Annotated in this window: 50 protein-coding genes and 2 tRNA genes; 21 read left to right on the top strand and 31 right to left on the bottom strand. The window is 70.9% G+C overall.

Annotation, left to right across the window (positions count from 1 at the left end; all coding sequences use genetic code 11):
• Positions 1 to 108: 108 nt before the first annotated feature.
• The 10 genes from ACWEQG_RS16645 to ACWEQG_RS16600 form a co-directional block, all read right to left on the bottom strand.
• Positions 109 to 1,092, bottom strand: coding sequence for a UbiA prenyltransferase family protein (locus ACWEQG_RS16645; RefSeq protein ID WP_452285528.1), 984 nt, complete (start codon positions 1,090 to 1,092; stop codon positions 109 to 111).
• A gap of 15 nt (positions 1,093 to 1,107) precedes the next feature.
• A complete protein-coding gene (locus ACWEQG_RS16640) occupies positions 1,108 to 2,148 on the bottom strand; it encodes an NAD-dependent epimerase/dehydratase family protein (protein WP_452285526.1) in 1,041 nt (346 codons plus the stop codon).
• Positions 2,130 to 3,563: an aspartate aminotransferase family protein gene (locus ACWEQG_RS16635; RefSeq protein WP_452285524.1), complete on the bottom strand. Its 1,434-nt coding sequence runs from the start codon at positions 3,561 to 3,563 to the stop codon at positions 2,130 to 2,132. Before ACWEQG_RS16635 ends, ACWEQG_RS16640 begins: the two co-directional genes overlap by 19 nt.
• A gap of 148 nt (positions 3,564 to 3,711) precedes the next feature.
• Entirely contained in the window at positions 3,712 to 5,637 is a 1,926-nt protein-coding gene (locus ACWEQG_RS16630) for a BTAD domain-containing putative transcriptional regulator (RefSeq protein WP_452285522.1), read from the bottom strand.
• A 414-nt stretch (positions 5,638 to 6,051) separates the two neighbouring features.
• Positions 6,052 to 7,200 carry a lytic polysaccharide monooxygenase auxiliary activity family 9 protein gene (locus ACWEQG_RS16625; protein ID WP_452285520.1) on the bottom strand — a complete coding sequence of 383 codons (1,149 nt, stop codon included), beginning with the start codon at positions 7,198 to 7,200 and terminating at the stop codon, positions 6,052 to 6,054.
• A 350-nt stretch (positions 7,201 to 7,550) separates the two neighbouring features.
• Complete coding sequence (locus ACWEQG_RS16620; RefSeq protein WP_452285519.1) at positions 7,551 to 9,056, bottom strand: endo-1,4-beta-xylanase; 1,506 nt, start codon at positions 9,054 to 9,056, stop codon at positions 7,551 to 7,553.
• A 776-nt stretch (positions 9,057 to 9,832) separates the two neighbouring features.
• Positions 9,833 to 11,221, bottom strand: a complete 1,389-nt coding sequence (locus ACWEQG_RS16615; protein ID WP_452285516.1) for a cellulase family glycosylhydrolase — start codon at positions 11,219 to 11,221, stop codon at positions 9,833 to 9,835.
• A gap of 359 nt (positions 11,222 to 11,580) precedes the next feature.
• The gene (gene lgt, locus ACWEQG_RS16610; RefSeq protein ID WP_452285514.1) at positions 11,581 to 12,417 is read right to left on the bottom strand and encodes a prolipoprotein diacylglyceryl transferase; all 837 of its coding nucleotides are present in this window, start codon (positions 12,415 to 12,417) and stop codon (positions 11,581 to 11,583) included.
• 123 nt (positions 12,418 to 12,540) lie between these two features.
• Positions 12,541 to 13,581 carry a zinc-dependent alcohol dehydrogenase family protein gene (locus ACWEQG_RS16605; protein WP_452285512.1) on the bottom strand — a complete coding sequence of 347 codons (1,041 nt, stop codon included), beginning with the start codon at positions 13,579 to 13,581 and terminating at the stop codon, positions 12,541 to 12,543.
• Positions 13,578 to 14,000, bottom strand: coding sequence for a hypothetical protein (locus ACWEQG_RS16600; protein ID WP_452285510.1), 423 nt, complete (start codon positions 13,998 to 14,000; stop codon positions 13,578 to 13,580). The genes ACWEQG_RS16605 and ACWEQG_RS16600 overlap by 4 nt, the downstream gene beginning before the upstream one ends.
• Positions 14,001 to 14,120: 120 nt before the next feature.
• Here ACWEQG_RS16600 and ACWEQG_RS16595 point away from each other — a divergent pair, with 120 nt between their 5' ends.
• Positions 14,121 to 14,924, top strand: a complete 804-nt coding sequence (locus tag ACWEQG_RS16595; RefSeq protein WP_452285508.1) for a helix-turn-helix domain-containing protein — start codon at positions 14,121 to 14,123, stop codon at positions 14,922 to 14,924.
• A gap of 285 nt (positions 14,925 to 15,209) precedes the next feature.
• Complete coding sequence (locus tag ACWEQG_RS16590) at positions 15,210 to 16,826, top strand: hypothetical protein (RefSeq protein ID WP_452285506.1); 1,617 nt, start codon at positions 15,210 to 15,212, stop codon at positions 16,824 to 16,826.
• A 116-nt stretch (positions 16,827 to 16,942) separates the two neighbouring features.
• Here the strand turns inward: ACWEQG_RS16590 and ACWEQG_RS16585 are convergent, their stop codons facing one another.
• From ACWEQG_RS16585 to ACWEQG_RS16575, 3 genes are all read right to left on the bottom strand, one after another.
• On the bottom strand, positions 16,943 to 17,395 hold the full coding sequence (locus ACWEQG_RS16585; RefSeq protein WP_452285504.1) for a hypothetical protein: 453 nt from the start codon (positions 17,393 to 17,395) through the stop codon (positions 16,943 to 16,945).
• A 253-nt stretch (positions 17,396 to 17,648) separates the two neighbouring features.
• On the bottom strand, positions 17,649 to 18,302 hold the full coding sequence (locus tag ACWEQG_RS16580) for a response regulator transcription factor (protein ID WP_452285502.1): 654 nt from the start codon (positions 18,300 to 18,302) through the stop codon (positions 17,649 to 17,651).
• Positions 18,280 to 19,431 (bottom strand): sensor histidine kinase, encoded by a 1,152-nt coding sequence (locus tag ACWEQG_RS16575; protein ID WP_452285500.1) that lies wholly within the window; start codon positions 19,429 to 19,431, stop codon positions 18,280 to 18,282. The genes ACWEQG_RS16580 and ACWEQG_RS16575 overlap by 23 nt, the downstream gene beginning before the upstream one ends.
• 167 nt (positions 19,432 to 19,598) lie before the next feature.
• Between ACWEQG_RS16575 and ACWEQG_RS16570 the strand changes: the two genes are divergently transcribed.
• Complete coding sequence (locus ACWEQG_RS16570; RefSeq protein ID WP_452285498.1) at positions 19,599 to 21,452, top strand: serine hydrolase domain-containing protein; 1,854 nt, start codon at positions 19,599 to 19,601, stop codon at positions 21,450 to 21,452.
• A 39-nt stretch (positions 21,453 to 21,491) separates the two neighbouring features.
• On the opposite strand, the gene ACWEQG_RS16565 is transcribed toward ACWEQG_RS16570, so the two are convergent.
• The 6 genes from ACWEQG_RS16565 to ACWEQG_RS16540 form a co-directional block, all read right to left on the bottom strand.
• On the bottom strand, positions 21,492 to 21,902 hold the full coding sequence (locus ACWEQG_RS16565; RefSeq protein WP_452285496.1) for a peptide chain release factor-like protein: 411 nt from the start codon (positions 21,900 to 21,902) through the stop codon (positions 21,492 to 21,494).
• Positions 21,903 to 22,107: 205 nt separating this feature from the next.
• Complete coding sequence (locus ACWEQG_RS16560) at positions 22,108 to 23,307, bottom strand: RNA ligase RtcB family protein (protein ID WP_452285494.1); 1,200 nt, start codon at positions 23,305 to 23,307, stop codon at positions 22,108 to 22,110.
• A 348-nt stretch (positions 23,308 to 23,655) separates the two neighbouring features.
• Positions 23,656 to 24,618, bottom strand: coding sequence for an ATP-binding protein (locus tag ACWEQG_RS16555; protein ID WP_452285492.1), 963 nt, complete (start codon positions 24,616 to 24,618; stop codon positions 23,656 to 23,658).
• The gene (locus ACWEQG_RS16550; protein WP_452285490.1) at positions 24,501 to 25,040 is read right to left on the bottom strand and encodes a hypothetical protein; all 540 of its coding nucleotides are present in this window, start codon (positions 25,038 to 25,040) and stop codon (positions 24,501 to 24,503) included. Before ACWEQG_RS16550 ends, ACWEQG_RS16555 begins: the two co-directional genes overlap by 118 nt.
• Positions 25,009 to 25,338, bottom strand: coding sequence for an AlbA family DNA-binding domain-containing protein (locus tag ACWEQG_RS16545; RefSeq protein ID WP_452285488.1), 330 nt, complete (start codon positions 25,336 to 25,338; stop codon positions 25,009 to 25,011). The genes ACWEQG_RS16550 and ACWEQG_RS16545 overlap by 32 nt, the downstream gene beginning before the upstream one ends.
• A gap of 154 nt (positions 25,339 to 25,492) precedes the next feature.
• A tRNA-Arg gene (locus tag ACWEQG_RS16540) sits at positions 25,493 to 25,565 on the bottom strand.
• Between the two features lie 158 nt (positions 25,566 to 25,723).
• On the opposite strand from ACWEQG_RS16540, the gene ACWEQG_RS16535 reads away from it, so the two are divergent.
• Both ACWEQG_RS16535 and ACWEQG_RS16530 read left to right on the top strand, forming a co-directional pair.
• Positions 25,724 to 26,317, top strand: a complete 594-nt coding sequence (locus ACWEQG_RS16535) for a hypothetical protein (RefSeq protein WP_452285486.1) — start codon at positions 25,724 to 25,726, stop codon at positions 26,315 to 26,317.
• 129 nt (positions 26,318 to 26,446) lie between these two features.
• On the top strand, positions 26,447 to 27,565 hold the full coding sequence (locus tag ACWEQG_RS16530) for a D-alanyl-D-alanine carboxypeptidase family protein (protein ID WP_452285484.1): 1,119 nt from the start codon (positions 26,447 to 26,449) through the stop codon (positions 27,563 to 27,565).
• A 66-nt stretch (positions 27,566 to 27,631) separates the two neighbouring features.
• Here the strand turns inward: ACWEQG_RS16530 and ACWEQG_RS16525 are convergent, their stop codons facing one another.
• Both ACWEQG_RS16525 and ACWEQG_RS16520 read right to left on the bottom strand, forming a co-directional pair.
• Positions 27,632 to 27,982 carry a DUF1801 domain-containing protein gene (locus ACWEQG_RS16525; RefSeq protein WP_452285482.1) on the bottom strand — a complete coding sequence of 117 codons (351 nt, stop codon included), beginning with the start codon at positions 27,980 to 27,982 and terminating at the stop codon, positions 27,632 to 27,634.
• A 12-nt stretch (positions 27,983 to 27,994) separates the two neighbouring features.
• Positions 27,995 to 28,150, bottom strand: a complete 156-nt coding sequence (locus ACWEQG_RS16520) for a hypothetical protein (protein WP_452285480.1) — start codon at positions 28,148 to 28,150, stop codon at positions 27,995 to 27,997.
• A gap of 101 nt (positions 28,151 to 28,251) precedes the next feature.
• On the opposite strand from ACWEQG_RS16520, the gene ACWEQG_RS16515 reads away from it, so the two are divergent.
• Entirely contained in the window at positions 28,252 to 28,410 is a 159-nt protein-coding gene (locus ACWEQG_RS16515) for a hypothetical protein (protein ID WP_452285478.1), read from the top strand.
• A 13-nt stretch (positions 28,411 to 28,423) separates the two neighbouring features.
• Here ACWEQG_RS16515 and ACWEQG_RS16510 read toward each other — a convergent pair whose 3' ends face one another.
• Entirely contained in the window at positions 28,424 to 31,183 is a 2,760-nt protein-coding gene (locus ACWEQG_RS16510; protein WP_452285476.1) for an ATP-binding protein, read from the bottom strand.
• Positions 31,184 to 31,280: 97 nt separating this feature from the next.
• Here ACWEQG_RS16510 and ACWEQG_RS16505 point away from each other — a divergent pair, with 97 nt between their 5' ends.
• The gene (locus tag ACWEQG_RS16505; protein WP_452285475.1) at positions 31,281 to 32,369 is read left to right on the top strand and encodes an alkene reductase; all 1,089 of its coding nucleotides are present in this window, start codon (positions 31,281 to 31,283) and stop codon (positions 32,367 to 32,369) included.
• Positions 32,366 to 33,607 carry an MFS transporter gene (locus ACWEQG_RS16500; RefSeq protein ID WP_452285473.1) on the top strand — a complete coding sequence of 414 codons (1,242 nt, stop codon included), beginning with the start codon at positions 32,366 to 32,368 and terminating at the stop codon, positions 33,605 to 33,607. Before ACWEQG_RS16505 ends, ACWEQG_RS16500 begins: the two co-directional genes overlap by 4 nt.
• A 25-nt stretch (positions 33,608 to 33,632) precedes the next feature.
• Here the strand turns inward: ACWEQG_RS16500 and ACWEQG_RS16495 are convergent, their stop codons facing one another.
• The 5 genes from ACWEQG_RS16495 to ACWEQG_RS16475 form a co-directional block, all read right to left on the bottom strand.
• Entirely contained in the window at positions 33,633 to 34,241 is a 609-nt protein-coding gene (locus tag ACWEQG_RS16495) for an SAF domain-containing protein (RefSeq protein ID WP_452285471.1), read from the bottom strand.
• A 112-nt stretch (positions 34,242 to 34,353) separates the two neighbouring features.
• Positions 34,354 to 35,160 (bottom strand): S-methyl-5'-thioadenosine phosphorylase, encoded by an 807-nt coding sequence (locus ACWEQG_RS16490; protein ID WP_452285469.1) that lies wholly within the window; start codon positions 35,158 to 35,160, stop codon positions 34,354 to 34,356.
• A gap of 62 nt (positions 35,161 to 35,222) precedes the next feature.
• Positions 35,223 to 35,570 carry an FmdB family zinc ribbon protein gene (locus ACWEQG_RS16485; RefSeq protein WP_452285467.1) on the bottom strand — a complete coding sequence of 116 codons (348 nt, stop codon included), beginning with the start codon at positions 35,568 to 35,570 and terminating at the stop codon, positions 35,223 to 35,225.
• Between the two features lie 133 nt (positions 35,571 to 35,703).
• Entirely contained in the window at positions 35,704 to 37,209 is a 1,506-nt protein-coding gene (locus tag ACWEQG_RS16480) for a potassium/proton antiporter (RefSeq protein ID WP_363473452.1), read from the bottom strand.
• Between the two features lie 33 nt (positions 37,210 to 37,242).
• On the bottom strand, positions 37,243 to 37,809 hold the full coding sequence (locus ACWEQG_RS16475; RefSeq protein ID WP_363473459.1) for a 5-formyltetrahydrofolate cyclo-ligase: 567 nt from the start codon (positions 37,807 to 37,809) through the stop codon (positions 37,243 to 37,245).
• Between the two features lie 33 nt (positions 37,810 to 37,842).
• Here ACWEQG_RS16475 and galU point away from each other — a divergent pair, with 33 nt between their 5' ends.
• From galU to ACWEQG_RS16420, 11 genes are all read left to right on the top strand, one after another.
• Positions 37,843 to 38,748: a UTP--glucose-1-phosphate uridylyltransferase GalU gene (galU, locus tag ACWEQG_RS16470; protein WP_452285465.1), complete on the top strand. Its 906-nt coding sequence runs from the start codon at positions 37,843 to 37,845 to the stop codon at positions 38,746 to 38,748.
• Between the two features lie 4 nt (positions 38,749 to 38,752).
• A complete protein-coding gene (gene glp, locus ACWEQG_RS16465; RefSeq protein WP_452285462.1) occupies positions 38,753 to 39,937 on the top strand; it encodes a molybdotransferase-like divisome protein Glp in 1,185 nt (394 codons plus the stop codon).
• Positions 39,934 to 40,425 (top strand): cyclic pyranopterin monophosphate synthase MoaC, encoded by a 492-nt coding sequence (gene moaC / locus ACWEQG_RS16460; RefSeq protein ID WP_285786234.1) that lies wholly within the window; start codon positions 39,934 to 39,936, stop codon positions 40,423 to 40,425. The genes glp and moaC overlap by 4 nt, the downstream gene beginning before the upstream one ends.
• A 3-nt stretch (positions 40,426 to 40,428) precedes the next feature.
• Positions 40,429 to 40,905, top strand: coding sequence for a MogA/MoaB family molybdenum cofactor biosynthesis protein (locus tag ACWEQG_RS16455; RefSeq protein WP_452285460.1), 477 nt, complete (start codon positions 40,429 to 40,431; stop codon positions 40,903 to 40,905).
• Between the two features lie 55 nt (positions 40,906 to 40,960).
• Positions 40,961 to 41,602, top strand: coding sequence for a GNAT family N-acetyltransferase (locus ACWEQG_RS16450; protein ID WP_079313233.1), 642 nt, complete (start codon positions 40,961 to 40,963; stop codon positions 41,600 to 41,602).
• 381 nt (positions 41,603 to 41,983) lie between these two features.
• Entirely contained in the window at positions 41,984 to 42,700 is a 717-nt protein-coding gene (sepX, locus tag ACWEQG_RS16445) for a divisome protein SepX/GlpR (RefSeq protein ID WP_452285458.1), read from the top strand.
• A 50-nt stretch (positions 42,701 to 42,750) separates the two neighbouring features.
• Positions 42,751 to 42,827 (top strand) — tRNA-Ala (locus tag ACWEQG_RS16440).
• 118 nt (positions 42,828 to 42,945) lie between these two features.
• Positions 42,946 to 43,176: a DUF1761 domain-containing protein gene (locus tag ACWEQG_RS16435; RefSeq protein WP_452285781.1), complete on the top strand. Its 231-nt coding sequence runs from the start codon at positions 42,946 to 42,948 to the stop codon at positions 43,174 to 43,176.
• A 278-nt stretch (positions 43,177 to 43,454) separates the two neighbouring features.
• Positions 43,455 to 44,870: a sensor histidine kinase gene (locus tag ACWEQG_RS16430; RefSeq protein ID WP_452285456.1), complete on the top strand. Its 1,416-nt coding sequence runs from the start codon at positions 43,455 to 43,457 to the stop codon at positions 44,868 to 44,870.
• Between the two features lie 70 nt (positions 44,871 to 44,940).
• Entirely contained in the window at positions 44,941 to 45,579 is a 639-nt protein-coding gene (locus tag ACWEQG_RS16425; protein ID WP_452285454.1) for a TetR/AcrR family transcriptional regulator, read from the top strand.
• A complete protein-coding gene (locus ACWEQG_RS16420) occupies positions 45,576 to 45,950 on the top strand; it encodes a VOC family protein (protein WP_363472154.1) in 375 nt (124 codons plus the stop codon). Before ACWEQG_RS16425 ends, ACWEQG_RS16420 begins: the two co-directional genes overlap by 4 nt.
• Here ACWEQG_RS16420 and ACWEQG_RS16415 read toward each other — a convergent pair.
• Positions 45,934 to 46,851 (bottom strand): amidohydrolase family protein, encoded by a 918-nt coding sequence (locus tag ACWEQG_RS16415; RefSeq protein ID WP_452285452.1) that lies wholly within the window; start codon positions 46,849 to 46,851, stop codon positions 45,934 to 45,936. The two genes, ACWEQG_RS16420 and ACWEQG_RS16415, sit on opposite strands and share 17 nt — an antisense overlap.
• A gap of 254 nt (positions 46,852 to 47,105) precedes the next feature.
• Between ACWEQG_RS16415 and ACWEQG_RS16410 the strand changes: the two genes are divergently transcribed.
• Positions 47,106 to 47,951, top strand: coding sequence for a cellulose binding domain-containing protein (locus ACWEQG_RS16410; protein ID WP_452285450.1), 846 nt, complete (start codon positions 47,106 to 47,108; stop codon positions 47,949 to 47,951).
• 54 nt (positions 47,952 to 48,005) lie between these two features.
• Here the strand turns inward: ACWEQG_RS16410 and ACWEQG_RS16405 are convergent, their stop codons facing one another.
• Both ACWEQG_RS16405 and ACWEQG_RS16400 read right to left on the bottom strand, forming a co-directional pair.
• Positions 48,006 to 49,337 carry a hypothetical protein gene (locus ACWEQG_RS16405; RefSeq protein WP_452285448.1) on the bottom strand — a complete coding sequence of 444 codons (1,332 nt, stop codon included), beginning with the start codon at positions 49,335 to 49,337 and terminating at the stop codon, positions 48,006 to 48,008.
• Between the two features lie 103 nt (positions 49,338 to 49,440).
• The gene (locus tag ACWEQG_RS16400) at positions 49,441 to 51,048 is read right to left on the bottom strand and encodes a dolichyl-phosphate-mannose--protein mannosyltransferase (protein WP_452285446.1); all 1,608 of its coding nucleotides are present in this window, start codon (positions 51,046 to 51,048) and stop codon (positions 49,441 to 49,443) included.
• Positions 51,049 to 51,156: 108 nt separating this feature from the next.
• Here ACWEQG_RS16400 and rsmI point away from each other — a divergent pair, with 108 nt between their 5' ends.
• Positions 51,157 to 51,987, top strand: a complete 831-nt coding sequence (gene rsmI, locus ACWEQG_RS16395) for a 16S rRNA (cytidine(1402)-2'-O)-methyltransferase (RefSeq protein ID WP_452285444.1) — start codon at positions 51,157 to 51,159, stop codon at positions 51,985 to 51,987.
• A gap of 31 nt (positions 51,988 to 52,018) precedes the next feature.
• Here the strand turns inward: rsmI and ACWEQG_RS16390 are convergent, their stop codons facing one another.
• On the bottom strand, positions 52,019 to 53,455 hold the full coding sequence (locus ACWEQG_RS16390; RefSeq protein WP_452285442.1) for a hypothetical protein: 1,437 nt from the start codon (positions 53,453 to 53,455) through the stop codon (positions 52,019 to 52,021).
• Positions 53,456 to 53,794: the final 339 nt, after the last annotated feature.

The raw sequence follows: 53,794 nt of genomic DNA, 5'->3' as shown, positions 1-53,794 counted from the left end.
TGTCGCTCCGTGTCGCTCCGTGTCGCTCCGTGTCGCTCCGTGTCGCTCCGTGTCGCTCCGTGTCGCTCCGTGTCGCTCCGTGTCGCTCCGTGTCGCTCCGTGTCGCTCTCACCACGAGAGGGCGGCCGCCAGGGACGGGTGGTGGACGAGCGCGAGCGTCACACCCAGGGTCGCGGCCCACACCATCGAGTTCGCGACCATGACGCGGTCGCGCAGCAGGATGCGGACCGGGTCGCCGCCCTCCTTGTCCATCAGCTGGATCTGCAGGTAGCGGAAGAGCGCGAACAGCGCGAACGGCGTGGACAGCATCATCGCCGTCTGACCGTGCTGGGGTCCGAACGGCCCCTCGTCGCGCAGGTACATCAGGCCGGAGACGAGGGCGAGCACGGAGGCGATCTGGAGCAGCCAGTTGGTCAGCTCCATCGAGTAGCCGCGCAGCGCGGGCCGGTGGAGGGATCCGCCGTGCAGCAGTTCCTGGCGGCGCTTGCCGAGCAGCAGCAGCAGGGACATCGAGAACACGGTGATCAGCAGCCAGGCGGGCGCCCGGCCTCCGGTCACCTCGAACCCCTGCACGACGCGCAGGACGAAGCCGGCCGCCACCGTCCCCACGTCGATGAGCGGGAGGTGCTTGAGGATGCGGCTGTAGGCGATGTTGAGCAGGAGATACACCAGCACCGGCCAGTACGACGCCGGGGCCTGGGCGACGATCACGGCGAGCAGCGCCAGCAGGACGGCGCAGCAGGCGCCCGCGGTCACCACACCCACCCGGCCGGCCGCGATGGGACGGTGGCGCTTGACGGGATGGTGCCGGTCGCGGTGCCGGTCGGCGATGTCGTTGCCGATGTAGACGGCGGCCGAGGCGACGATGAAGGCCACCGTGGCCGAGACGACGCCCGACACCTCGGCCAGGCCGTAGGCGGGGGCGCCGATGAGCGCCACGGGGACGAGGAGGATCGCCTTGGCCGCGTGGGACGGGCGGATCAGGCCGGCGAGGTCCGCGACGAGGCGGGTCCGGGTCCGTACGACCCGGTCCTGCGCCTGGTGCGGACGCTCCGGGCTGCCCGGAAGGTCTGCCGATTCGACGACGCGCATGCTCTCCCCGTCAGCTCAGAAGAAGACTCTCGCCAGCGACAGCGCGCCCTGCCGCCACGCGTCGCGGCTCGTCTGGCCCGCGCCGCGCGCCGACCCGGCCGCGCGCTGTTCCCGCCACCAGGCGTACGTACGGAGGATGGCGTCCCGGTTGGACAGTCGTGGGCGGAAGCCGAGCCGTTCGCGGGCCTTGTCGATGCTGACGTAGGAGTCGGCGAGCAGCTTGCGCACCAGCCGTCCGTACACCGGGGACAGCCGGGTGCGTTCCAGCAGCCGGAGCCCGGCCAGGGCCGGGCCGGCGGGCACCGAGACGACCCGCCTGCCGTGGCCGGCCGCGTCGAGCACCGCCTGGAAGTCCTCGCGCAGCGTGCCGAACTCGGCGGCCGCCAGGTTGTAGGTGTCGTTGGCGACGTCGGCCGGCGCGTCGAGGACGCCGACGATGGCGTCCACCAGGTCCTCGACGGCGAACATCTGCACGCGTTTGTCGCCCTTGCCGAGGACGGGGAAGTTGCGCCCCTCCTCGGCCCATTCGAAGAGCATCGCGAACAGGCCCATCCGGCCGGGGCCGAGGAAGGTCTTGGGGCGCAGGATGGGCAGGCACATCCCCCCGGCGCGGTACTTCTCGGCCAGTTCCTCCGCCTCGGCCTTCGCCCTCGTGTAGGGATCGACCGGCTCGCGCGGGTGGTCCTCCGGGGTGGGGACGAGTGTCGGCAGCCCGTACACGGCCGTGGAGGAGATGTGGACCATCCGCTCCACGCCGGTCAGGCGCGCGGCCTCCAGGACGGTGTGGGTGCCCCCGACGATGAGGTCGTGGATTTGCTCGGCCGGGTAGCTCGGCAGCGCGCCGGCGCAGTGGACGACCACGTCCGCCCCGGTCATCGCCTCGCGCAACAGCCGCAGGTCGCGTACGTCGCCGCACCGGTGACGCGCCGCGAGCAGCGGGTCGGCCTGCGGGCGCAGGTCCACCCCGAGCACGTCGTGTCCGTCGACGACGAGCCGGCGGGCCAGGTTGCCGCCGAGCATTCCGGCGCTGCCGGTGACTACGATCCGCTGGACCACCGCGACCCCACCTTCTCTCGTACGAACCGGCTGAGCAGCCGCGGCAGGCCCTTGGACAGCGTCTTGTCGAGGCTCTCCAGGAAGAACTCGAGCTCTTCGGGCTCGATGACGAGGGTCGGCGCGACGACGAGGGGATTGTCGGCGTTCGGGCTGTAGTAGGAGACGATGCCGTGCTCGCGGTAGAGGTCCGCGATCACCGAGAGGGTGATCAACTTGGTGCGGAACCGCGGATCGTGGGAGAAGCCGGGCGCGAGCTTGCCGGCCAGGTCGAGGATCTTGGGGCCGCCGGCGAGGAACACCCCCCACAGCGCGCCCACGCCGCTCACGCGGCCGACCACGTCGTGATGACGCTTGGCGATGTTCTCCAGGCCGGGCCGCAGGACGCGCTCGATCTGCCGCGCCCTGGCGGGGTAGTCCTCCTCGATGGCGATGTTGATCGCCTCGATGGCGGTGACGGTCTCCTCGCCGAACCCGTAGTAGGTCGTGCTGTGCAGGATGACGTCGGAGAGACGGTCGTACGCCTTGCGGAAGACCGGCTCTCGCGCGGTGTACCCGGAGATCGACGCCTTTCCGCCGCCGAGCGACTTGGAGTACACGAGGACGTCGGGCAGGAGATCGGGGTAGCGCATGAAGTAGAAGAGGCTGCCCGTCTTGCCCCACCCCGTGTAGACCTCGTCGAAGATGAGCATGATGTCGTTCGCGTCGCAGAGCCGCCGCAGCTCGTACAGGTCCGCCTCGGACCAGCAGCGCATGCTCGACGCGCTGTACGGCTCGGCCATGATCGCGTAGACGTCGCACTTCCCGTCCGGAGTGCGGGCGTTCTCGATCAGCTCGCGGACGGCCGCGACGTCGCCGTAGGGGTACACGGCGATGCCCGGAAGGCCGGGGAAGCGGAAGGAGTTCTCGGCCGAGCCCGTCAGGCTCCCCGCGCCGAGGGTCTTGCCGTGGAAGCTGATGTCGGAGCGCAGGATCGTGTTGCGCCGCCCCTCGTGGTACTTGTACGCCAGCTTGACGGCGCCCTCGTTGGCCTCCGCGCCCGAGTTCGGGAAATAGGAGATGTTCAGGTCGCCCGGCAGCACCTCGGCCATGTTGTGGCTCAGCGCGGCCACGTACGGCGAGAAGAACGCCTTGTGCACCTCCATGCGCCGTCGCTCGGCGAACCGGCGCCGCGCCTCCAGGATGCGGGGGTGGTTGTGGCCGTGGTTGAGCACCCCGACCCCGCCGGTGACGTCGAGGACCTTCCGCCCGTCGCGGGTCCAGATCCAGGCGCCCTCCGCGCGCTCGACGAGTTCCCGGCCGAAGCCGAAGGAGGTCATGAGATTGACCTGACTGCGGCTGACGTACTTCTTGTACAGGTCCTGGACCTGTTTCACGGTGAGGTTCTCACACGCGTCGAGGCCGATCAGTTCAGACACGTTCCGCCCATCCCCTTACGTGCTAGGAAATTGCACGTAGCCAATGCTGGTGAACGCGGCCACACCCCACCCCATACGAACGCGTGTAGGTCGGTGTGGAGGAGTGGGGCGGCGGAAAGAAAAAGCGGCCGGAATCGGCCGCGGCGGATCATCGGTCGGATCTCACGATTCCCGCGGAGGATTTCCCGTGGACCGGGTGGCCCACCGGCCGCAGCCGCTCGCGGTCCCCGCGGGCAGGCGGACCGGGCGGCGACCAGATGCTGCGCAGCAACCGCCGCACGGCCTGCGCCTGGTCCTCCTCGGTCTCCTCCTCCCGGGCCCGCTCGCGCGCGAACAGGCGGAGCAGGTCGTGCATGCCGTACCAGTCCTGGTCACACGCCTCGAGGAGGTGCGCGTCGGCGAGGCGGTCCAGCAGGTCGGCGGTGCGCGGCTCCGTGCGGTCGGCCAGGGCCGCGGCGGCCGCGACACTGACGGCCGAGCCGCCGGCCAGGCTGAGCAGCCGGAACATGCGGGAGGACTCGGGATCTAGCCTTCGGTAGCTCGTCATGAAGCACGGCCGCACGGCCCGGTCGTCGGTCTGGAGTTCGGACAGACGGTGGTCCTCCACCGCGAGCCGGTCCGCCAGGGCGCGCAGCGACAGGCCCGGCCGGGCGATCAGCCGGGCGGCGGCGATCCGGACCGCCAGCGGCAGCCCTCCGCACAGCCGCACGATGGCGCGCGCCGCCCGCGGGTCGGCGGCGACGCGTTCCGGCCCGATCAGATGCCCGAGCAGCATGCAGGTCTCGTCCTCGGTCATGACGCCGAGGGGAAAATGCGACACGGCGTCCAACGAGGTGAGCGTCCTGCGTGCCGTGATCAGCACCCGGCAGGTGGGGCTCGCCGGCAGCAGCGGGCGGACCTGCGCGGCGTCGCAGGCGTTGTCGAGCAGGAGCAGCAGGTGCCTGCCGCCGGTCAGCGAACGGAACCGCGCCGCCACCTCGTCCACGTCGGGCCGGACGGTCCTGTCGTCGCCGAGGGAGCGCAGCAGGCGGGCCAGCACGTCGGCGGGGTTCAGCGGTGCGACGTCGGGTGTGGAGCCGTGCAGGTCCACGTAGAGCTGCCCGTCCGGGAAGCGGTCCGCGACCTGGTGGGCGACGTGCACGGCCAGCGCGGACTTGCCGGTCCCCGCCGCGCCCGTGATCGCCGAGACCGCGACCGCGCCCGGACCGGCCGAGGTCAGCGCCGCCCGCAGGCGGGCGATCTCGGCGGTCCTGCCGGTGAAGGCCCGGCAGTCGATGGGCAGCTCCGCCGGGGCGGGAGGCCTGAGGGCGGCGTTCGCCTCGGGCGGCGCCAGGGCGGGGTCGTCCACGAGGATCCGCTGGTGCATGCGCCGCAGATCCGGGCCGGGGTCGATGCCGAGCTCGGCCGCGAGCACCCCCCGCGCGTGCTGGTAGGCCGCCAGCGCGTCCGCCCGGCGGCCGGAGCGGTACAGGGCCAGCATGAGGTGTGCCCGCAGGCGCTCGTTCAACGGGTCTCTGCTGGTGAGGGTCTCCAGGTCGGCGAGCATCTCGCCGTGCCGGCCGAGCGCGAGCCGGGCCTCCAGCGAGGCGTCCTGGACGACCGCCCTCAGCCGCTCCAGGCGCGCCGCCTCGCCGCGCAGCGGTGCGGGCAGGGGCAGCCCCTCCAGGACGGACTCGCCGCGCCACAGGCCGAGGGCCCGGGTCAGCCGTTCGAGCGCGGCGTCGTGCCGCCCTTCCGACAGCGCGCGCAGGCCCTGCCCGGCGAGGTCCTCGAACAACGTCACGTCGACCTCGCCGGGCATGACCCGCAGCACGTACCCGTTGCAGCCCGCCTCGATGCGGGACGGGGTGCCGAGCACCCTGCGCAGCGCGGAGATGTAGGTGTACAGGTTCGACTCGGCGGCGGCGGGGGCCCGTTCGCCCCACAGCCAGTCGAGCATCCGTTTGCTCGGGATCGCCCTGCCGGCGTTGAGCAGCAGGGCGGCGAGCAGCACCCGCTGTTTGCGCCGCCCGAGCGGGAGCGGGGTCCCGTGGGAGGTGCGGACCTCGATCGGTCCGAGGATCTTGAAATCCATGTGATCACCCTGCAGTGCCCGGCGTTCACCGACAGGAACCGTACAAATGCCGATAAAGGCTGATTTGTTTGGAACTATGATCGGGAAAATCGGCCTGCGGATGGTACTCGCGTAATAGGAATAATGCTATTACGTCGCACGAATTCCGGGCCCGCCGGAATTCTGCTGCCGGTAAGCGGGCATGTGGTGTTACGGGCTTTCCTTATTTATATCGGCACGGGGTTCGGCCTTCTTTCTAGGGGGCGACTGCGGTGCCGGCGTCGTGAAAGGACCGGCGCATAATCGGCCGTGCGGAAGCCTGGTCGCGCTCGCCGTGGCCGCCGGCGGGCACGAGTGCGCCCGGGAGGTACGGGGCGATCGCCCCGCACCTCCCGGGCGCCGGGATGTGCGAAGTAGGTGCGACGAGCCGTCGGATCAGGCGGCGACGCAGCCGAGGGTGGGGGTGCCGCTGGTTCCGGAGCCGATGAACCCGAACGTGGTGCCCGCACCGGCGCCGAGCGAGCCGTTATGGGCGGCGTTGCGGGCGCTGATCGTGGATCCGCTCGTGGTCACGGTCGCGTTCCACGCCGAGGTGACCGTCTCCCCGTTGGCGAAGGTCCAGGTCACGGTCCAGCGGGTGATCGCCGAGGAGCCGGCGGACACACGTACCTCGGCCTGGAAGCCGCCGGGCCACTGCGAGGCCACCCGGTAGGTGGCCGAGCAGCCCAGGGAGCCGGTCGGAGTCGGGGTGGGCGTGGGCGTCGGAGACGGCGTGGGGGTGGGCGTCGGCGTCGGCGTCGGAGTCGGGGACGGCGTGGGCGTCGGGGACGGCGAGGAGCCCGGACCGCCGGTGAAGTTGACGTCGCTGCAGAAGTAGTACGACTGGTCGAGGTGGCTGGCCTGCCACAGGGTGAAGACGATGTGGTGACCGGTGCGGCCGGGGGCGTACACCTCGACGGGCGTCGTGGTTCCGGTCGGCATCCTGCCCGTCTGGGTGACCATCTCCAGGTCACTCCACTTCAGCCGCTGCTTGGTGGGGTCGAACCCCTGCTTGGTGACGTAGACGCGGATGAAGTCGGCGCCGTGGGACGATCCGTCCAGCAGGTTGAGGGTGAAGCGGTTGGGCTTGTCCACCGTCTTCCATGGCCCCGGCTCGTCCATCGCGGCGTACCGGCCGTCGGCGGTCAGGCCGCCGCTGCACAGCTGCCCGTCGGGAACGGCGGTCTGGTACTGACCGCCGACGCCGTCCCGCAGCAGCCCGTTCCAGTTCCACATCGCGTTGGGATCGGCCTGCCAGGCCTTGTAGCACATGGGGTCCTCTGTGGCCATCCGCGGCGACTGCCATTCGCTGGCCCAGCGCGTGTAGCAGCCGTACTGCCGGGCGGGCGGGTCGCTGACCGCGCCGTGCGCCGAAGCGGGGGAAGCCAGAAGAGGGGTCAGCAGGAGCGCGGCCGCCATCGCGACGACCATCCGCCCGGCCCGGGTCAGGCCGCGGGAGCGGCGCTCCCCGGCCGGTCCCGGGTCGCCCGGGCCGGTCCTGTGGTTCCGGTCACTTGAGGGGAGGAGCATACGCAACCTCGTCATCCGCACGAGTCTCCTTCTGCAGAGTGGCCGGCGCAGGACGCGAACTCTTGACCGCCGGCCTCGCACACCGTTGCGCAACCGAGTCAGCGACGGCAACCGGACGAGAGCCGCGAAAAAGGAGCACGCCGCCGACCTGGGCAGGCGGACGGAGACGCGACCGGGACGCCGAAAATTTCAACCGGTCCGGAGCACGACAAGGCCTCCGGTGCGGCGGATCGCGCCGCACCGGAGGCCGGGGAAGTGTCAGGGGTGAGATCGATCCGGATCGTCGGGCCGCCCGCCACGCCGGGAGAGACCGGCGTGGCGGGGATCAGGTGACGTGCCGGGTCGGCTCGCCCGTCAGGGCCTGGTCATCGGTTCCAGGTCCACTTCTGGTTGTTGCCGCCGTGGCAGGAGTAGAGCTGGAGCTGGGTGCCGTTGCCGGTGCCGGCGCCGACGGCGTCGAGGCACAGCCCGGACTGGACGCCCTGGATGCTGCCGTCGGAGTTGACGCGCCACTTCTGGTTGTCGCCGCCCCAGCAGGAGTAAATCTGGATCTTGGCGCCGTTGCCGGTGCCGGCCGCGTCGAGACACTTGTTGCCGTACACCCGGATCTCACCGGACGAGGAGGAGCTCCACGTCTGGTTGGTCTGGCCGTTGCAGTCCCAGATCTGCACCGCGGTGCCGTCCGAGGTGCTCGCGTTCGGCACGTCCAGGCATCGCCCGGAGGCGACACCCCTGATCGGGCCGCTGCCGTTCCCGCCAGGGGTGGGCGAGGTGCCGGGGCTGGGGGAGGTGCCGGGGCTGGGCGAGGTGGGAGGGTTCGGTGAGGCGGCGTTGAGGGCGTTCAGCACCGAGTTGTAGGCGGCCTTCTTGTTGCCGTTGCTGTCGAACAGCAGCGGGGTGGTGTTCGCGCCCAGCCAGGAGTCGCTGTCGCGCACGCCCCACACGGTGATGCCGATGCAGCGGGAGACGGCGAGGCAGTCGTTGACCACGCTGGCGTAGGTCGAGGCCGAACCGCCCTGGATGTCCAGCTCGGTGATGGCGACGTCCACGCCGAGGGCGGCGAACTGGGAGATGGTGGTGCGGTAGTTGCTGTTGTAAGGGCTCTGGCTGTTGAAGTGCGACTGCAGGCCGACGCAGTCGATCGGCACGCCGCGCTGCTTGAAGTCCTTGACCATGTTGTAGACGCCCTGCGTCTTGGCCCAGGTCCAGTTGTCGATGTTGTAGTCGTTGTAGCAGAGCTTGGCGGACGGGTCCGCGGCCCGCGCGGTGCGGAAGGCGACCTCGATCCAGTCGTTGCCGGTGCGCTGCAGGTTCGAGTCGCGGCGGCCACCGGAGTTGCCGTCGGCGTACGCCTCGTTGACCACGTCCCAGTAGGGGATCTTGCCCTTGTAGTGGTTCAGGACGCCGTTGATGTGGTTGATCATCGCCTGGCGCAGCGAGCTGCCGGACATGCTCTGCATCCAGCCGGGCTGCTGGTTGTGCCAGGCCAGGGTGTGGCCGCGCATCTTCTTGCCGTTCTGCGTCGCCCAGTTGTAGATGCGGTCGCCGCTGCTGAAGTTGAACTGGCCCGGGTTCGGCTCGGTCGCGTCGATCTTCATCTCGTTCTCGGCCGTGATCATGTCGAACTCACGGTTCGCGATGCCGGTGTAGGTCCCGTCACCGAGTTTGCCCGAGGCGATGGCGGTGCCGAAGTAGCGGCCGCTCTGCTGGGCCGCCGCGGCCAGCGTGCTGGCCGCCGCGTCGGCGGGAACCGACACCGTCACCAGTGCCGAGGCCGCGCCGAGCACGCCGATCGCGCCGGCGACCAGGGCCCGGCGCCAGTTGTTGACGGATCGCGGGCTTCCAGACGGGGGTAAGGCGTTTGCGCCCATGCCTGAGCCTCCATAGCTGAACGAACGATAGGGGGGACACACGGGGGATCCCGTGGAATCGACGCCGCGCTCCGCCGGGAGCGCACACCACGAGGGCGTCGTAGATGCGGGCCCCCTGCAGTGCACCACCACCGGGCAGGGGGACCGCCTTGGGGACTCAGTGTGGGAACCACGCCGAAATGTGTCAAGACTATTTAGAAAAGTTTCGGCATTTTCGCTCGACGAGGGGGCCTAGCCCGTGTCCAGGGCGCGAAACCTTTTCGAGGGCGTCGTCGCCGCGTGCCCGCGAAGAGGGGTGGACCGGCGTCGGGCGAGGCGGTGAACGATGAAACTTTCAACTTGATGCGACGAGTTTCCCGGGCACTGTGATCTCGATGCCCAGATCGGCGCATCGCACCCATGTGCGCCGGCCCGGCGAGTGGCCGTCCTCTTGACAGCGCATCCCGGCCTCGGATTTGCTCCGGCCACCACCACCTCCACCCGTCCGAGGGAGAGGCGACCGTGAACGACATGTGAAGTGTGAACGTTAACAATCATTGCGCGTAGGACTGCGGCGACCGGTGACCGCGTGCCCCGGACAGACACCAGGTCCTGGCCCGCTGCCGACGCCGGCGCGAGTCCGCCGGGCCGTGACCACCGACCGGCCCGCTTCATCGATCTTTGCCGCCGTGGCCTGCGCGGCAGGCTTCACGATCCCGGGCATCCGGGGGCGGTCGCGGCACGTGCCCATCGGCCCCGCCCGTGAAGGCGGGGCCGACAGCGTCGGGAACGTCGCCCTACTTCATGTTGGCGACGACGAACGGGGCGTGGCCGTGCAGGTAGTTGTTCCACCCGCCGGTGACCGGCGCGCCGCTGGACAGGATGTTGGTGGAGTCGGTGCCGACGTCGAGCTTCCAGGCGGTCCAGGAGATGCCGTTCGCCTTCATCCAGTTGATCCAGGTCTGCGCCTCGTCGAGGCAGACCCTGCCGTCGAGACCGCCGTCGGCGTTGCTCGCGCCCCACTCGGTGACGAACAGCGGCAGTCCGGCCCTGATCGCCGCGTCGCCCTTGGCACGCAGGGAGGCGCCGTGCGTGCACGAGTAGAAGTGCAGCGTGTACATCAGGTTGGTGCCGGAGACGGGGCTGGTCGCCGCGGTGTCCACGTCCTGCGACCAGGTCGGGGTGCCCAGCACGATGATGTTGTCCGGATCGGCGGCGCGGATCGCGGACACGACCGCCTGGTGGTACGGCTTCAGCACGCCGGTCCAGCTGAGCTGCAGCGGCTCGTTCCAGTCCTCCCAGATGACGTTGGGCAGGTGGCCGTAGCGCTTGGCCAGGTCGGAGAAGAACGCCACCGCCTGCGCCTGCTCCTTGTGGGCCTCATGCGCGTGGAAGTCCACGATCACGTACACCCCGGCGGCGACCGCGTTGTTGATGATCGTCTCCACCTGCGCGCGGGCCTTGTTCGGGTCGCTCAGGTAGGCGCCGGCCGGCTCCACGCCCATCGCGGCACGGAAGACCTGCAGGTTCCAGTTGTCCCGCATCCACTTCAGCGCGGACAGGTTCTCGGCGTACGGAGCGGTCTCCCAGTTGAGCCACATGCTGCTCACGCCGCGCAGCTGGACCTTCGCGTTGTTCTTGTCGCACATCGTGGTGCCGCAGACGTGCAGCTGGCCGTGCCGTTCGACGGGAGTGCCGGATCCCGGCGTGACGCTGGGGCTCGGCGAGGGCGAGGGCGAACGCGTGGGGGAGGACGAGGGAGAGGGAGACGGGGAGGCGGACGTCACTCCGCCGGTGCAGGTCACGCCGTTCAGGGCGAAGCTGGACGGCTTCGGGTTGGAGCCGTTCCAGCTGCCGTTGAACCCGAATTCGGTGCTGCCCCCGCTGGGGAGGCTGCCGTTGTAGGACAGGTTGGTCACCGTGACCTGGGAGCCGGACTGGGTGTGGGTGCCGTTCCACAGCTGGGTGATGGTCTGCCCGGCCGGGAACGACCAGGTCAGCTTCCACCCGTTGATCGGGTCACCGAGGTTGCGGACGCTGACGCTCGCGCCGAAGCCGCCTTGCCACTGGTTGGTGACCGTGTAGCTGACCTGGCATCCGGCCGCGGCCGCCGACGCGGCGTGCGTGCCGGCCACACCGGTACCCGCCGCCACCAGCGCGGCGACGGCGGCGGCTGACAGGCTCAATCGGTGGCGCAATGAGCTGACTTGTCGCATAGATGTTTCCACTTTCCGGGATGTGACGTTTCTCGGGGCGACGAATACGCCCTGGTGGGACACCCGTTGAGGACCGGCGCCGGCGCGAGAGCGGTGTCCTGGCGCTGACGTTTCGCGATGCCGATGTCCGCAGGTGGTGTCTGCCGCGGTGAGCCAATCCCGGCGAGGAGGGATGAGTCAACGAGGTGAGGTTTGCCCTGTTCTCACCTCGCCCGCGTGGAATGCCGCTCGAACAGGCGCTTCGCGTGAGCATGGGGAAGACCGGCCGTCACGACGGCGATGAATGTTTCACCCCTGCTCCGCGCTGGAACGGGCGGTCCCGCTCCGGATCAGGGGGCCGGCAGCGCGATCCGTTCGTCTTCCTTGTCGCGGGTCGTCCAGAGGTAGACCAGCGCGCCGGCGAACAGCACGACCGAGGTCCACTGGTTGATCCGCAGCCCCAGGAGCGTCACCGCGTGGTCCACGCCGCCCACCGGGTCGACCCGCAGCCCTTCGATCCAGAACCGCCCGAACGTGTAGCCGGCGACGTAGAGGGCGAACAGGCGGCCGTGGTGCGGCGTGAACCGCCTGCCGGCCAGGATCAGTGCGAAACCGAGCGCCGCGTCCCACAGCGACTCGTACAGGAAGGTCGGGTGGTAGAGCACCCCCGGCTCGCCGCCGTGTGCCTGGTCGATCTCCAGGCCCCACGGCAGCGTGGTCGGACCGCCGTACAGCTCCTGGTTGAACCAGTTGCCCCAGCGGGCGATCGCCTGCCCGAACGCGAGGCTGGGCGCGATCGCGTCGGCCACGGCGCCCAGAGGCAGCCCCCTGCGGCGGCAGGCCAGCCACACGCCCACGCCTCCCAGGGCGACCGCGCCCCAGATGCTGAGCCCGCCTTCCCAGATGAACAGCGCCCGGTACGGCTCCTTGATCGCACGCGGGCCGAAGTAGGTCTGCCAGTCGGTGATGACGTGGTAGAGGCGGGCGCCGATGAGGCCGAAGATGACCCCGGGGACCGCGATGTCGCTGATCGCGCCCTTCTCGCCGCCGCGGGCGCGCCAGCGGCGCTCGCTGAGCCAGGTGCCGAAGACGATCGCCACAATGAAGCACAATGCGTAGGCCCGGATCGGGATGAATCCGAGATACCAGACCCCTTCGGAAGGGCTGGGAATCGAGGCGAGGGGCATGCCGGTGAGGCTAGTCAACGTGAGGCCGGCCGGGCGCTTTCGTGACCCGATCGCAAATCATTCATGAAGCCGCCGCGAATGCCGATGAGCGTGCGTGGCGGATCGCGCCGCCACGCACGCCGGTCATCGGATTCCGATGACGACCTTTCCGAAAGGATTGGCCGATTCGTAGTAGCGGAACGCCGCGGCGGCGTCCTCGAACGGGAACACCCGGTCGATGACGGGCCGGAGCCGGTGCGCGGAGATGATCTCGTTCAGATGGACGAACTGCGCGTAGCTGCCGACGGCCAGCGCCCGGACCGTCCCGGCGACACCGAACAGCAGGCGAGGGTCGAGGGGGCGCCAATCACCGGAGACGGACCCCACGAAAGCGACGTGCCCGTCGAGGGCAAGCGACTTCAGTGACTGTTCCAGGGGTCCGGCGGTGTGGACCACCCGGTCGACGCCGCGCCCGCCGGTGAGGTCGCGGACCGCGGTGTGCCAGTCGGGAACGGCGCGGTGGTTGACGACCTCGTCAGCGCCCAGGTCGCGAAGGCGCTGCTCCTTGTCCGCCCGGCCTGTCGTGGCGATCACCTTCGCGCCGAGCAGCTTGCCCAGTTGTACCGCGAACAGCGACACGCCGCCCGATCCGGTGGTCAGCACCGTGTTCCCTGGCTGGATCCCAGGACCGTCCCCGGTCAGCGAGTTCCACGCCGTGACCGCGGCACACGGCAACGTCGCCGCCTCGGCGTAGGAGAGGTGGCCGGGGATGGGGACGAGGGCCTGCTCCGGCATGACGGCGAGTTCGGTGAGCATGCCGTCGAGGGAGCCCCCCAGTTGTGGCAGGGATGACGGCCGCAGGGGGCCGTCCAGCCATTGCGGGAACAACGTGGCGGTGACCCGGTCGCCCGGACGCACCCGCCGGACACCCGGTCCCACGGCGATGACCTGCCCGGCACCGTCGGAGATAGGGATGACGTCCGGCTTCACCGGCAGCACGTACTGCCCGCGCAGCACCAGCAGATCGCGGAAGCTGAGCGAGACGGCGTGGACCACGACCGCGACCTCGCCGACGCCCGGCGTGCGCGGTCGGCGGGTCCGCAGCGACAGCCCGTCGATGCCGTCGCCGCTGTCGACGTGGTAGCTCCGGACGGACGTCGGCAGTGCCGCCGTCATCGCGGTCATCTCTCGATGAACTGGTAGTCGCCGACGATGCGACCGTCCGCGCCGAGCATGAGGATCTCCAGTCCGACACCGGCCACATCACCACCGGCGCGAGCCGTCATCTCCCAGTGGAACTTGATGACGTCGCGGAGCTGTTCGGCATCGCCGCAGGACCGGAAGACGAAGGTGCCAGGGGCGACGAATTCCTCGTAGGCTCGCGTCACCCGCAGTTCCAGTGCGTCATGGCCGCGCGCCTCCAGGACGAGACGTTCGAACCCCAGCCCTGCAGCGGCCTTTCGCATCTCCTCAGGGGGACCCAGGACGTGGACCGCGTCGGGGGACCACAGTTCGCGGACGGCGGCGCGGCGGCGTTCCGGGTCGGGTTCACTCCACACGGCGACGTAGCGGTCTGTGAGGTCCTTCAGGTCGATGTCGGCCATGGTGATCCTTCGGGGTTGTGGACGGTCGTCATGCCGACCACGACTGTGCTGCGCCCCGCGTGCCGCCACAATTCCCCGCAGGGAATCGCCCGCCGGCATCGAACCCGGTACACAGGAGCAGTGATCAGCGAATCGGCGAGCGGCGGAATCGCGGGCGCGTTGCGCACGTGGCGCACCCGCCGACGCGTCAGCCAACTCGAACTGGCGGTGCGCGCCGGCACCACCCAGCGGCACGTCAGCTTCATCGAGAGCGGACGCTCGACCCCCGGCCGGTCGATGATCATACGGCTGGCCGAGTCGCTGGAGGTGCCGATCCGCGAGCGCAACGAACTGCTCCTCGCCGCGGGATTCGCGCCCGCGTACCCACAGACCGACCTGGACGATCCTCAGTTGGCGCCGGTCCGGACCGCCCTTGATCGCATCCTGCACGGCCACCTGCCGTACCCGGCTGTGATAGTCGACCGGCACGGCGACCTCATCTCGGCCAACGCCGGGTTCCACATGATCACCCGGGGAGTCGACCCGGACCTGCTCGCCCCACCGGCGAGCGTTCCCAAGGTCCTGCTGCATCCGCGAGGGCTCGCGCCACGCATCGTCAACCTCGACGAGTGGGCCTGGCACATCATCGACCGCGTCCAGGCCGAGAGCCTGCGCAACCCGAGCGACAGGCTCCGCCGCCTCGCCGCGGAACTCGCCGACCTGGCGCCACCGCGTCCACGGCACCTGCCGCCACATCACCTCGGCTTCGCGGTGCCGCTGCAACTCCGCACGGGAGACCCGGAGAGCCGGGAACTCCGGCTCATCACCACGCTCACCCACTTCGGCACCGCCACCGACGTCACCATCGCCGAACTGCGACTGGAAGCATTCCTTCCGGCCGACGAGGCGACCGGCGCCGCACTGGCCGAGCTTGTCACGTGGTGAACACCATCCGCTCACGCTCCCGGGCGGACGTCGGAGCCTGAGCGCGCGACGCGTCCGGCTCTCGCCCTTTCGAGTCACGACACCCGCGGTGCCTGGACGACCATGCCGCACTATGCGAATATACGTTCGATTGACGGAGATCGTCAGCGGTGGTCGAGCGGCTCTGGTCATGTCAGGGTGCTCGCTTCCCGCCTCATCCAGAACGGAGTGCATGTGCGCCCATCAACCTCTGGTCGTGCTCCTTCATCCCGGCGATTACTCGCCCTGGCCGGATCCCTGCTCCTGATGGCGGGCCTGCTCGCCGCTCGGTCGCCCGCCGCCGCGGCCGCAGACACCGGGGTCGTCGCCGACCTCGGCGTCGTCGCGGGGAGAGGCGGAGACGTGGTGGCCGGCGGCGGCAAGGTCTTCGTCGCAGCCGACGACCGGATCGTGGTCGCGTCCTACGACGGCCGGCCCATCGGCACGATCAGCGGCCTGTCCGGCGCCGTCGCCCTGTCCGTATCGGACGGCGCCAGGAAGGTGTACGCGGCGCTGCGCGATTCGAACGAGCTGATCGAGATCGACCCCGTAAGGGTCGCCATAACCCGGCGTTTCGACCTCACCGCATACCCGTGCCCGTCGCATCTGGCGCAGTCCCACGACCGGCTGTGGATCGGATACGGGTGCGGCGAAGCGGGAGAGGGAGGTGTCGTCGCCCTCATCGTGTCGGCGGCGACACCCACCCCCGTCCGGGTCGGGCCGGGCACGACCCGGCCTCCGCTGGTCGCCGTCGCAGGGGCCACGCTGGTGGCCGGGGAGCCGGGAGTCAGTCCCGCCGTAGTCAGGGTGTACGACGTCAACACCACCTCGGGCATCCCGCGCGGCGAGATCCGCGGCGACGCGGACGGGCTGCCGCCCCTGCGGGATCTCGCCCTCACCGAGGACGGGTCGGCGCTGTCGGTGTTGGACGACACCCGCCGGTTCGACGCCTGGGACACGACGACCCTGACTCGGGCCCGTGCCTACGACAGCGGCGAGTTGAGCGAGCACGGCCTCCCCGCTGCTGTCGCGGCCAGTCCGGACGGCGCGTACGTCGTGGGCGGCTGGAACTCCTCTTCGGGCGACACCGCGGAACTCGTGGTGTACGACCCGGCCACGGCGGAGGTGATCTACGAGGCCGACCACCAGGGGAAGGCGTTGGTGGCGGGCAGCATCGCCTTCCACGGCATATACACCTGGGCGGTGCTGAAGGACCCCGGCACCGGGCGGATGCACCTCTGGCGGCTGCCGCCTTCGCCCTATCACTCCTCCGCGCTGACTTTGACGGCTCCCTCCGCGGCGACCGCGCTCACGCAGTCGACCTTCAGCGGACGGCTCACGCTGAGCACCGGGTCGCTGCCCGGCGCACAGACGCTCGAGCTGTACCGCTGGCTCCCCGACGGCACCTCCAGGCCCTACCAGGAGATCACCACGGCGGCGGACGGAACCTACGAGTTCACCGACACTCCACCCTCCAGCGGGACGTACCGCTATCAGGTGTACTGGGCCGGCAACTCATGGTTCGACGGTCGCGGCGCCTCGGCGACCGTGACGGTGGCCCCGTACCAGCCGGTGCTCACCGTGACCGGACCGGCGACGGGCACCGTCGGCGAGCGACTCGAATTCAGCGGAACCTTCGGCGCCGACGGCGTCTCCTTCCCGCGAACGACGATCGTCGTCTTCCGCAAGGTCGTCAGCCCGGATGGCACCGTCACCTCGAAAGCCCTGCCGAAGGTTGCTCCCGCCGCCGACGGGTCGTTCGGCTTCGCCGATACGCCGACCATGGCAGGCGAACACACGTACACCGTCAGGCTGGTCGGGGACTCGGTGATCGAGCCGGCGAACACCAGCCATGTGGTCACCGTCCTCCAGCCGGACGCGTAGCCTCCCGACGACCGGATGACGGCGATCCCCATCGCCGTCACCGACGGTCAAGCGCCCTCGGCCGTCCGCCGTGGCGTCCGTGCTCGGACCCGCGCCGTGGACGGCCACCCGACCTATCAGGTGTCGTACTTGCCGCTATCCCATGGTTCAGTGAAGGCCATATAGCCGCCGGGCTCGAGGATGACCCACCATGTGTCGTCGTCTTCCTCCGGCTCTCTCGGGATCAGGCCGAAAGTCGTCCCGAACCGATCGATCGCAAAGGGTTCGACCTCGATGCGGGTGAACGTGACCTCTCCAAGCTCCTTCAGCCGGGCGTCGTATGCCGCCCGTCGCGCCGCGCGGTCCATCTGGGCTCTGGGGCCGAAAGCATCGATTTTGGCCTCCAGGAACCGGCCGTCGGCGTCGAAGAGGTACAGGGCGACGAACTCCTGACCGTCGTCCTCGCCGCGGATGGCCGGTACGAAGGGCGTGGTGAGGAAGAACTGCCTGTTATCAGCTGTGCGCCCCACATGCTCCGCATGGTAATGATCATGATTGATGGCAAGATGGCTCGGCGGTCCGATCGTCATCAAACTCGTTCCCTCCTCGCCCCGATGACGCAGCAGCCATGATCGCCGCGCCAGCATTATGCCGTCCGAATGCGATAGGAGTCCCGGTTCGTCGTATCGGACAGGCCGGCCCGGTAGAACTTCGCCGGGGGCTGGGATCGGGCGCCGTGATGGCTGCTCCCACATGCCCTGCTTCCGCGTCGGTGGTCGCCATCGACGCCTCGCCGGGTCGCGGAGATCGGGGCGGGGCTGGGCTGGGCTGGGCTGGGCTGGGTCAGTCGACCAGGCCGGCGCGGTAGGCGGCGATGGCCACCTGTACGCGGTTCGTGACGGCGAGCTTGTCGAACAGGTGGGAGATGTGGCTCTTGACCGTGGCCTCGCTCATGTTCAGGCGGGCGGCGATCTCGGTGTTGGAGTGGCCCAGCCCGACCTCGGTGAGCACCTCGCGCTCGCGGCCGGTCAGGGCCTCCAGCCGGGCGAGCGCGTCACGGCGCCGCCGGATGGGCTGGTCGGTGGTGAGCCGGTGGATCAGTCGCCGGGTGACCTGCGGGGACAGCATCGAGTCGCCGCCGTGCGCGAGACGGATCGCCCGGATCAGATCGTGCGGCGAGGTGTCCTTGAGCAGGAACCCGCAGGCTCCCGCCTCCAGGGCGGTGAAGACGTGCTCGTCGGTGTCGAACGTGGTCAGGATGATCACCGCGGGTGCCCGGGCGAGCCGGCGGATGGCCGCGGTGGCGGCCAGGCCGTCGTACCGGGGCATCCTGACGTCCATCAGGACGACGTCGGGCCCCAGGCGGCGGACCGCGTCGACGGCCTGGTTGCCGTCCTCGGCCTCGCCCACGACCTCCACGTCGGGTGCGGACTCGATGATGAACCGCAGCCCGGCGCGGATCAGCGACTCGTCGTCAACCAGCAGTGTCCTGATCATGTGATTCCCTCGGGGATGCGTCCGCGGCGTGCCACGGCAGCCGGCCCTCAAGACGCCAGCCTCCCGCATCGTCCGGCCCGCCGCGCACCGTTCCGCCGATCAGCCGGAAACGCTCCGCCAGGCCCACCAGACCGACCCCGGCGCCGGTCTCCAGACTCGGCTGGGACGATCGTCCGTTGGTGACGGCGATCGTGACGCCGTCTTCCCTGCTCCCGGTCGCCGTGACCGTGACCGGGGCCCCGCGGGCGTGCTTGTGCGCATTGGTCAGGCCCTCCTGGACGAGGCGATGGGCGGCCCTGGCCGTTGCCGGTGGCCACGTGCCGATATCGCCGTGCAGGGTGACGGTCCCGCCGGCCGATACCCAGGAGTCCACCAGCCGCCGCAGGTCGGGGAAGCCGTCGTCGTCATCGCCGGGCCCGGCGCGCAGCATGCCAAGGATCTTGCGCAGCTCTTCGAGCGCCTCCTGCGCGCTGACCCTGATCAACGCCGCCTCCCGCTCGACGCGCTCCGGCCCCGCGCTCGCGTTCACCTCCAGGCCGCCGGCGTGCAGCGAGATGAGCGTCATCTTGTGCGCGAGCACGTCGTGCATCTCCCGGGCGATCCGGCCGCGCTCAGCGGACCTCGCCCGCTCGTGGCGCAGACGCTGCTCGGTCTCGGCGCGTTCGGCGCGCTCGCGCAACGATCGGGTCAGCTCGCGGCGGGTGGTGACGTACGCCCCTGCGGCCAGCGTGGCCCCGGTGGCGGTCGCCGCCGAGATCAGCGCGTCCGTGCCCAACCGGCCGCCGTCCACCCACTGCTGGGCCAGGAACCCCGCCATGCCGATCGCCGCCAGCGCGAGGAAACGCGTGCCCGCGCCGGAGAACAGGCTGATCAGCAGCGGCCCCGGATTGCCCGACAGCACGTACGCGCCCGCCCCGGCGACGGCCACCGCGACCGGCCACCGGCCCCGGAACCACACCGCACCCGTGCCCGCGAGCCCGGCGGCGGCGATGACGGGGCGCGGCAGCGGCGCCCACGGCGTCTTGACCGCCAGGACGGTGAGGAACAGGCAGAGCGCCACGGAGGCCGCGCTGATCGCGTGCGGCCCGAGCGCGGCCACCCGCCGCAGCGCCGTGCGGTACGACAGCATCGCTTCAGCGTAGCCAGGGCGGCGGCGCGCCACCTCATACCGGCGTCGATGCCGTACGCCGGGCGGTCTCCGACTTTCGTCGCATACGCCTATGGCCGCGATGGCGATGTGGCCGCACCCCCGCCGGCCGCATCGTGGATGGCCTCGACAAGGTCAGGAGCCGTCCCGTGTATCTCTTCCGTTCGATGCTCGTCGCGGTGTGCGCGGCGCTGACGATCCTCATGGTCCTCGTGCCGCGCCCCGCCGCGGCAGCTACCGATCTTCCGGACGAACGTGCGCTGGCAGAGTTCTTCGACGCCGCGATGGCGGACGGACTGGCGGCCAACCACGTGCCGGGCGCGGTCGTCTCGGTGGTGGGCGGTGGGAAGACGCTCTTCAGCAAGGGATACGGACTGGCCGACGTCGAGAACCGCAGGCCTTTCGACCCGGAGAGCTCGATGGTCCGGATCGCCTCGATCACCAAGCTGTTCACCTGGACCGCGGTGATGCAGCAGGTTCAGCAGGGCACGCTGAACCTGAAGGCGGACGTGAACCGCTACCTCACAGGGTTCCGGATCCCCGCGACCTACCCCCGGCCGATCACGCTGCAGGACCTGATGGACCACACGGCCGGGTTCGAGGACCGCACGATCGGCGTGGGATCGCGGAGCAAGGACGACGTGCCGCCCCTGGCGGACTACCTCGCCGGCGACATGCCCGCGCGGGTGCGCCCGCCCGGCGAGGTGTCGGCGTACTCGAACTACGGGGCGGCGCTGGCCGGACACATCGTGGAGCGGGTGAGCGGGCAGCCGTATGACGAGTACGTGCGCGACCACATCCTCGACCCGCTCGCGATGCGGCACAGTACGGCCGCCGAGCCCGTCCCCGCACCCTTGGCCGCGGATCTGGCGCGCAGCTACGACTACGAGGGCGGGACATATCAGCGCAAGCCGTTCGTCTTCGACAACCTCGCCCCCGACGGGTCGATCAGTGCCACCGCGAACGACATGGCCCACTTCATGATCGCCCACCTGCGCGACGGGCGCTTCGGCGACCGGCGCATCCTCGACGAGCCGACGGCCAGGCTCATGCACCGGCGGACGTTCGCGGCCGATCCGCGCATCGACGGGTACGCCCACGGGTTCAAGGAGCAGACGCTCAACGGACATCGCGTGCTCATGCACGACGGCGGCTGGGAGGGCTTCCAGAGCGCGTTGCTGCTGGTGCCCGACGCCGACATCGGCCTGTTCGTCTCCACGAACAGTATGAACGGGGGCGACGCCATGACCACGATCATCCCTGCCTTCTTCGACCGCTTCCTGCCCGGAAAGCGCGCCGTGCCCGGCGGCGGTGCTCCCGTCATGCCGGTCGAAGGCTTCTACAAGCTCACCCGGTCCGCCGAATCCAGCATCGAGAAGGTGGTCGCCCTGACCGGCTCCACCCGGCTGCGGGTGGAGGGCGGGAAGCTGACCTTCCGGGGCTCGACGTGGAGCCCGCTGGGGCCCGGGCTGTATCAGCAGGACGGCGGCACGCAGCGGCTGGCGCTGGTCACCGGCGGGAGCGGTGTCGCGTACGTGGCCACGGACGGCCCCGCCTACCAACGCGTCTCCTGGTGGGACACCCCGCCGGTCAACGTCGTCATCGTCCTGCTGTTCGCCGTCACCGCCCTGACCGCCGTACTCGGCCTGCCGGTGGCCGCTGCGGTCCGCCGGGCCAAGAAGCGTCCCGTTCCGCGTGTCTGGCGCGCCGGGCGTGTCCTGACCGGACTCGCCGCCGCGGCCGGACTGCTGTTCGTGGTGCTGTTCACGCTGGTCCTGACCGGCGACACGAGCATCCTGTACGGCGTGCCGGCCAACGTCCAGGTCCTCCTGGTGCTGCCGCTGCTGGTCCTCGCACTCACCGTCGCCGCGATCGCCACCACCGTGAGGGGCTGGCGAGGCGCGGGCGTCCTGGCCCGCGGCCACCAGGTGGTCGTGCTGGCGGGACTGCTCGCCCTCCTCTGGTTCTGCCAGAACTGGAACCTGCTCGGCTGGCACCTGTGAGAGGTGGCCGGGAGAGAGGCGCGACATGAGTACGGCGCGTCAGCCGGACGTTTCCGGGCGTTCGACGCGAGTGGGGTTGCCGCGTACGAGTTCGTCGTGGATGCGCCAGCGGACGGCGGTGGCAGCGCGCCCTGCCGCCTCGTCGCCGTGCTCGATGCGCTGGCGCAGCAGCCGTATGGCGATGCGGCGGTTGAGGCTGAACTGCCGCTCGGTGTCGACCACGACGACGATCCCGGTGGGCCGGTGGGTGGCCCGTACGGCGGTGCTGGCTTTGTTGCGGTGTTGACCACCGGGGCCGCCGGTGCGGCAGGCGACGATGTCGACGTCCGCTTCGGCGAAGGTGGTGCGTGGGGTGTCGACCTGGCACGGCTGGGCGATGACGTACCAGTTCTTCCGGCCGGTGTTGGCCCGGATGGGCTGGGGGCCTGCCAGCACAGGGTTCCGGTCCATGAGGCGGCGAATGCCTCGGCGCCGTCTCCTGTGATCTGGATGAGGACCGATCGGTAGGTGCCGGGACGGTCACCTGGAACGGTTTCGGCCCGATGGGTCTCCAGATCGTGCCGGGTGGCGTCGGCTTCCAGGCGGTGCAGTAGCCGGGCCAGCGCCCAGGCGCACTCCTGCGGCCCGCGTCCGGCCGACAGGAGCAGGTGGACGCTCACGGGCGCCTCCGCTTGCGGTGGTGGTCCCGGTGGTCCTTTCGAGGTGTGGACCCGAGGTCGGGCGTCTTGTAGGTGACCAGAGGGACGGTGGTGGCCACGGGCGTGGCCAGGTCATGGTCGACGAGGTCGGCGATGACCTGCTCGATGCGCTTGTAGGCCGTCGGTGCCTCCTCGAACAGGAGCTGGCGGTCGCCGCACACAACCAGCGACCCCATCGGTGTGCGGCGCAGCTCCTCGACCGTGTGCTTTGCCCGGCCCCGGCGCAGGGCGTCCGCACGGGACATCTTGCGGCCCGCGCCGTGCGCCACGGAATGGTTGGCGTCCGGTCCGGCGTGGCCGGCGACCAGGTAGGAAGGGGTGCCTCGCGTACCGGCGATGAGCACGTCGCGGCCGTCGCCGGGCGCCGCCCCCTTGCGGTGCAGGTAGATCCCATCGCGGACCTCGACCTGATTGTGGCACTGGTCGACGATCGGCTCGGTGGGCTCGAACCCCAGAGCAAGGGCGACCCGGGCGGCCAGCAGCCGCCGGTTGAGTGATCCCCAGCGTACGGCGTCGTCATGCATCGCCAGATAGGCGCTGGGATCAGGGGCGGGGCCCGCGCCGTGGACCGCGGTGTGTGCCCGCAGGATCTGTTCGCCCAGCCCTCGGGAACCACTGTGGACGATGAGGACCAGATCGCCGGCGGCAAGTCCGAGCCGGCTCGCATGGTCCGGTTCGGAGACGGTCCCGACGCGCGCCAGCTCGACGAAATGGTTGCCCCGGCCGACCGTCCCGAGACCTTCGACGTGACCGGCAGGAATATCGCCCTTCACCACAGCCCAGGCCGGGTCGTCGGCATCCTGCTCAGGGTCCAGCGCGCGATCGAGATCGGGGAACCGAGCGGCGAGCTTCTCGGGTACGGCGCGCTTGAGCGTGACAGGGAACACGGCGATGCCGCAACCGATGTCGGAGCCTACGAGGAACGGATACAAGATGGTCGAGGCCATGGCGGCGCCGATGGGGGCGCCCTTACCAGGGTGCAGGTCCGGCATGGCGGCGACGTGCTTCATGCCGTCGAGGGCGGCCACCTGGTCGCACTGCGCGAGGGCCTCGGATTCGATCCAGCTGGTGGAGGAGGCGAAAACGGTGACGGTGGCCGGCCCCGTGGCCGTAGTGGACGGCGGCAGGAACTCCTGCCGGGAGTGTTGGTGAGACAAAGACGCTCTCTTCGCTGAAACAGGGCATGAGAAGGCGGCAGCATGGCGCGAGTCGCGCCGTGGCATCGTGAAGTCGCGGGGGAGGTGCTGTCCGTCAGAGCCTCATGGACACCACATTCTCTGAGCCCCGCCATGCCGGCAAACGATTTTCGAGCCGTACGTCGGCCGTACGGGCCCGCATGGCCGTGCGGATAACGGCAACGCCTGTATGAGTACGCGGCCACGGGGCCCCATGCGGAGTACCGGCAGCGGGCGCCACGGCGTCCTGCATGGTGCAGGCGCCCCCGACTCGCAGTGGACGATTCGGACACTGATCGATCGCATGATCACACCATGGACCGGTGCCGACTACTGGGGACCGGCCGGCGGGAAAAGAGAGCCCTGACGCGTCTGGCGGTACCGGGTGGTTGAGCTGCGGGGGGATCTGCCGACCAGTTCCACCGTGCCTTCCTCCCACATTATCGAGAGCCAGCGCCGCACCGTCTGATCCGTGAGCCCGGTGCGCCGGGCCAGCTCGGCTCTCGAGAGAGTCTCGTCGCCGAGCGCGTCCAGCAACTGCGGACGCCGGTCGGCCCGCGTGGCAGCCGAGGTCCCAGCAGAGGTACGGCCGCGCAGCCGTTGGGACAGTTCGTAACGGGCCCACCGCCGGGTCCCTGTCTGAAGCACGAGCTCGCGCGACACGAGATCCTGCAACTTGGCCGTGGCGACCCGCGAGTCCACGCCGGCTGTGCTCCGGTAGGAGCGGTTGTCCAGGATCTCCCCGTCCCGGAGCATCGCCAGTGCGATGCACTGGCTGTCGGTGAGTCCCCTCTCTCCGAGGCTCTCGATCCATCTCACAGTCTTCTCACTCAGCAACGCGTGGTTGGGGATGGTGACGGTGAAAGAGGAGATCCGGTCATCGAACTGCGGCGGGCTCATTCCGGCTGCTCGGAGCGCGGCGACCATGGCGCGGATTCCGGAACCCCGGTTCTCGCAAATTGTTCGTGTCTCACCTGGGATGGGAACGTCTTCGAGGATCCTCATCAGGGTCGCATTGCGTGTGGAGGAGATTCCCTCATCGGTGAGGTTGTCGAAGGTGACTGGGCCGAACAGGCCGCCGGGGTTCCGGACGGTCAGCTTGTCGGGGTACATCTCGATCTGGATCTGCATGCCACGGGCAGCGCTGGAGAGGTCCCTGTGTACGAGCGCGTTGACTACAGCCTCTCGGAGAGCGGTTTCGGGGTATTCCCACACATCCTGTCGGCCGGCTCCTCCGATGACGGCCCTTCGGGACATGTTCCGCCGGACCGCCGCCAGCGCGTCGCGGACCATGACAGGCCCTCGATGGTGACGTTGTCCAGGAATCGTGTCCCGGCCGCCGATGCGTCGCCGGTGGGCGGCGGGTAGTGGAGGAAGCTGATCATCAGCTGCGGGAAGTGCTCCTGAGGATAGGAACCGAGCGCGATCAGTGCCGCAAGGGAAAGACTGTCCGTGCCGTCAGGCCCGGTCACCAGTATCCGGGCTCGTCTGAGCAGCGCATCGCGGTCAAGATCTTTGAAGGCGTACGGCCTACTGGTACGGACCCGCGCGACGAACGCCTCCAGCATGACCGGATCGAGGAGATCAAGGCAGGTCCCCGGGACGCTCTGCTCGTCCTCGCGAGGCTGACCTCGTGAGGACAGCATGATCTGGACCTCGTAACTCGACAGACGCCGGTCACCGTCACCAACGCGGACGAAACTGCCCTTGGTCATCCCGGCGCCTCGGTAGAAGCACGGCCGCTGGGCGCAAGGCGGGCTCCATGTCGGTGGAGCAGAGCGAGGCCAGATCGTTGGAGAGCTTCAGGGCATCGTGCACCCCGGTCGCCGCGAACCCCCTGGTCTCGTCCAGACCGAGGATGAGCACGCCACCGCCGGTGTTGGCGAAGGCCGAGAGGGTCTCCCGGACGGTCTTCGGCAACTCGCGCTGGGACTTTTTCACCTCCACATCGGAGACGTCTCCGCCCAGCGTTCGAAGGTTCCTGATGATCTCGGCTAGCTCCTCGTCTTGCATGGTTCTCTCCCCGTCAGCCGGTACGGACGAGACGTAAGGAGGATGCAGCCACCGCAGATCAATTAGAAAACCAGGGGCGGATGGCCGAAGATCGAAAATGATTGATGCATCGCAGGGCGAGGAAAGGCGGCATGTCCACGGTTGGTGTGATAAGTGCCCCCGGCAGGATTCGAACCTGCGGCACCCGCTTTAGGAGAGCGGTGCTCTATCCCCTGAGCTACGGAGGCGTGATGTGCATCAGTAAGCCTAGCGAAAGGTTGGGCCCGCTCGCGCCTCCACCGGGGGTGTCGTTTCGAGTTCCCCGGTCACCGGCGGGCTGACCTGCGGTAAAGGCATGGCAAGTCGCCGTGCGGCGGCGTAGGTCGCGCGGTTACCGTCGCTGGCCGTGACCGTTACGCGACGTGGAGCCGCGCGGGGGCTGCGATCGGTGGTGCTCGTCGTGGCGCTGCTCGTGCCGGCGTTCCTGGCCTCGGGCATGCTCATGGCCGACTTCACCGGCTACGGGGAACGGGCGCGGAGCGAGTTCGCGCCGGATTCGGCTGTACGGGCGGAGCCGGCCGGGACGGCGCGTGCGGGGGGTGGCGGAGCGCCGGCCGCGACCGCGGGAGGCCGGATGCCCGGCGCGAGGCCGAGTGTGCCGCCCGCTGGGGACGCCCCGGAAGCCCGGAGAATCACCGTGGTGCCGATGGCGGGGGCGGTGCGGGAGCCGCTGCTGGATCCGACTCCGGTGCCCGAGCCGACTGGTCCAGCGCGTCTCTACGAGGGGCTCGTACGGATCCTTCCGATCGCCCGGCCGGTCCGTGAGGTCGTCCAAGCGGATGCCCCGGCGGTGCGGCGTCCGGCGGAGCCGGAGCCGGAGCCGGAGCCGGAGCCGGAGCCGCGCGAGGAGACGACCTTCAGGTGTGCGCCCGAGTGGCGGGACACATGGTTGTGGGAGCTCTGCCGGGAACAAGAGGCTCACTCCGAAGGCGGGCGATGAGCTGGAAACGCGCAAATGCGACGTGACCGGTCGATAGCGCTTGTGTGAACCGGGGCTCGGGCACACAGCGCGCTGTAGTAACGTGCGTCCCTGACCCAGGTCACGAGTTCGCAAACGGGGGAGTCGATCGTGTCATCTCCTCGATCAGCCCGGCTGATCGCGGTCGTCACGGTGATGACTTCGCTGGCCGTCTCCGCGCCGTACGGCACGGCCGCGGCCGCCTCGGCAGGCGCCACGACCACCGCGCGGGAATCGACGACCGCCTGGGCCGGCGAGCTCGGCAAGGAGCCCACCTCGCTGACCGAGCTGCGGCGAGAGGCCCAGAAGGCGTACAAGTCCATCGAGGACGCGAACAGGGCGCTGGTGGCGCGCCAGAAGAAGTTCGGCGCCGTGGAGAAGGAGATGGTGGCCAAGCTCGAGAGCCTCCAGCAGGCCACGGCGGAGCTCAACAAGATGCGCAAACCGCTGTCCGATCTGGCGTCGTCGCTGTATCAGGACCCGTCTGTCGATGGGCTCAGCCCGTTCTTCCGAATGGGAAACGGCACGGACACGCTTCGGAGGATCGCCGACCTCGATCACCTGGTGGCCGGGCGCAGCAACGTGCTCGGCGACGCGATCAAGTTGCTGGAGCGGCAGCAGCAGCTCGCCCAGGAGGCCCAGGAGCTCCGGGCGGCGAGCCTCCTGCAGGAGGCGCAGCTGAGCGCCCAGGTGGCCGCTCTGCGCAAGCGCTCGTCCACTCTGGTGCGATCGCTGACCAAGGCGCTGATCAAGCTCGGCGTCAAGATCGGCGACGGGACGCAGGGGGCGGGGGGATGCGACCCCACCAGGATCACCCAGGCGGAGCAGTACCCGAACGGCCTGCTGCCGAAGAACATCCTGTGCCCCCTGCCGCAGAATGGGGAGACGCTGCGGGCGGACGCGGCGATCGCCTTCGCCGATCTCAACATCGCCTACAAGAAGCGGTTCGGCACCTCGATGTGCATCTCCGACAGCTACCGCAGCCTCAGCGAGCAGCAGTCGGTCTACTATCGGCGGCCCGGTTTCGCGGCCACGCCCGGTAAGAGCAACCACGGGCTGGGGCTCGCCGTCGACCTGTGCGGCGGTGTGCAGAACTTCCGTTCGGCGCAGTTCAACTGGCTGGAGGCCAACGGCAAGCGGTTCGGCTGGTTCCACCCCGACTGGGCTTACAGCAGCCCCTTCGAGCCCTGGCACTGGGAGTACGACCCCAAGCTCGGCTCGCTCCTCTGACGGGCCCCGGCGGCTGGACGAAGACGGGCCCGTCGAGGGCTTCCACGGTCGAGGAGAACGGGTGCTTCAGCTCGCGTCGAGGCGTACGGCCTGGCCGATGTAGTCGCGCAGTGCGGTCTCGTTCATCCCGTCCATCGTCTTGATCTTGACGTGGAGGGTCTTCTTGCCGACTCCTTCGAGGAGGCCGTGCGGGCCCGACATCTCGGCGCCCCGCTCGAAGGCGAAGGTGAGATGGGTCTTGCTCTGGCTGATGACGGCGAGGATCTTGTTGCCCCGCCAGGCGGGCGAGCCGTACGTGAGGCTTTCGACGGCCGCGGGCGCCTCTTCGGCGACAAGGGTGCGCAGGGCCGCCACGATCTCGCGGTACTTCGGGTCGAGCTTCGTCTCGACGTAGGTGTCGATCTCGCTGGTGGTCATGGTCGTGGCCCCTCACTGCGCCGCGGCGAAGTCCATGTGGGTGGCCTCCCAGAGGTGGCCGTCGGGGTCGGGGTCGGTGAACGCCCAGGTGTAGACGAAGTCGAAGTCCTTCGTCTCGCCCGACAGAGCGCCGCCGTTGGCCGCGGCGGCCTCGGCGAGCGTCGACACGCCGGCGGCTCTCCACGCCCAGGGCGAAGATGGCCTCGGTCACCTCTCTGGTGTCGGCGATCTTCTTGTCGATGTAGCTCATCGTCCCCACCGAGCACGGCATGGACGAGGTCACCAGAGCTCGCACCATCCTCGCCGCCATCGAGGAACGGGATGAACGGGCCCTCGGCACCGAGCGCTACGCCGGGTTCCTGGAGATGCTCTGGCAGGTCACGCGTGACCAGCGGGCCTGGCGGCAGGCTCCGGCGAGCACCGCCTGACCCTGTTCCGAGGTCAGCGCCGACTGGAGAGGCCGAGCCGGGCGAGTTCGCGGCGGGAGCGGATGCCGAGCTTCCGGAAGGCGCGGTACAGATGGTGCTCGACGGTCCGCGGGCTCAGGAACAGTTGTGCCGCGATCTCCCTGCTGGTGCCGCCGTCCGCCGCCAGCCGGACCACCTGAAGCTCCTGTGCGGTGAGCCGCTCCACCGGATCGACGGCCGTGGGTTCCGCCGGCAGGAGGACCTCGCCGGTCGCGTGCAGCTCGGCCCGTGCCCGCTGGACCCACGGCGCGGCACGCAGGCGCTCGAAGACGGCCAGCGCCGAGCGCAGCGGCACCCGTGCGTCACTGCGTCGCCTGGCCCGCCGCAGCCACTCTCCGTACAGCAGCTCGGTACGGGCCCGCTCGAACGGCCGCCCTGACCCTTCGTGCGCCGTCAGAGCGCGCAGGTAGTCGCTCTCGTCGTCGCTCAGCAGGGCGCGGCAGCGCGCGCTCAACGCCTCTGCCCAGTGCTGCCCGCCGGCCCGTGCCCATGCCTCGATGCGGCGCAGCGGTTCGGCCGCCCGCTCGGGCTCCCCCAGCCGTACGGCCGCCTCCACCTGGTCGGCACTCGCCGCGACCAGGCTGGACGCGTGCCGCAACGGACCGCGTACGGCGGCCTCCAGCCGATCGAGAGCCGCTGCGTGACGGCCCAGCCCGAGATCGAGCAGGCTCAGCGCCGCGACACCGGCCATGCCCCCGGTGTCGAGCTCCTGACTGGCCAACCGCACGCAACGCTCCTCGTCGCCCTCGATCGCGGCGACCCGCGCCAGCACCGAGTTGAGCCGGGGCACCCGCTGCTCCAGTCCGATGTCGTGGACCAGCCGGACGGCCTCCGCGACGGACATCTCGGCATCGCGGTGCAGTCCGGCCTGCACCTGCACGCCCGCCAGGTCCTGCAGCACCTGTGGCAGCGTGCCGACGAGTCCATGCCGGCGACACCGGCCGACCTCGGTTTCGGCCAGCTCGGCCGAGGCCGTGTCGTCCCCGATGATCATCGCGCAGAAGGCACCCCACACCATCGTCAGTCCGCCCGCCGGGTGCCCCGCCCACGCGGCGGAACCCGGTGCGGCGCCCGGCCGGGCCGTACCGGCCAGGAAGTCCGGCGCCGGTCGTGGCGTGCCAGCCACGAACTCGGTGAGCAGAGGCAGCCCACGCGCGTAGTCGTCCTGGACGAGAGCCGCCATCCCCGCCACCATCGGGTCGCACAACCCCAGCTCGCGCAGCCGTTCCGCCGCGGCGAGGATCGCATCCCGGTCGCCGTAGAACCAGCCGTACCCCGCGCTGGTGCGCAGCATCGGCGCGGCCTGCTCCGGGTCCGCGGGCGCCGAGCGCTCGACCAGCACGCGGGCCGCCAGCCGCCGCTCGCCCACCTCGAACTCCACGGCCGCCCGCACCGGCGCCAGCCCGGCCAGCGACTCCGGGTCGTCGACCAGACGCTCGGCCTGGTCAACCAGGTCGGCGGCCTGCTTGGGGTGCCCGGCGGACAGTGCCAGCCACGCCGCCTCACCCAACCGCCCGGCCCGTGAACGCGGGTGCGGGGTGAGCCGCGCGGCCTGCTCGTACAGGCCCGCCGCGGCGGCGTAGGCGGTGCGGGCACGGGCGCGCTCGGCCGCGCGGGCGATCACCTCCGCGACCCGCTCGTCCGTCTTCGTGGTCGCCGCGGCGAGGTGCCTGGCCCGGCAGTCGTCGTCCGTGGCCGCGCCCGCCAGCGCCTCGTGCACCGCGATCCGCCGTGCCAGCGCCGCACCGTGGTAGGCGGCGGTGGCGATCAGGGGATGGCGGAAGGTCACGACGTTGGCGGTCACGTCGACCAGCCCGGCCTGCTCGGCCTCCGCCAGATCCTCCAGCCCCACATCCAGCGCGCCGGCCGCCCCCAGCAGCGTCGGCAGGTGCCCGCGCCCCTCGGCGGCGGCCGTGAGCATCATCAGGCGGGTCCTCTCGGGCAGCAGCGCGATCCGCGACCGGAACGAGGCGAGCACCCGATCGGAGACGGGCATGGGCCCGGCGGCGAAGTGGTGGCTCCGCCGCGCCGCGGCGAACTCGATGAGCGCCAGCGGGTTGCCCGCCGACTCCTCGATCACCTGCTCACGGCTGCTCGGCGCGAGTTTCCGGTCGGCCAGCAGCAGGGCCGCGTCCTGCGGCGACAGACGCGACGGCCGCAGCTCGGGGAGGCCGGTGGCCGCGAAGCCCTCCTCCCTCGCGCCGAACAGCATGGCCACACCTTCGGCGTTCAGCCGTCGGGCGGCGAAGCGCAACGCGTCGGCGCTCGCCTGGTCCAGCCAGTGCGCGTCGTCCACCAGGCAGAGCAACGGACCGTCGACGGCCACCTCGGCGAGGAGGGTCAGCACGGCCAGCCCCGTCAGAAACCGGTCGGGTCCGCCCGGCTGCCCGTCCTGCGGCGGCGCCAGCACCGCCCGCAGCGCGTCGGCCTGTGGCCGGGGCAGGACGCCGATCCGATCCTGGACCGGCCACAGGAGCTGCACCAGACCGGCGAAGGCCAGGTCGGCCTCGGCCTCGAGACCCGTGACCCGCAATGTCCGGAGCCCGGTCTCCTCCGCGTAACCGGCGGCCCAGGACAGGAGTGCGGACTTGCCTATCCCACTCTCGCCCCGCAGGACGAGGCCGCCGCTGCGGCCGGTGCGCGCCGCGTCCACGAGGGCTCGGATCGCGGCCTGCTCGTCCGCCCTCCCGTACAGCACAAGCGCCCCCGCTCGGTAGGTACGTACATCTGACACCCGTACCGCAGTACCGAAACCTTACCGATTCGGCCCGTAACCGCCCGCTCATACCGTCGGACCGGCACAGACGCTCACCTGAAGTGGGGAGGACGACATGAGCGAACTGCTGGAGCCGACGACCCTGGGCACGCTTGACCTGCCCAACCGTCTGGTCATGGCTCCGATGACCCGCAACCGCGCGCGGAACGGCCTGGTGAACGCCCTCACGGTGGACTACTACGGCCAGCGCGCGGGAGCCGGGCTCGTCATCGCAGAGAGCACCCAGCCCTGCGTGCTGGGCCAGGGCTACATCGACACGCCCGGCCTGCACACGCCTGAGCAGGCAGCCGCCTGGCGGCTGGTCACGAACGAGGTGCACCGGCGTGGCGGCCGCATCTTCGTCCAGCTCATGCACGCGGGCCGGATGGGCCACCCCTACCTGTATCCGGACGGCGACCTCCCCTGGGCGCCGTCGCCGATCCGGTGCGACAGCGAGCGGCTCTACACGCCCACAGGTCTGCTCGACCTGCCGACGCCACGGCAGATGACCACGGCGGACATCGCCCGGGTCATCGAGGAGTTCGCCGTCGCGGCCAGGTACGCCATGGATGCGGGCTTCGACGGTGTCGAGGTGCACGGGGCGAGCGGCTACCTCGTCCACCAGTTCCTGTCGGACAACACCAATCGGCGCACCGACGCCTACGGCGGATCCGTCGAGGGGCGCATCCGCTTCGCCGTCGAGGTCGTGCAGGCGGTCGCCGACGCCATCGGCCCGGCCCGCACGGGAATCCGCATCTCGCCCGGCATCACCTACAACGGAATCGACGAGAGCGACCCCGACTCGCTCTATCCCGAGCTGGCTCGTGCGCTGGCCCCGTACGGCCTGGCCTACCTGCACGTCTCGGAGAACGGCACGCGCGCCCTCACAAAGGCGCTGCGCACCGAGTGGCCGGGCGCGCTCGTGCTCAACCCGCACCCGTACGGCGGAGAGGAGCCGGCGACCGTCGACGACGGCGTCGAGGCGCTGCGCTCCGGCCTGGCCGACGCGATCGCCTTCGGCCGGCTCTGGCTGGCCAATCCCGACCTGCACGTACGCGTCGCGGCCGGCGGGCCGTACAACGAGGCCGACCCGGCCACCTACTACGGCGGCGACCACCGCGGCTACACCGACTATCCGGCGCTGCCGGTGGGGGCCGTCCGATGAGCGGGGGGCAGGACCCGGCCGTCGCGCGGACGCGGGACCCGGAGGGCGACCGCGGCGCGGACGCGCGCGGCGCGGCACAAGGGGTGCCGGGGGTGTGGCTGGCGCTGCTGGCCGGACCGATGTCCTTCGGGATCGCCGGGTCGGCCCTGGTGCTCGCGGACACGGCCCGGGACCTCGGCACGACGGTGGACGCGGCGACCTGGATCGTCACGGCCTTCGGATGGGCCATCGCGGTGGGCACACCGCTGATGGCCGGTCTGCAGCGCCGCCGGGGGACCCCTGCGGCGCTGCTCACCGGTGCCGCACTCGTGCTGCTGGGCGCGGCCCTGACGGTCGTGGCCCCGGCGCTGCCCCTGCTGGTCGCCGGGAGCGCGCTCCAGGGCCTCGGTGCCGCCGGGCTCACCACGATCGCGATGAGCCTCGCCGGTTCGGCCCGCGTGATGGGGCTGGTCACGGCGTCGCTCGCGACGATCGGGGCCGCCGCCCCGCTCACCGGTGACGTGGTCGCGGGCCTGCTCGGCTGGCGGGCCACACTGGCGCTGCCCGCACTCAGCCTGCTCTCTGTGCCGGTCGTCCTGCGCGGACGGCCCGTGACCCCGCTGTCGGCCATGCCGTTCGACCTCGTCGGCGCGGTGCTCGTGACGGCGCTGGTGACGGCTCTGGTGGTCCTGCCGCACGCGTGGCAGGCCGCGAGTGGCGCGGCGGTCGCGGCCGGGGTGCTGCTGGCGCTGCGGTTGCGCGCCCGGCCGGACGGGTTCGTGCCGACGGTGGTCCTACGCGCTCCGGTGTTCCTGGTCTCGGCAGGGCTGGCGTTCCTGCTGGCGGTGGTCAACTTCGGGATGATCTACGCGTTGCCGCCGCTGCTCGCCGAGCACTCGGGGTGGAGCCGCGGGCAGGTCGGCCTGGCCATCACCTGGCCGTTGCTGTTCGGCGGGCTCGCGTCCTATCCGGTGATCGCGGCCACCGCCCGCGGTTCGTTCGGCGCGGCGGCCGTGGTGTTCCCTGTGCTGAGCGCGGCGGGCGGGGTGCTGGCCGTGCTGGGCCGCGGGCCGGTTGCGCTGCTCGCCGCCCAGGCGCTCGCCTCGGTCGCCGCCGCCTCCGGGCAGGGGGCGTACGCGGCCCGCGCCGCCGCTGCCGTACCCGCATCGGAACGGCCGACGGCGATGGGCCTGTTCAACCTCGCCTACCTGCTCGGCGCCGCGTTCGGCCCCGCCATCGCGACGCTCCTGGTCGGCTGAGCCTCCCGGGCCCCGCACTGTTCCCTCAGCGCGGGTGGATGGTGACGAAGAGCCTGCCCTGCGCCTGGGCCTGGGCGAGCTGCGCGGCCTGGCCGGGAGTCGTGGCGAGCACGAGCAGTGCGCCGCCGTCGGTACGGCCGGGCGGTCGTGCGATCACCCGCACCTCCTGGGCGATGACCCGGGCCTGGAAGGGCCCGTCCTCGAAGGCCGCGAGGACGTCGATCACGTCACCCGGGGACAGCAGCCGGGCGGCGTCGGGATCGGCGATCCGTATCGGTGTCGCGACCACCTGTCCGGCGGGCGCCTGCCCGGCCAGGGCCTGGCGGAACAGACCGGGGCCGAGCAGACGCGCGTCGGTGAGCGGCTCACCCCGGCGCAGCGCGCCGGCGACCACGCGGCCCGCCACCGACGTGCCGGGCACGTATGCCCCGGCGGGCACCGCGTCGGGCGGCAGCCGTACGACCATGACGTCGGAGGGGGCCAGCCGGCCTCCGGGGAGGTCCCGGGCGGCGGCGAGGACCTCCACCCCGCCGGGGGCCCGGACGGCCAGCAGCACGCAGGCCACCGCCAGACCGGCGAGAACGGCGGCGATCGGACGGCGGCGTCGCGCCGCCAGGCGCCTCACGCCGCGCACGGCCGCACCGCCCATGAACGGGCTCCGGCTGCTCCACGAGCGGCCTCACACCGTCGGCCGTGCGCGATCAGAAGGAGCCGACGCCGACGGGTCGTGGCACGCATCGGTGGTCTCAGGGAAGCTCGATCGGCAGTTTGACGCCGTCGAGCGCGCTGCCGCAGGGGCAGGCGCGCTCCTCCGGCAGGGCCTCGACGACCTGGGCGACCAGAGCGCGCATCCGCTCGACGTTGGCGGCGAAGAAGGCCAGGACCTCCTCGTGGGTGACCCCCTCACCGGCCTCCACCCCGGCGTCGTGGTCGGTCACGAGGGCGAGAGTCGTGTAGCAGAGGGCGAGCTCACGGGCGAGGACGGCCTCCGGGTGCCCGGTCATGCCGATGATCGACCACCCCGCACCCGAGAACCACTTCGACTCGGCCCGGGTGGAGAAGCGGGGCCCCTCGACCACGACCAGGGTGCCGCCGTCGACCGTGTCCCAGCCCGTCTCGCGCGCCGTGGCGACGGCGGCCGCCCGGCCCGAGGGGCAGTAGGGGTCGGAGAACGACACGTGGACGGCCCCGCCCGTGTCGTAGTAGGTCTGCTCGCGGCCCTGGGTACGGTCCACGAGCTGGTCGGGGATCACGAGGGCGCCCGGGCCGATCTCCGGGCGCAGGGACCCGACCGCGCTGGGCGCGAGCACCTGGCGGACGCCGAGGGACCGCAGAGCCCACATGTTCGCCCGATAGGGGATGCGGTGGGGAGGAAAAGTGTGGCCGCGGCCGTGCCTGGGGACGAACGCGACGGTCCGCTCGCCGATGCGGCCCACGGTGAGCGAGTCACTCGGCGGGCCGTACGGCGTCGTCACGTCGATCTCTTCGGCGTCCTCCAGCAGCGAGTAGAACCCCGAACCGCCGATGACCCCGATGTCTGCGCGATTGACCATGGGCCGACACTAGCGAACGCCGCCGCACACCCGGCGCGTCCCGTCGGCCCCTGTGGATAACCTCAGGCGGCGGCGGTCGAGCCGGACGAGGACGTGCTCGACGAGGAGGCGCTCGACGAAGACGAAGAGGTGCTCGACGAGCTCGTGGAGGCGGCGGCCTCCTTCTTGCCCGAGTCGCCGGACGCCTTCGAGGGCGACGTCGTCGTGGTGGACGTGGTCGTCGACGAGCTCGACGAACGGCTGTCGGTCCGGTAGAAGCCCGAGCCCTTGAACACGATGCCAACGGCGGAGAAGACCTTGCGCAGCTTGCCCTGGCAGGCCGGGCACTCCGTGAGCGGGTCGTCAGAGAACTTCTGGACGGCCTCCAGCTGCTCACCGCAAGCGGTACAGGCGTACTGGTAGGTAGGCACTCGCTCCTCCTGAGACTGGCACTCGACCGGGTCGATTGCTAATCGTACGCAATCAACAAGCGCAAACGCCACTCCAGCCATGTTTATTGCCCCGGGGTGTCCCTTTCGCCAGTGACCCCATCGACGGCCCTGCTCAGTTGCCGCGTTCGCCGTACCAACCGGCGAGCTTGCCGCGGCGGCTCACGGCGCGCAGGCGGCGTTCGACCGTCTCCCGCTGGGCGGCCGTGGTGACCACGAGAAGCTGGTCGCCCGCCAGCAGCCGGGTCGTCTGCGTGGGCACGAACGACTGCCCGTTCCGTACGACGAGCGTGACCATCGTGTTCGCGGGCAGCCGGAGCTCGAATATCTCCACGCCGTGCATGAGCGAGCCGGACGGGATGCGGACCTGCAGCAGGTCGGCGTTCAACTCCTCCAGCGGCGCGGCCTCGACGTCGAGGTCGCGCGCCTCGCCCTCGGCCGCCAGGCCGAGCACCCGGGCGAGGTACGGCAGCGTGGGCCCCTGCAGGATCGTGAACACGACGACGATGATGAAGACGTCGTTGAACAGGCCCTTCGCCCCCGGCAGGCCGGCGGCCCAGGGGATCGCGGCCAGCACGATGGGCACCGCGCCGCGCAGCCCGGCCCACGACAGGAACACCTGCTCGCGCCACGACAGGGCGCCGAGGCGCAGGAGCCGCGCGACCGCCGCGGACACCAGCACGGACGCCGGCCGGGCGAGCAGGACCAGCAGCAGGCCCGACAGCAGGGCCGGGACGAGCACGCCCGGTAGTTCGCGCGGGTCGACCAGCATGCCGAGCATCACGAACAGCCCGATCTGGGCGAGCCAGGCCGCGCCCTCCGCGAAGCCGCGCGTGGCGGCGCGGTGGGGGAGCTTGGCGTTGCCCAGGACCAGCGTCGTCAGGTAGACCGCGAGGAACCCGCTGCCGTGCAGCAGAGTCGCCCCGCTGTAGGTGACGAACGCGAGCGCCAGCACCGCGATCGGGTAGAGGCCGGAGGCGGGCAGGGCGACCCGGCGCAGCGCGTACACCCCCGCCGGGCCCACGGCGAGACCGACGGCCGCGCCGATGACCAGTTCGACGGTGGTGTCCAGCAGGACGTGCGGCAGCGAGAGGGTCAGCGACGAGCCCGCGCTCAGCATGATCACGAGGATGACGGTCGGGGCGTCGTTGAAGCCCGACTCGGCCTCCAGGATCCCGGCGAGCCGGGGTGGCAGCGGCAGCCGTCTCAGCACGGAGAACACGGCCGCCGCGTCGGTCGACGCCAGGAACGCGCCGAGCAGCAGCGCCATCCGCCACTCCATGCCGAGCAGGACGGCGACGCCCGCCGCGAGCACGACGACGCTGACCGCGATCCCGGCCGTGGCGAGCACGAGCGCCGTCGGCACGGCGTCGCGTACGTGGTTCCAGTTGGTGGTGAGACCACCCTCGGCGAGGATCACGGCGAGCGCGATCATGCCGAGTTGCTGGGCCGTCTGGGCGTTGTCGAAGTTGATGCCGACGATGCCGCCCTCACCGAGCAGCAGTCCGAGGCCGAGATAGAGGAGCAGCGTGGGAAGGCCGGTGCGATGCGCGATCCGTACGGACGCGATGGCCGCGATGACGACGACGGCGGACAGGAGCAGCCAGACGTTCAGACCCACCCGCTCCCTTCGCCGTCCGTTACGTCAATCTTGTCACATCTGTACCAAACGGGCGATTCCGCTCGGGAGGGCGGCGAAGCGTACGCGCTGGTCGTGCGGCTCGGCCGGCACCCCCTCCATCAGCTCGCCTTCGTGCAGGAGTGCCACCGTCGGCACGTTCGGCCCGACGCGGGCGAGCGCGCGGTCGTAGAAGCCGCCGCCGCGGCCGAGCCGTACGCCGGTGACCCGGTCCACCGCCAGGGCCGGCGCGATGACCAGCGCGGCGGTACGGATCGTGTCGACGCCGCGCCGGACGTCCACGGGCTCCATGATCCCATTGGGGCCGGGCGCCAGCGAGTCGGGACCGTCGTACACCGCCCAGTCGAGATCGCCGTCCGGGCGCTGGACCGGCAGGATCACCGTGGCGCCGTGCTTCCACAGGGCCAGGATCAGCCCCTGTGTGGACGGCTCGGTGCCGGTCGACCAGTAGCAGGCCACCAGGCCCGCCATCTGCACCCACGGCTGGTCGAGGAGTAACTCCCGGATGGACGCCGACGACTCGCGCAGCGTCTCCGCATCGAGTTCCGACCGGTCGCGCAGGATGCGCCGACGCAGGTTCATCTTGTCCAAAGACCGCTCCGTTAGTGTCTACTCATGGCTGACTTCGATCCCGTGACCAAAGCCGTCGTGCCCGCCGCGGGTCTCGGCACCCGCTTCCTTCCCGCGACGAAGGCGACCCCCAAGGAGATGTTGCCCATCGTCGACAAGCCGGCCATCCAGTACGTGGTGGAGGAGGCCGTCTCCGCCGGGCTGCTGGACGTCCTCATGGTGACCGGCCGCAACAAGCGCTCGATCGAGGACCACTTCGACGTAGCGTACGAGCTTGAGGACGCTCTTCGCGCCAAGGGCGACGAAGAGCGGCTCAACCAGGTGAAAGAGCCCGTCGACCTCGCCACCATGCACTACGTGCGGCAGGGGGAGCCCAAGGGCCTCGGCCACGCCGTCCTGTGCGCCAAGCAGCACGTCGGCCACGAGCCGTTCGCCTGTCTGCTCGGCGACGACCTCATCGACCCGCGCGACCCGCTGCTCAAGCGCATGATCGAGGTGCGCGCGACCTACGGCGGCAGCGTCGTGGCGCTGATGGAGGTGCCGCGCGAACACGTCTCCCTGTACGGCGCCGCCGCCATCGAGCCGACCGCCGAGGACGACGTCGTCCGCGTCACCGACCTCGTGGAGAAGCCCCCGGCCGACGAGGCGCCCTCGAACTGGGCCATCATCGGCCGTTACGTGATCGACCCGGCCGTGTTCGGCGTGCTGGAGCGGACCCCGCCCGGGCGCGGCGGCGAGATCCAGCTCACCGACGCCTTGCGTACGCTGGCCTCGGCGAGCCCGGAGGAGGGCGGTCCGGTGCACGGCGTGCTGTTCCGCGGCCGTCGCTACGACACCGGCAACAAGCTGGAGTATCTGCAGACCGTGGTGCAGTTCGCCGCGAACCGGGACGATCTCGCCCCCGAGTTCCTGCCGTGGCTGCGAGAGTTCCTCGACAAGTCCGGACAGTGAGCCGATGAAGCCCGTCGACCGTCATCTCGCCGACATCCTCGCGGCGGTGCGTCCGCTCGCGCCGCTCGAGGTCGAGATCGACGCCGCCCTCGGCGCCGTGCTGGCCGAGGACGTCGCCTCGCCCGTCCCGCTGCCGCCGTTCGACAACTCGGCGATGGACGGCTACGCCGTACGGGCCGAGGACGTGGCCGCCGCGCCCGTCACGCTGCCCGTGATCGGGGACGTGGCGGCCGGCGACGGCGGGCTGAACGCCCTCGGACCCGGCCTGGTCACCCGCATCATGACCGGCGCGCCCATGCCCGCCGGCGCCGACGCCGTCGTCCCGGTCGAGTGGACCGACGGCGGCACCGCCCGCGTACGGATCGACAGGCCGGCCCCGCTCGGCAACGCGATCCGGCGGGCGGGCGAGGACGTCCGGGCGGGCGACATGGTGCTCCGCGAGGGAACCAGGATCGGGCCCGCGCAGATCGGGATCCTCGCCGGGGTCGGCCGCCGCCGGGTGCGGGTGCGGCCCCGGCCGAGGGTCGTCGTGCTGTCCACGGGTGCCGAGCTCGCCGAGCCCGGCACCCCGCTGGGCGCCGGCCGGATCTGGGAGTCCAACAGCTTCATGCTGGCCGCGGCCGTGCGCGAGGCGGGAGCGGAGGGGTTCCGGGCCGGTTCGGTGACCGACGACCCCAAGGAGTTCCTGGACACCCTGGACGCCCAACTCGTGCGGGCCGACGCCGTGATCACCAGCGGCGGCGTCTCGATGGGGGCGTACGAGCCGGTCAAGGAGGCCCTGTCGCCGCTGGGCACGGTGACCTTCGAGAAGGTCGCCATGCAGCCGGGCATGCCGCAGGGCTTCGGCGTCGTGGGGCCGGACCAGGTGCCGATCTTCACGCTGCCGGGCAACCCGGTCTCGTCGTTCGTGTCGTTCGTCCTCTTCGTGAAGCCGGCCCTGCGGGTGATGCAGGGCCTCCCGGCCGGGCCGCCCGCGACCGTACGCGCGACCGCCACCGCGCCGCTGCGGTCCCCGGCCGGCAAGCGGTCGTACCTGCGGGCCGTGCTGTCCGGCGAGACCGTCGCGCCGGTGACGAGGCAGGGCTCGCACCAGCTCGCGGCGCTGGCCGGGGCGAACGCGCTGATCGTGGTGCCCGAGGACGTGACCTCGCTGCCCGAGGGCACCGAGGTGGAGGTGATACCGCTGTGAATGACGGCACTGCCAAGCTGACTCACGTGGACGAGTCGGGCGCCGCCCGGATGGTGGACGTCTCCGAGAAGGACGTGAGCGCGCGTACCTCCGTCGCGACCGGGCGCGTGCTGCTGTCGCCCGAGGCGGTGGCCGTGCTGCGCGCGGGGGACGTGCCGAAGGGCGACGCGCTCGGCGTGGCGCGGATCGCCGGGATCATGGGTGCCAAGCGCACCCCCGATCTCGTGCCGCTGTGCCATCCGATCGCGCTGACCGGGGTGAAGGTCGACCTGGCCGTCGTGGACGAGGGGGTGGAGATCACCGCCCGGGTCCGTACGGCCGACAGGACGGGCGTCGAGATGGAGGCGCTCACGGCCGTCACCGTCGCGGCGCTCGCCCTGGTGGACATGGTCAAGGCGGTCGACCCGGCGGCGGTGATCTCCGACGTCCGGGTGGAGGAGAAGACGGGCGGCAAGACGGGCCACTGGACCCGTTCCGGACAGGAGTAAGGCGTGCGCGCGTTGGTGGTTACCGTCTCCAACAGGGCGTCGGCGGGCGTCTACGAGGACCGCTCCGGGCCGCTGCTGGCCTCCCTCCTGAAGGAGGCGGGGTGCGACCGGGTGGACGGGCCCCGGGTGGTCCCCGACGGGGACGCCGTCGAGGCCGCGCTGCGCGAGGGCGTCGCGGCGGGCTACGACGTGATCGTCACCACGGGAGGGACCGGGGTGACGCCCCTGGATCTCACTCCGGAGATGACCGCCCGGGTGCTGGACCGGGAGATCCCGGGCATCGCCGAGGCCGTACGCCAGGTCAACAGGGAGAAGGTGCCGACGTCGATCCTGTCCCGCGGTCTCGCCGGGCAGGCCGGGAAGACGCTGGTGGTCAACCTGCCCGGCTCCTCCGGCGGCGTACGGGACGGCATGGCCGTGCTGACCCCGATCCTGGCCCATGTCGTCGATCAGATCCACGGCGGCGACCATGCGCGCTGAGGACGGGAGGCGTCCCGCGTGGCGCGTTGACCGTGTTCCGGTGGATGATTGACGAATGGATCGACTTCGCGGCTGGCCGGCGTCCATGGCCGAGGGGCCCGTCGGGCTGCGGCCGCTGCGCCTGCGGGACGTCCGTGACTGGCGCGACACCCGGCTGCGCAACGCCGAATGGCTCCGTCCCTGGGAGCCGAGCAACCCCGAGACCCCGCTGTTCCGCACCGGCCTCGGGCCGTACGTCTCGATGGTCGGCACGCTGCGCCGCGAGGCCCGCCAGGGGATGGCCATGCCCTGGGTCGTCACGTACGAGGGACGCTTCGCCGGGCAGCTCACCGTGGGGGCGATCGTGTGGGGGTCGGCCCGCTCCGCACAGGTGGGCTACTGGGTCGACGGCGCGCTGGCGGGGCGGGGCATCATCCCGACCGCGCTCGCCATGGCCGTCGACCACTGCTTCTTCACGACCGGTTTACACCGTCTGGAGGCCAACATCCGGCCGGAGAACCACGCCAGCCGCAGGGTCGTGGAGAAGCTCGGGTTCCGCGAGGAGGGCATCCGCCGGCGTCAGCTGCACATCGACGGCGCGTGGCGCGACCACATCTGTTACGCGCTGACCGTCGAGGACGTGCCGCGCGGACTGCTCGTGCAGTGGCGCCGCACGATGAACTCCGCCGCCCGCCGCAGCGAGTCCAGTCCCGGCTAGGGACACCTGGCCACGGACGTCGGCGACGGACACCGGCCCGGCCCGCTGCAATCGAAGAGCAAACCGATCATTAGCGTGCGCTGTGATGCTGCCTGTTGGAAGGTGAAACCGCGTCCCGGGAGACGTCCGCATGCACGCAGGCTCCGTTCACCGCGCCCCGGTGGCGCATCCCCGCGGTGACGGGCGTGGCCCGTGAGGATCACGCGCTCGCACGGGATCGAATTACATGAAGAGCTTTGACGATCTCGCGACACACCGGACCGAATGCTCGTCATCCAGTGACACGCAGTCCTACGGTGCGTGACGTGAACACCTCTCCGCCGACACAGGTCCACGGACGTGTTCACCATGCCCTTCGTCCGGGGGTGTGGAGGTGGGCGCATGGGTAGCGCCGTCCTCTACCTGGCCATCGTCGTCATGTGGCTCAGCGTCCTGCTGCCCATGTGGCTGCGCAGGGACCGGCACACGGACGACGACCTGTTCGAGGAGCAGGCGGAGGCGTCGACGCTGTCCGAACCGCCCGCGGCCGCCTCCGCCGAGGCCCCGGAGACCACGGAGGCAGGCTCCGACGACGCCGGCGATGAGGCGGAGGGCGGCGACGCCGACACGGTCGTCACACCGCCGGCCGCGTCCACCACGGAGGCGGCGCCGGGCACCGGGACCGTCACCGCGGACCAGGCCGAGACCGCCACGGCGGAACAGATCGCGTCGGAGCGGCACGCGCGGGCGCGCCGCGTCGCGGCCCACCGCCGCGCCCGGATCCTCGCCCGGCGCCGGCGGCGGCTCCTGTGGAGCATCCTGCTCGTGCTGGCGTCCGTGGTCACCGCGGCCGCCCGCGTCATGCCCTGGTGGGCCGTCGCGCCCTCGGGCGTGCTCCTCGTCGGCTACCTCGCCGTGCTGCGCGTTGCCGTACGCGCGGACAGGGAGCAGCGGGAGAAGGCCGCCCGGGCGCGCGCCGAGCACCTGCGCCGCCAGCGGGAGCGCCGCCGCGCCCTGGCCGCGCTGGCCCGGGAGGCGGAGATCATCAAGTTCGAGGCGCGCAAGCGCGTCCAGGTCTTCGACCAGTACGCCGACGGACGCCGCGCGGCCGGAGACTGATTCGGTGGCGCGAACACCCCGCAGAGTTTGCTAATCTAGTCGAGGTCGTTGGGGCTATAGCGCAGTCCGGTAGCGCACTTCGTTCGCATCGAAGGGGTCTGGGGTTCAAATCCCCATAGCTCCACCACGACGAAGGCCCGTCAGGTGATCCACCTGGCGGGCCTTTCCGCTGCTCACGGCCTTACGGCTGCCCTCCGGGCCGGTCGTCGTCGACGCTCGATGCCTGAGTCCACCTCCTCCTCGTCCTGATCGCGGCCGTCGTGGCGTTCGCGTCCGGTGCGCTCTACTACGCCCGGATCGGCACCTGGATCGGTGGCCTGGTGCTGGCTCTGGTCCTGTGGATCGGGTTTCCGGCCGTGTTGTGGATCGGCGCGATCGTCCACGCGAACACCCCGTGGCGCGTCGCAGCGATACACGCGGGAGATTGGCTGGTAAAGCTTCTGGTGCTCGGCGCGATCGTCGGCGTTCGGGGCTAGTGCCGGCGAGCTGAGGGCCGACCGGCTCCACACGGCAGAGGCCGGTTCCGCCCGGCGGGACCGGCCTGTCTGCTTGTCCGCGCGACCGTCCCCGCGACCGTCCGAGCGACCCCGCGTGTCCCTACCCCCCGTCGTGGGCGTGTGAGAACGAGAGGCGGGGAATTGTTGGTGTTCCACCGCGCTTGTTGATGGGACCGTGGTGACCTGTCGAGATCGGACGGTCACCTCTTTTCCGGCTCTTTCCGCCTCATATGGTCCACTGGCCAAGAGGAGGGAGGATGCGCCTGCAGGACCGCTTCTCCATCACGCGCCGCATCACCCTGTTCACCGGGGTGACGGCGACCCTCTTGTGCGCGTTGCTGGCCACGTCCGTGATGCTGGGCGTCCATCGTTACGCCAGCGACACGGTCACCAGGGAGCTCATGGCGGCGGGCGGCCGGGTGGCCGTCGAGCTCGAGCGGGGGCAGCTGACCTACCCTCTCGTCGAGTACAAGTCCCGCGACCTCCAGGTGGTCGACCCGTCCGGCCGCGTGGTCGCGGCGACCGAGAGGATGCAGGGCAAGCCGAGAATGGCGCGCTTCGTTCCGCCGGACACCAGGAACAGCGTCACCTGCGTCGTGTGCGGCGACGTCTTCCCGGCCGCCGAATGCGACATCGTCGTGGCGCAGTGGGCGCACCGCATGGGCGAGAGATGGATGGTCTACAGCGCCTCCCCGGTGGTGCCGCCATGGGTCGATCCCTGGCTGGCCACGCTGGTGGGGGCGAGTGCGGCGGTGCTGGCCGCGGCCATCACCTACGTCGGCTTCCGGAACGTGCGGGCATCGCTCAGACCGGTCGACACCATCCGCGCCGAGCTGGACGAAATCAACGGGAACTGCCCCAGCCGCCGGGTGCCGGTGCCGGCCACCGACGACGAGATCCGGGCGATGGCCGAGAGCGTCAACCGGACGCTGAGCCGGTTGGACGGCGCGCTTCAGCAGGTGCAGAGCGCGCTGCGGCACCAGCGCCAGTTCGTCTCCAACGCCTCCCACGACCTGCGCACGCCGATAGCCGCGATGCGTGCCGAGGTGGAGGACGGCCTTCTCGCGCCGGAGGAGACCAGCGTGCCCCAGCTGGGTGCGGTCCTCCTGCCCAGCCTCGACCGGCTGCAGGCGATCGTGCACGACCTGCTGACCCTCGATCGGCTTGATCACGGCATGCGCGGCGACCAGAGCAGGCTCGATCTGGCCGGGCTCGTGTCCGCGGAGCTGTGCAACCGTCGTCACCCGGCCAAGCGTGTCGAATCCGCGCTCTCGCCGGGGGTCGTCGTGGTCGGCGACAGGGTGTCACTCGCCCGCCTGCTGACCAACCTTCTGGACAACGCGGAACGGCACGCCAAGACGACGATCACCGTGTCCGTACGGCACGAACCCGGCGAGGATCACGGCGCGGCCGTGCTGGAGGTGGCCGACGACGGGCCGGGCATCGACCGGGACAAGCGCGAGTGGGTGTTCGACCGGTTCACCCGGCTGGACGCGGCGCGCAGCAGGAACGCGGGGGGCGCGGGGCTGGGTCTGGCGATAGCCAGGCAGATCGCGGAGATTCACGCGGGCAGCCTGAGAATCGAGGACAGCCCCGTCGGTGCCCGCTTCGTCCTGCGTCTCCCGGCCGTTCCCGCCGCGCCGGCCGCGGCCGACGACACCCTCCCCACATGAGCCGGCCCTCCGGGGGCCGCTGCGGATAATCCGTTGACGGAGTGAGTACTCACTCCGTACTGTCGAGGGCATGACAGATTCCCCCGCACGCCGGCGCGCACCGGCGATGAGCACCGAGCAGCGCAGGGCGATGATCGTCGCCGCGGCGCTTCCACTGGTCGCCGAGCACGGCGCCGCCGTCACCACCAGTCAGATCGCCCGGGCCGCCGGCATCGGCGAGGGCACCGTCTTCCGGGCCTTCGGCGACAAGGACGAACTGCTCGACGCGTGCCTGATCGAGGCGATGAACCCCGACCACGTGCTGCGCGAGCTGGCCTCGATCTCCCTCGACGAACCGCTTCCCGATCGGCTGACACAGGCGGCCGAGGCGCTGCACGCCCACCTGGGACGTATGGGGACCGTGATCGGAGCCCTGCACGGCACCGGTCACCGCCGCGAGCGAGGCCGCGGCGGCAGAGAAGGCGGCCGGGAGGGCACCAGGGAAGGCGACCGGCCGTTCCCGGGCGGCAGGGAGGCCTCGATGAAGGCGACCCGGGAGGCGGTCGTCGAACTGATCGAACCCGATAGGCCGGCGCTGCGCCTGGAACCCGACCAGATCGCCTCGGTCTTCCTGGGGATGCTCTTCACCCGATCCCAGGGGCCGTCCCCGGAGGAACTCGTCGACATCCTCCTGCACGGCGTCCTCAAGAGCCGGGAGAGCGCGGCATGACCGTCACGCTCAACCACACCATCGTCCCGGCCGTGGACAACCGCGAGGCGGCCCGGTTCTTCGCCTCGATCATGGGTCTGCCGGAGCTGCCGCCCGCCGGCCGGGACGGCCACTTCGCGCCCGTACGGGTGAACGACACGCTGACCCTGGACTTCATGACCGTGGCGGACCCCGTCGGCGTGCATCTGGCCTTCGACGTGGATCCGGTCACGTTCGACGGGATCCTGGCCCGCCTGCGGCAGGGCGGGGTGCCCTACGGCGACGATCCGGCCGATCCCGGCAACGGCCGGATCGACCATCCGCTGTGCCCGCGCGGGCTGTTCTTCGTCGACGCGGCGCGCAACCTCTACGAGGTCATGTCCCCGGCGTGACCGGCCGGAGGCCGAAGACCCTGGCGGCGTTGTCGTGGCAGACGGCGCGCAGCCATTCGTCCCCGAGGTCCAGATCGGCCAGGGCCGACAGCGCCTCGGCGTACGGGTAGGGGATGTTGGGGAAGTCGGTGCCTAGCAGGACGCGGTCCTGAAGATCCAGCAGGAGCGGCACGGCATCGCGCGGGAAGGGCGCGGTCTCCTCGGTGAAGCGGGTGAAGGCCATCGTCGTGTCCAGGCAGACCGACGGATGACGCAGGGCCAGCCCGAGGAACTCGGCGTACTCGGGCGTGCCCATGTGGGCGATCACGAGCCGCAGCCGGGGATGCCGGGAGAGCAGGGCCGCGATCGGTTCCGGCCCGGTGTGGGGCCCGGGCACCGGGCCCGACCCGCAGTGCGTGACCACCGGGATGCCGTGGTCCTCCAGCAGCCCCCAGACCCCGTCGAGCAGCGGGTCGTTCGGGTCGTACGCGCCGACCTGGAGATGCGCCTTGAACACCCGGGCGCCCGCCTCGATCGCCCGCTCGACGTACCGCGAGGCGCCGGGCTCGGGGAAGAACGTCGCCGTGTGCAGGCAGCCGGGGACCCGGGCGGCGAAACCGGCGGCCCAGTCGTTCAGCCACTCCGCCATGCCGGGTTTGTGGGGATAGAGCATGGAGGTGAACGCCCGCACGCCGAAGGCCCTCAGCCGCTCGACGCGGTCGTCCTCGGGCAGCCGGTACGTGATGGGCCAGGCCCGGCCGACCAGCGGCCCGGCGGAGTCGAAGTAGGCCCACACCTTGGCCAGGACGCGGTGCGGCATGAAGTGGGTGTGCACGTCGACGAGGCCGGGCAGGCCCAGTCTCCGCCAGAACGCGTTCACGCTCCGGATGTCGTCTTCCGTGGCAATCGTCTCGTCCGGCATGACCTCACACGTTATCCGGCCCCGCGCCGGGTGGCGCTCGCGAGCGTACGCGGGTGGGCGCGCGGGCCGGGCGGGCCGGGCACGGCGAAGGGCACGTCGAGCGAGGTGAGGAAGGCCGCGGTTGAAAGTTGCAGAGCCGTGCGCCGCCCACCAGGTGCGTGCGGCCTGCCGCTCCGGCGTCCGTTGACCGGCCGCCGTCCGACACGGACGATCACCGTCACCGGGGCCGTCGACCGAGACGAGGAGCGCGGACGATGAGATCGAAGACGGAGATGAGCGCCTGGATGACGGCGGTGCTCCTGGCGGCCGCCGCGTTCGTCGTACCGGCGGTGGTCGAGACCGGGGCGGAGGGCACGGCCTACGCCCTCACGACGGCGCCGCCGCCGCCCACGCCCATCCCGTGTGAGCCGAGCACGTCGCCGTCGGGCACGCCGCCGACCGCGCCGGGGACGCCGGAGATCGTCGACGTGTTCATGAACAGGGTCAGCCTGCGCTGGGCGCCCGCCACCGACGAGGACGGCATCGCCTGTTACCGGGTACAGGAGACGCGCAACGGCGTCACCTCCCTCAAGGCGACCTTCGGGCCCAGCGCCACCGGTGGCTCCTTCGGACTGAGTTGGCCGCCCAACGGTGTCGCGTACGAGGACCGCGTGCTGCACGTCGTGGCCGTGGACGCCCAGGGGGCCGTCTCACCCGCGTCGGGGTCGGTGACCGTGAGGATCTACAACGACATCATCGCCACTCCGTCGCCGTCCTCCCCGCGGACGATCCACTGCCAGGTGGTGTACCGGCCCGTCACCTGGACGGGCGGGATGACCGCGACCGTCGAGGTCACCAACACCGCCACCACGCCCGTGAAGGACTGGCGGCTCACGTTCCTCTTCACCGACCCCGGCCAGACGGTGTCCTCGGGATGGTCGGCCACCTGGTCCCAGACCGGTTCCGAGGTGACGGCGACGGCCCCCTCCTGGGCTGCCGACATCGGTCCCGGTCAGACGGTGCACCTCGGCTTCAACGGCTCCTACTCCGGGGGCGACTCCAACCCGGTGCAGTGGCATCTCAACGGCGAGCCCTGCACCAGGAAGACCGTCACCAGCTGAGGCCCTCGACCACGCCGGGGCGTCCTCATCCAGCAGGCGGAGGCCCCGGCCGGTTCAGCCGAGGCCGGCGTACTGCCGGGGGCGCAGCGCCTGAGCGCGCAGCGCGGCCAGCGCGGCGCGGCGCCCGGTGGTCGTGAGCCGCCACGTCTGCGCGCCCTCGGCACCTCCCACGGGCTCGCGTCCTGCCGCCTCGGGTGTGCGGGACGCGGTGCCCAGGCCCAGGGCGTCGAGGCGGTGGCGGAGCCGGGCGAGCGGGCCGGTGAGGTCGGCGCCGCCGACCCGGCCGCCGTCCGTCGTGCGCCAGCCCTCGCCGTTGACCACCTCGGCGACCCGGGCGCGCAGGTCGTCGTCCCGCACCACGCCGCCGTCCACCAGGATCATCAGCGCCGACTCGCGGATCGAGACCTCGAAGTCGTGCTCCCCGGGGGCGGGGACGAGCAACGTGGTCGTGGCCGCCTCCCACAGGGCGGCGCGGTCGTCCAGCAGGTTCCTGCCCGTGGTGGTGAGCACCAGCCTCCGGCCGCCGCGCCGCAGGGCCCCGAGGTCGTCCACGGCGATCTGCCGCAGTTCGGTGAGAGCGGGCACGTCGTTCTCGCCGCGCACCGGCCGATCCGCCCAGCCGAACCGGCCGGCCGCCTCGACGGCCACGGCACGCCCGACGTTGAGCCGCTCGGTCAGGCGGACCCCCGTGCGGGCCAGGTCGAGCAGCCAGCGCAGCGGTTCCAGGTGCGGCTCGTCCGGAGCCGTGATCGGCGCGTGCAGCCGCACCTCGAAGGGCTGGGCGAGCTCGCGCCGGGCGGTGCCGCGCCCGAGCACCCAGCGGTTCAGCCGCTCGCCGTGGACCCGGTGCAGCCAGCAGTCGCCGCCCAGCTCGGCACGGGGGGTGGTGAGCCAGCGGCGGGTCAGCTCCTCGCGGTCCACCGGGTCGCCCGCGACGATGGCCAGCTCCAGGGCGGCCGCGCAGGCGACATGCGCCCCGAGCTCCTCCGGCCCCATGATCGAGCTCCACGACAGCTCGGCGATGTCCGGGGGGACCACCCCCGTGGCCTCCAGCTCCCGGTGGTAGGCCGCGGCCCCGGCCTCCTCGCCCTCCCTGGCGTACGTCAGCAGGATCCGGGCGGTGGCGGGGGAGTCGCACAGGGCGGCGTAGCGCTCCATGCCGGCGAGCCTGAGCAGCTCGCCGAGGGCGCGCGCGATGGTCTCCTGGTCGCCCGGCACCTTGATCGGCAGCGTGTACCAGAGGAACTCGCACACGTCGAACTGGCTGATGGTCTCCAGCGCCTCGCCACCGGCGAGCCACTCGACCGCGACGCGGGCGGGCTCGGCGATGTCCGGATCGGAGCGCTCCAGTTGCGCGAGGAGCGCGGCGACGTCAGGTGCGGGCATGACCCGCAGTCTGCCGTATCGACCCCATCGTTGACGACGACCCGGTATCACTCGCGACCACCCCCTCTGAGCGCAACGCTATGCGCCCAACCATACGGGGGTCTCAGATCCACCGGTCGAACAGCATCCTCGCGTGCCAGGACTCGTACGGAATGGACTCGGCGGCGATGACGGGATAGAGCCAGCCGAAGTTGACCAGGGCTAGGAGCACGAACGCGCCGACCACGGCCGAGCCGACCACGCGCCGGTTGGGCCTGGCCGGGCTCTCCCTGCCGATGATCAGCCCGCAGGCCAGCACGAGTGCCAGGATCATGAACGGCACCATCGGCATCGCGTAGAACATGAACATCGTCCGGTTGTCCGCGATGGCGAAGTAGAACCACGGCAGCCACCCGGCGGCGTAGCCGAGCAGCACCGCGCCGGCGCGCCAGTCGCGGGTCGCGACGTACCAGGCGATCATGCCGATCAGTGCGATGACGCCGGCGAACCAGATGATCGGTGTCCCGGTCCCGAGGACCGCCCAGGAGCAGGAGGCGGCGCCGCAGTTCTTCGGCGACTCGTAGAAGAACGCCACCGGGCGCAGCAGCAGCGGCCACTGCCAGGGCTCGGACTGGTACGGGTGGCTCGTCTCCAGGCCGGTGTGGAAGGTGAGGACCTGCTTCTGGTAGTCGAACCACGACCGCAACGAGTCGATGACGAAGAAGGCCGGCCCGTTCGCGGTGGCCTGGTCCCAGTTGCGGCCGTACCCCTTGTCGGTGACGAACCACCCCGTGAACGAGACGATGTAGGTGAGGACCGGGACGGCCGCCATCCACGCCGCGGCGAGCGGCAGATCGCGGCGGACGACCGTGCCGTACGGCCGGCCGGTCCCGACGGCCCGCCGGGCGCCCGCGTCCCACAGCAGCGACATGATCGCGAAGGCGGCGATGTAGAAGCCGCCGGTCCACTTGGTGGCCATGGCCGCGCCCAGGCACAGCCCGGCGGCCAGGCGCCAGGGCCGCAGGCCCAGCCGCGCCCCGCCGGCCGGCGATCCCGCCTCGTGCCAGTCGGCCAGGCGGCTGCGGGACCAGTCGCGGTCGGCCACCAGGCAGGCGAACCCGGCCAGCACCCAGAACATCAGGAAGATGTCCAGCAGCGCCGTACGGGACAGCACGAAGTGGAGGGCGTCGAGGCACAGCAGCAGGCCGGCCACGCAGCCGAGCAGCGTCGAGCGGGTCATCCTGCGGGCCGTGCGGGCGAGGATCAGGATGGACAGCGAGCCGAACAGCGCGGCGGCGAAGCGCCAGCCGAAGGGGTTCGCGCCGAAGAGCAGCTCGCCGAGGCCGATCATCCACTTGCCGACCGGCGGGTGCACCACGTAGGACGCGCACTCGCCCACCGTGCCGCACTGCTTGAAGATGTTCTCGTTGCCGGCGAGCAGGAGCTTGTCCGCGCCCTCCACGAACTGCCGCTCGACGCCGTACTTGACGGTCGCGAAGGCGTCCTTGGCGTAGTACGTCTCGTCGAAGACGACCGAGTGGGGCGTGCCCAGCCGGTAGAACCGCAGGAAGCCGCCGAAGAGGGCGACCAGGATGGGGCCGAGCCAGCCCCACATGGCACTGCCGGGCATGGGCGGCACCAGCCGGTCGCGCAGGGACACCGTGGGAGCCTCGTCCTGCGCTCCCTCTTCCGGCTGCTCGAACGCCTTGTGGGAATGGTCGGTCACGGTCACGTTCGACAGATTACTGGTGCGTCCCCGTCATGGACACGACTCGCGTGAGGATTGCGGTAACGGGCCTTTCGGGCGATGAATGTTTCACACCGGTCATAGGGTGGACAGGTGCTCGTTCTCGCCGCAGCCCCGATCGGCCAGCCCAAAGACGCGTCCCCACGGCTGCGCGACCTGCTCGCCGCCGCCGACGTGATCGCGGCGGAGGACACCCGCAGGCTTCGGCGGCTCGCCGCCGACCTCGAGATCGTCATCGGGGGCCGCGTGGTGTCCTACTACGACGCCAACGAGAGCGCGCGGGCCGCCGAGTTGCTGGAGGCGCTGCGCGAGGGGCGGACCGTGGTCGTGATCACCGACGCCGGGATGCCGGGCGTCTCCGACCCCGGATACCGGCTCACCCGCCTCGCGGTCGAGGCCGGCCTGCCCGTGACGGCGCTGCCCGGCCCGTCGGCGGTGACGACCGCCCTCGCCGTCTCCGGCCTGCCGAGCGACCGGTTCTGCTTCGAGGGGTTCCCGCCGCGCAAGCCTGGGGAGCGGGCCAGGCGCCTGGCGGCGCTGGCGGCCGAGGAGCGGACGATGGTGTTCTTCGAGGCGCCGCACCGCCTGCACGCGACGTTGGAGGCGATGGCGGAGGCCTTCGGGGCCCAGCGGCCCGCCGCCGTCTGCCGGGAGCTCACCAAGACGTACGAGGAGGTGCGGCGCGGGGGCCTCGGCGAGCTGGCCGAATGGGCGGCCGGCGAGGTCAGGGGCGAGATCACGCTGGTGGTGGCGGGACGGACCGCCGAGGAGGCCGCGCCGAGCATCGAGGAACTGGTCGAGGAGGTGGCCAGGCGTGAGGGCACGGGCGTGCCGCGCAAGCAGGCCATCGCCGACGTGGCCAAGTCCGCCGGCGTCTCCAAACGCGACCTCTACAACGCCGTCCACGCCACCCCGTCGCCGTGATCCCGTAGCGACCGCGCCGAGGTGGCCCGGGTCAGCGGCCGCTCCTGCGAGCGGCCATGAGATCACGCGCGGCGAGGGCGGCGGCGAGACAGGCGAGCGGCGCCGCGGGCAGCAGATAGCGGTAGTCGAACTCGGCGGTCGCCGCCGGGGCCAGGATCAGGCCCGCCGCACCCAGCCAGGGCAGCAGCGCGGGCCCGCCGAGGTCGCGCCAGCGGCGCACCACGCCGTACAGGCCGGCCAGCAGCAGCAGGCCCAGCACGAGGCCCGGCAGCCGTACGACCTTCTGGTATCCGATCATGATGTCCGACCACGGCGAGACCACGTGCGTCGCGGCCGGGCCGTTCTCGTACGCCTCGGCGTCCTTGTCCGTGGTGCTGTGGTAGGAGCTCCACTTGGGCAGCTTGCGGGTGTACTCGTTGTCGAACTCGTACTGCAGGAAGGTCTTGGCGTCCGGGAACCGGGGACGGCCCCACTGGAAGGCACGGAAGAAGTCCTTGGCCACCGCGGCCAGGTAGTCACCCGGCTGGGACAGGATCGCCCGCTTCGCGAACGTGCTCGCGTTGGCGTTGATCTCCGGGGTGAACTTCATGCCCGAGCCGAAGACGTGGAGCTGGTTCTGGTCGTCCCACCACAGGTACGCCTGCGCGGACAGGCCGCGGTCCTTGGGCGCGACGTTGATGCACAGCAGCGCGAGCTCCAGCTCGCGGCGCTCGTCGATGTCCATCTTGTGGCAGTCGGCGAACAGCGACGTCCTCATGTAGAGGATCACCCCGTCGCTGTTGGTCATCGCGAACTGGCCGTTCACGGCCTTGAACCAGCCCATGTACGCGAGCACGGGCAGCGCGCACGCGGTGACCATGGCGACGATCGGCTTCCAGCCCGCCCGTTTGATCACCAGATACGCCACGACCAGGGCGAGGATGGGCAGGCCGATGCTCCGGGTCAGCGCCGTCAGCGCGAGCAGCAGCCCGACCACGGTGCCGCCGCGCCAGGTCAGCCGCTCCCGCCACAGCACGAGCGTCACCACGCCCACCACGAGCAGGATGAACATGGTGTCCGACATGATCAGCTGTTCGAGCTGGATCTGGTAGGCGTCGAACATCACGGGAGCGGCGGCGAGCGTCGCCCCCCAGCCTGGCATCCCAAATCTTCTGGTCAGCAGCGCATAGATAAGGAACGCCGTCGCCAGGCCCATGAGGTGCTGGGTCAACACCACCAGCGAGAAACTGTGGAACGGCTTGAGCAGCAGCAGCCAGAAGCTGTACCCGTCCGGGCGGATAGGGTGCGGACGCGGGCGCAGCGCCACCGACACGTAGTCGTAGGAGTCGTTGAACCACATGGCCGGGCCGAAGCCCAGCATCGTGACGATCCGCAGCACGAAGGCGACGCCGAGCGCGACCGCGAAGACCCGGTGCCGGCGCAGTAAGGCGACCGTACGGCTCCAACCGCCGGCGGGGGAGGCGTCCACGGAGGGAGGATCAGCGATCGCGACCATTCACAGTCGCGCGGAGGGCACGGCCCGCGTCGGCCGGCCGGTGTTTCCGCGCTTCCTCCCCTCGATTGTCGGCGCCTTCCACCGGAAACCCGCGGGCATGGGGCGAAGGAGAACTCCGCCGTCCGCGCCGAAATCCGGCGCGTGACCTGCGGGCACGCCGTGCACACCGGCGTGGCCGGCGCACTGGGAATCGTCCGAGCCGGGCTCGTCCTCTGCGTCGCCGCTCGGCCGGCGGCGCGGGAAGCCCGCCGCTCCAGCGGTGGGTGGAGTCACGGTTACAGAATGCCAGCCGTTTCGCGGACTTGACTCGGA

The sequence above is a fragment of the Microbispora sp. NPDC004025 genome (genome assembly GCF_053604425.1).
This window is presented reverse-complemented; position numbering and strand designations above follow the sequence as displayed.

Bases quoted from the DNA above. Each gene is read 5' to 3' on its own strand.
- ACWEQG_RS16645 (WP_452285528.1), bottom strand. From the start codon at position 1,092: ATGCGCGTCGTCGAATCGGCAGACCTTCCGGGCAGCCCGGAGCGTCCG.
- ACWEQG_RS16630 (WP_452285522.1), bottom strand. From the start codon at position 5,637: ATGGATTTCAAGATCCTCGGACCGATCGAGGTCCGCACCTCCCACGGG.
- ACWEQG_RS16625 (WP_452285520.1), bottom strand. From the start codon at position 7,200: ATGACGAGGTTGCGTATGCTCCTCCCCTCAAGTGACCGGAACCACAGG.
- ACWEQG_RS16620 (WP_452285519.1), bottom strand. From the start codon at position 9,056: ATGGGCGCAAACGCCTTACCCCCGTCTGGAAGCCCGCGATCCGTCAAC.
- lgt (WP_452285514.1), bottom strand. From the start codon at position 12,417: ATGCCCCTCGCCTCGATTCCCAGCCCTTCCGAAGGGGTCTGGTATCTC.
- ACWEQG_RS16605 (WP_452285512.1), bottom strand. From the start codon at position 13,581: ATGACCGCGATGACGGCGGCACTGCCGACGTCCGTCCGGAGCTACCAC.
- ACWEQG_RS16600 (WP_452285510.1), bottom strand. From the start codon at position 14,000: ATGGCCGACATCGACCTGAAGGACCTCACAGACCGCTACGTCGCCGTG.
- ACWEQG_RS16590 (WP_452285506.1), top strand. From the start codon at position 15,210: ATGGCGGGCCTGCTCGCCGCTCGGTCGCCCGCCGCCGCGGCCGCAGAC.
- ACWEQG_RS16585 (WP_452285504.1), bottom strand. From the start codon at position 17,395: ATGACGATCGGACCGCCGAGCCATCTTGCCATCAATCATGATCATTAC.
- ACWEQG_RS16580 (WP_452285502.1), bottom strand. From the start codon at position 18,302: ATGATCAGGACACTGCTGGTTGACGACGAGTCGCTGATCCGCGCCGGG.
- ACWEQG_RS16575 (WP_452285500.1), bottom strand. From the start codon at position 19,431: ATGCTGTCGTACCGCACGGCGCTGCGGCGGGTGGCCGCGCTCGGGCCG.
- ACWEQG_RS16565 (WP_452285496.1), bottom strand. From the start codon at position 21,902: ATGGACCGGAACCCTGTGCTGGCAGGCCCCCAGCCCATCCGGGCCAAC.
- ACWEQG_RS16555 (WP_452285492.1), bottom strand. From the start codon at position 24,618: ATGGTCCGCGACGCGCTGGCGGCGGTCCGGCGGAACATGTCCCGAAGG.
- ACWEQG_RS16550 (WP_452285490.1), bottom strand. From the start codon at position 25,040: ATGACCAAGGGCAGTTTCGTCCGCGTTGGTGACGGTGACCGGCGTCTG.
- ACWEQG_RS16545 (WP_452285488.1), bottom strand. From the start codon at position 25,338: ATGCAAGACGAGGAGCTAGCCGAGATCATCAGGAACCTTCGAACGCTG.
- ACWEQG_RS16525 (WP_452285482.1), bottom strand. From the start codon at position 27,982: ATGACCACCAGCGAGATCGACACCTACGTCGAGACGAAGCTCGACCCG.
- ACWEQG_RS16515 (WP_452285478.1), top strand. From the start codon at position 28,252: ATGGACGAGGTCACCAGAGCTCGCACCATCCTCGCCGCCATCGAGGAA.
- ACWEQG_RS16505 (WP_452285475.1), top strand. From the start codon at position 31,281: ATGAGCGAACTGCTGGAGCCGACGACCCTGGGCACGCTTGACCTGCCC.
- ACWEQG_RS16500 (WP_452285473.1), top strand. From the start codon at position 32,366: ATGAGCGGGGGGCAGGACCCGGCCGTCGCGCGGACGCGGGACCCGGAG.
- ACWEQG_RS16490 (WP_452285469.1), bottom strand. From the start codon at position 35,160: ATGGTCAATCGCGCAGACATCGGGGTCATCGGCGGTTCGGGGTTCTAC.
- ACWEQG_RS16475 (WP_363473459.1), bottom strand. From the start codon at position 37,809: ATGAACCTGCGTCGGCGCATCCTGCGCGACCGGTCGGAACTCGATGCG.
- galU (WP_452285465.1), top strand. From the start codon at position 37,843: ATGGCTGACTTCGATCCCGTGACCAAAGCCGTCGTGCCCGCCGCGGGT.
- glp (WP_452285462.1), top strand. From the start codon at position 38,753: ATGAAGCCCGTCGACCGTCATCTCGCCGACATCCTCGCGGCGGTGCGT.
- ACWEQG_RS16450 (WP_079313233.1), top strand. From the start codon at position 40,961: ATGGATCGACTTCGCGGCTGGCCGGCGTCCATGGCCGAGGGGCCCGTC.
- sepX (WP_452285458.1), top strand. From the start codon at position 41,984: ATGGGTAGCGCCGTCCTCTACCTGGCCATCGTCGTCATGTGGCTCAGC.
- ACWEQG_RS16430 (WP_452285456.1), top strand. From the start codon at position 43,455: ATGCGCCTGCAGGACCGCTTCTCCATCACGCGCCGCATCACCCTGTTC.
- ACWEQG_RS16425 (WP_452285454.1), top strand. From the start codon at position 44,941: ATGACAGATTCCCCCGCACGCCGGCGCGCACCGGCGATGAGCACCGAG.
- ACWEQG_RS16420 (WP_363472154.1), top strand. From the start codon at position 45,576: ATGACCGTCACGCTCAACCACACCATCGTCCCGGCCGTGGACAACCGC.
- ACWEQG_RS16415 (WP_452285452.1), bottom strand. From the start codon at position 46,851: ATGCCGGACGAGACGATTGCCACGGAAGACGACATCCGGAGCGTGAAC.
- ACWEQG_RS16410 (WP_452285450.1), top strand. From the start codon at position 47,106: ATGAGATCGAAGACGGAGATGAGCGCCTGGATGACGGCGGTGCTCCTG.
- ACWEQG_RS16405 (WP_452285448.1), bottom strand. From the start codon at position 49,337: ATGCCCGCACCTGACGTCGCCGCGCTCCTCGCGCAACTGGAGCGCTCC.